Raw genomic sequence first — 57,671 nt, forward strand, 5'->3', positions numbered from 1 at the left:
ACGTAATTTTTGACTTCCCTGGGGTGTGCCCGCTTCGACCACTGATTGGTGCGTCAACGGTGTCGGATTGACTCTGGACTCAATGATTGCCCGCGGTGCGTATACGTATGCTCCCTTGACTAAATGTGGTGGCGAATTCACCGCGGCTTCCACCGCTGACCCGTTCGGTACTGTTATTGGACTGATGCGCAGCCCTCATTGGGTATGCCAAAGCTAGGCTCTGAGGTCATTGCTTTTTGTGCAAGATGACTTGATAACGATGCTCATCGGATTTGATGGAATTTGTCTTCGGTTGAAATTGACGTGAGGTGGTGGTCAGGCAGCTTGCCAATGCTATGGTTCCTCGGCATAACACAAAGGAACGATACGGAAAATCATAGAACCCCGCGGTGTAAAAGCTATGTGAGTGCTCTTGCGTCTAGTTCCAATGAATTTATCCTTGCTCATATTGCTAGCCACCTAGTAATATGGTGGCTAATGAATAATACAGTTGGCATCAAACAAGAACTTCTGCTGTCTCGCATCGGTGACGATGAGTCGGCCCGATTGGTGATGACGGTACTCACTACAGCGCGACGCATCGATGCGGCCTGTGCCGAATTGCTCGCCCAGCATGACCTGTCAGAGGGTCGCCTCGCGGCGCTCCTGGCGATATCTGCCGAACCGGATATCACGCCACGAACGTTGGGAGATCGGCTCGAAGTTACCTCAGCGACAGTTACCGGGCTGCTGGATCGCCTCGACCGAGACCGGCTGGTCGAGCGTAGTCCCCACGAGACCGACCGTCGCACGCATATGCTGAGGGTAACGGCTGTCGGGGAGTGGCTTCTCTCTCGCCTTGTGCCGGTCTATGCTGATTGGCTCGACCGGCTTGGGGCGGGGATCGACGCGGACGAACGTAGCGGTGTGGCTCTTGCTCTGGCTGAGATGCAGCGGAATCTCACTGTGCAGCGAAGCCTCACCACTGTGGTAGACGGATGAGTGAGCGCGTGGCACGTAGTCGCACCGAGATCGACGCGGTGCGTCTTGCTTCGCTCAACGCGGGTACCTCGTCTTCGCGCACGCTCTCTGAAGCTCTCGCTATCGATCACACGGTGTTGCTTCGAGCCGTGCTTCCTGACGCAGGGGGCAGGTTGCGCGTTGAGGTTGCCGAGGCGCAGGAGCGCGGTATCCTCAAACGAATGACGCTTATTGGTGCTGCCCTGGCCGATCGTCTCGCCGAGGAAGAGGTTGGGCGCTTGGCTGATCACCCCTCCGATACTGTGCGCGGTTGGATCTGTTTTCTCATCGCAGCCCGTACCGCGGCTGGCCCTGCTGTGTTACTTGATCGGCTCCGGCGGTTCGCCGATGATGAACATTTCACTGTGCGCGAATGGGTATGGATGGCAGCGCGTTCGACACTCGTCAGCGATCTTGACACCAGCATCGACCTGCTCACCGGTTGGACGAACGACCCGTCTGAACGGGTGCGCCGCTTCACTAGTGAAGCGCTTCGACCGCGCGGCGTCTGGGCGGCACACATTACCGTGCTCAAAAAACAACCGGAACGTGGCGAACCGATCTTGCACCCCCTTCGAGCCGATCCGTCGCGCTATGTGCAGGACTCAGTGGCGAATTGGATCAACGATGCTGCGAAGACTCGTCCGGATTGGGCTATCAAGCTGTGTGACCGATGGGTCGATGAAAACGACGATGCTGCCACCGCTCGAATCGTGAAGCGCGCTCTGCGCTCCGTGAATTATTCTCCCGCACGCCCATAGAGAATTAGTCAGCTGCTTGATCGCCAGCTTGAGTTCGTGCTTACTCAGGTTGAGGCGGGGAAACAAGTCCGAGAGACACACGCGTCGACTGTGCCGTGTTCCGCGTATTCACAGAGGATGGGGGGACTTTCATCGAATGCCCAGGCCGCTTCCCACGCCTCCATGACACGACTCGGGTTGTTGTTCGGGATCGAAAAGTTTGCACGGAGTAAAGGCCCACGCCCGAAGAAGCTCAGGCCGAACAGTTGATCGTACGGATTGAATACACAGTGCGCGATGGAAGCACAACCGTGCGCGATGTAGGGTCTATTATTTTGCATCTACACAGGGCCGCTGGCATCTGATATTCACGCACACAGACCCACTCCTGTTTGCTCGGCTCCACAACCCAAAAACCCGGAGTCGCAACACCGTTTGTCAACGATGTTGCGACTCCGGACAAAAGTACGGGAGAAGGGACTTGAACCCTCACACCTTGCGGCACAGGAACCTAAATCCTGCGTGTCTACCAATTCCACCACTCCCGCGGGCGTTAACAATCATAGTGGTAGTTCTGGTGTTCAAGCGACAAGCCCCGGTTCTAGGGGCAGCTCCCAGGCCCAGCGTCGATAGACCGAAAAGGTACGGACGGGTCAGTGTGTGTGAGGCGGCAATGTTCCTCGCAACGCAACGCAACGGATCGGATCGGATTGCATTGCATTTCCTAGCTCCATACAGATCATAAAACTTAATTGAGAACCGGCTCCGATGGGTATGAAACACAAACACGACGAAGACTGTTTATAGATGAGGTGATGGGAGCGTTGTACACGTGATTGCATCGCTCAGGAACCTCTCGATCAGTACCCACCGGCTGATTGGACACGACCACTTTTGCGGCCACGCTATGCGCGTATAGTCGATACCTTGAGCGTGCAATCGCACTCACTGGAAGGTGAAGAAGTCTTGTGGCAAAACCGTCTGAGCGTGGGTGGTGGCCAAAGAAGCACGCTTGCGATGCTTTTTTGCGGCAATGTTTTACTTATTAAATTTAGCTACTTTTAAAATTCAAGTTTCTGAAAGATTTCTGTTTTAAATAGTACTTCAGCCTAACCTTTGGTTACAATTGCGTTGAAATATTTTACGTTTTTTGAAGTTAAACACGAGCAAAGAAGAGGAAACCTGTGAAAAAGATTACTAAGGCTACATTTTCTACCGGAGCAGCTATTTTGTTACTGATTGGTTCTGGTGGCACACTGGCCTATTGGAGTCAGACATCACACTCAGCGCAAAGCGATATAACGGCGGGAAACTTGCAGCTAGCAGCTAAGGGAACTCCCACATGGAAGATTAAGCACGCAGCGGGTGCAGAAAGCACAGTAGCCGATATTGCCAAGCTGCGTATTGTGCCGGGGGACACACTTACATACACTTTCCCCGCCGAGATCACGGCTCAGGGTAAAAATTTGCGTTTCCAAGTTGGACTCGCGGATGGTGCGGTGGCAACGCCTACTAATCCAACGGCTGCGGATACTGCTTTGGCGGGCTTTTTGAAGGCGAACGCAACTTTTACCGTTGATAACGCGACAGCTTTGAAAGATATAAACGGTAATGATGTGCCGAACGTTTTTGAGCACAAGGTAGACGAGTCAAAAACTTATGCAACGACTATTACGGCATCCATAAATTGGCCTTCTGTGGGGGATAACAACACAGGGAAGGCCGGCAAAGTGAACCTGTCGCAATTTTCTCTAACCGTCACACAAATTGACGGTTCTTTGTACTAATCGCAGCCTTCACACCAGCACCAGTCTGGTATCTGGGCAATTTTTATAATCGGGCATCACACTTTAAGAATAATGAGGAAGTGACCTATGGTTTCGGCGACAAGGTTCGGTCGCTCATGGCGGCTTTTACGTTCACTGATGCTTGTGACCGGTATCTGTGGTATCGCAATAGTTTTTGGGCTTAGCATTGCGGGTGAAACGTATGCGCAACTCAGTTCTAAAATTTCAAGCAAAGGCCCAATAACAATTCAAGCCGGTACGTTGACCCTTGCAATCAATGATTCTAGTTCTGTACAGCTTGGTGACTGGCAGATCGGTCCGAGTAAACCTGTTGCCAAGGCTTTTAAGATTACAAATACCGGCCACGTTGATACCACTATCAACGCTCAGATTCAAACAGGGAGTAAATCGCCCGACCTCGTAAATCATGCAAACGCGAGAATCACCAGTGTGGCAGACGCGAATGCGTGTAAGGTCGGTCTTGTTGTATAACCCTTAAAACTTCTGAGCGGGTACACCATGCCAAAGAGTGACAGTGTGATCAAGGCTGGGGCTTCGGGTTGGTATTGCTTAGAAGTCGCTTTGCCTACAAGCTCTCCAGCGAGCGTGAGCGGTCAGTCACTCAACTTCACCGTGACAATTAACGGTACTCAATCTCAGGAAAAGGCAAGTTGACCCGATAATGAGACAGAAAAACAGGCGCTGGTTGGCTGGTGGACGACTTTTTATTATTTCAAGTGTTACCGCGTTTCTTGTTGCACTGGGTGGTGGAAGTTGGGCTTACTGGACAGCCACGGTCTCGGCCTCAGGTGTGTTGACTACCCAGAAAGTTGAGGTAGCACAGGAAAATTTTTCTAATCTAGCGGCTAGCTACACATCTACTGCTCGCACGAACACTGGCGTGTTCACGGTTATGAACAGGGGACAGGTAAAGGGTGTTGCGTCAGCGAATATCTCTGCTCCTGAGGAGTTAGCCAAAGATTTCTCTATTCGGGTATGGCCTGTGAATGCGGCCAATGCATGTACGGCTGCGGTGAATATCCCCTCATCTGCTCTCAGCGGTACGTGGTATGCCCCGCCCAAGCTGGAAGCCAATCTGGATGCTGGAGCGAGCGTCATATATTGTGTGCGTACGACAATCGTTGATTGGAACAAGATCACCGCGCCCGGTCAGAAGATCGAGCCGCAAATCAAACTGACGATCACGAGTGAAGACGGTTGGGTCGCAACCGCGAACCCAGCGAAGAACACTCAGACAACGCAGGGCAGGTACCCACTCATAACAAAACCTCTTGGAGTGGGTTTGTACACAATTAGCAGCAAGGGGAACGAAACGTTTTGCCTTGATGTCAGGAAGGGTTTGACGGAGAACGCGCCCATTATCTCCTGGAAATGTAATGGTGCTACAAACCAAGCGTGGGGGTTCACTCCTGTGTCTGCTTTGGATCTGTCGCTCCTCTTCATGAAACCGAAGCATGCAACTGATCGTAATCTCACCTATACGGAGAAGGGTGATCTTGGGGGGCTCAAGCTTGGAGAGATGTTTATTGAGAAAGCCAACCAAAATAGCGAGAAACAGAAATGGTATGTTCGGGAAGGACCAGGTTTCCATCAAATCGAGAGTGCTAAAACAGGTCTGTGCATTGGCTTGAGTAGCAATGGGGGAAACGATGAGAATTATATGTCAACCGTTTCTTGTGGTGACGCATTAGCGCAGCTTGTCATTAAAAAAGCGAATATCACGTTCTCTCAGAGCTACGATACTCTTCGTTTCACATTTGGAGATTCCACGTTTGATACGGCGGTGAGGCTCCAGCGTTGGGACGGTTCGGCTTGGTTAGACACGGGAAGCTTTGCGGACGGTATGCCATACCTGGAGTATGCGTATACAACCTCGGATGCGTCGTTGGGAAGTTACCTTCCGGCTGATACCAGTTCTTTTCGTGTTATCGCATCCTCTGGAGAGATCCTGTGGGACGGTATCGAGCTGAATCGTGCAGGGGTAGAAGTAACGTTGAAGAGCGACGGGATGGGTTAGAGTTGCGTTTACACATTACTGCGGGGCTCTTAGTCGCCGCGTTGAGTGTGGCTGGGCCTTTTGTTGAACCGGCTTTTGCTTCTCACGAAGACGCTATGGTGTCGGTCGATGGCGTAGGCTATACCAGCGACAGTGTTCTGCCGATCTTTAATACGATGGGTCTGGTTGTGCCGGGGGATCAGAGAACGGAGTCTGTTTGGGTGCGTAATGGTAGCACAACCGACGCGATTCTTCGCCTGGATCTTCTTGCCCCTATCTCGAACAGTGCGGCTCTTGCCGAAAATTTCTCTCTCACCGCGTCACCTCACCGGGGTCGTGTATCCGGCCAGGTGACGATTAAGCGCGGAATTGATAACGGTGAGTGTACCGTTCTCTCTGACGGGATAAAACTTGGTGCCGGAGAGAGTGTCCAGTTGGATATCTCGGCTGCGGTAAGTCCTAGCCTGACCGAGAGAGAGGGTGCGTTAGAAACGGTGTCATTTGGCCTGCGTGCAGTTCTGCGAGATGCGCAAGCTCAAGGACTATCATCGTCTATTGGTCAGGCGTGTACTGACGCGAGGGTCTTCACGAGTCGCGATAAAACGCATGAGGGCGGCCTGTCTGTGACGGGTGTCTTTTTGCCACAGGTCAGCGTTGTGCTCCTCTGTATTGTGACCGGTTTAGTCCTGTGTGTTGGCGCTTCGCGGAAACGGAAGAGCTCGAGCGGATAGAGTGCGATACCCAAGAAAAAAGGTTCATCCGGGAAAAACACGTGAACAATTCGGATACGTTAATCGACATCACCGCAAAAGCTCACGAGGGAACAGTCAGGGAGCACGGCGGCGCCACGACACTAATCACGTTGCAAGGGGTTTTGTTGTTCTCAAGTCACTTGCAAGCGGTCTTTTGGTGGGTGTCCTGCTGGTTCTTATCGGTGTTGGGATCGCTGCCATCGCGGTGCCTGCGCTAACCGGCTCTACAGCGCTCACGATTAAAACCTCCTCTATGGAACCGTCTTTACCGCCGGGTACTATGGTCATTATTCGGAGCACTGACCCTGAAGATATTAAGCCGGGAGAAGTTCTAACCTACCAGCTTAAAAGCGGTGAACCTACCCTGGTGACTCATCGAGTGACGCAGCGGCAAACACTCGCCGATGGAACCCCCGTTTTTATTACGAAGGGTGACGCTAATGCACAACCCGACGCTACCCCCGTGCGTGAGGTGCAAGTCACGGGAACGGTCTGGTACTCAATACCCTATGTAGGGTGGGTTGCTTCTTTTATGATGGGCGAGAACCGAACCTTTGTGGTCACGCTTACCGTGGGGGCTCTGCTCGCCTACGCAGTCTGGATGGTCATCTCAAGTCTTCGAGAGAACCGGGTTAAAAAGCTCCGATAGCGTGTGATTGAGGCGTTCAGGTACGGAGCCTTGGTCTAAGCCGTTGGCTGTGTAAGCCGCTTTACAACGGCGATAACAGAATCAACTATTTCCTCAATGTCCCCACTCATCTGGACCTTATTGATGTCTAGGTTAATTGCCGTGTTGAAGTAGATGCCGTCACTGATGATTTGAATTGTGCGGGCGAGCTGGGGGTCCTGAACAGTGTCGAGAATAACCGCGTACCAGGTCTCGTTGATCTGCTGGAGTACATCGCGTGCTTCCTGCGAGTCTTGGGCGAGGCGTACTGTGGCGATGAGACTCCGGTCGAGGGGGCTGTCACTGTTAACGGAGGTGCGGATAAAATGCTCCACGGCACCGGAGCCGGCGTTGCAGATATCACTAATGTCTTCTTGGGCTAGCACTTTGAGCTGTTCGATGAGCCCTTGAGAAAGCGCGTCTTTCGATGGGAAATGATAGAGGAGACCACCCTTGGAAACTCCAGCGACCTTGGCGACGGCATCAAGGGTTGCTGCTCTATGGTTGCCTTTGAGAAGAAGAGAGGTGTAAGCATCGAGGATCCGGGAGCGTGCGTTTCCGTCGGCTCGGTCACTGAGTGGGGGGGTGTGTGTGGGCATATTCCTCATATTTTATGCTCTCTGGGCGTCAGCTGTGAATCTTAAAGAGTCTACTTTATACTATACCGGACGGACGGTATAGTTGTAAATTATTGTCTGGCAAATCCATGAATTTAGCGTTGATTTACCAGGTAAATAACATTTATTGAGTGATTACGACCAGCGAAAATTAGAAATTAGGTAAAAGTGTCTCGCGCATTCGAAAACCGTATCAGTAGTCAGCCGCCTCAGCGTGCTGGTGCCAGAGAGTGGATCGCCCTGGCGGCGTTGATGCTCTCCGTGATATTAGTTTCGGTTGACAATACGGTTCTGAGCTTTGCTTTGCCGCAGATAGCGGAAGCGCTGGAGCCTACCGCAGCTGAACAGCTGTGGATCATTGATATTTACCCACTGATATTGGCCGGTCTGTTGGTTACCATGGGAAGCCTGGGTGACCGTATCGGACGGAGGCGACTGCTTCTCATTGGGGCAACCGGTTTTGCCCTGGTCTCGATACTTGCGGCCTTCTCTGCGAATGCAGGCCAGCTTATTGCTGCCCGCGCTGCCTTGGGCTTTTTCGGGGCAATGCTTATGCCCTCTACTCTTTCGCTGCTTCGTAGTACCTTTCTTGACCGTGAACAGCGGCGATTGGCGGTTGCTATCTGGGCCACCTGTTTTGCTGCGGGTGCTGCCCTGGGGCCACTTGTCGGGGGGATTCTTCTTGCACACTTTCCCTGGGGATCGGTATTTCTGCTTGCGGTTCCGGTTCTGATTCCGATGCTTATTGCCGTGCCGCTTCTTGTGCGCGAATCGCGTGACCCCAACCCCGGGCCAATCGATCTTGTGAGCATATTGTTCTCCATGGCGGCGATGTTTGGTGTGGTCTATGCGATTAAGCATTTTGCCAGCGAGGGACTTGACGTTATCGGCGTGGCATCTTTTGTTGTCGGCGTGACGTTCGGATACCTTTTTGTGCGTCGTCAGTTCAGACGTCCAATACCGCTGCTCGATATCAGGCTGTTTAGTGATCGAATGTTCAGTGGTGGAATATTGGTGAATCTTCTCAGTGTGATTGCTCTGGTTGGCTTCCTCTTTTTCGTGTCACAACACCTCCAGATAGTACTGGGATTTGATCCCTTTACCGCGGGTCTAATCCTTGTGCCCGGATTGGTGATCATGGTCGTGTCAGGACTTGCGGTTGTTCCCCTCTCGCGTCGGGTATCGCCACACGTCGTGGTCACTCTTGCGTTGCTGCTCTCCGCTGCTGCCTACGCTCTTATCGCGATAGTTCCCCAGAGCCCGAGCCTGGAGGTGGTGCTCATCGCATTCTCCCTGCTGGGCCTGGGAATCGGCGCTGCTGAGACCATCTCAAACGATCTCATTCTTAACGCGGCACCACCCAACAAGGTAGGAGCTGCCTCTGCCCTCTCGGAAACAGCCTATGAGACAGGAGCCGTTCTCGGAACCGCCCTACTCGGTGGAATTCTCGCCGCGAACTACCGCCTGGTTCTCGTTTTGCCTGAGGGAGTGGAGGCAGGTGATAGCGCTGCCGCCCATGAAACGCTGGCCGGTGCTTATAATTTGTCGGAACGAATCGGAGGTGAGCTCGGCCGTCAAATTATGGATGCTGCCGTGGCGGCCTTTGAGAGCGGTGTGACCATTACCGCAACTATTGGAGCCCTGCTGATGGTGGTCGCGGCGCTTGTCGCCTGGCGCAAACTTCGGGTTCGTGCCGACACCAACTCCATCACACAACCGTAACGAAGAGGCACTGCAGATTGGTGTATCCCTCCAGCACGATTCCCTGTCACCGTGCTGAGCGCTGTGAATCGGGTAAGAAGGTTCGGTGAGACGGGTGAGTGCGGTCGGGTGGCTCTAGTTTCTCCTCCACAGGGGAGTAGGCTAGAGCCACCGCTGGTTATGCTGCAATTTGTAGTATAAAAATGGGGTCATTTAATGCCGCCTCGCCGAAAAACTCTGGAGAAAGACTGTGCCACAAGAGATCAAGCTTGCCGTTATACCCGGCGATGGGATTGGCCCCGAGGTTATTGCCGAGGCCAATAAAGTGCTCGACGCCGTTTTGCGCGACTCCGGCATAACCCTCACCCGCACAAACTTCTCCCTGGGAGCGGATCGGTATCTAGCTACTGGGGACACCCTGACTGATCAGGATCTGGGGGCTATCAAACAGCACGACGCGATCCTTCTGGGGGCCGTGGGCGGGACTCCGGGTGACCCTCGGCTCGCCCAGGCCAATATTGAACGGGGGCTATTGCTGCGGCTTCGCTTTGAGCTAGACCACTACGCCAACGTACGCCCGAGTGTTCTTCTGCCCGGTGAAACCAGTCCACTCAGCCACCCGGGCGAGATCGATTTTGTTGTTGTGCGCGAGGGAACAGAGGGTCCCTACGTGGGTAACGGAGGTGCCATCCGACAGGGAACCCCCTTCGAGATCGCAAATGAGGTATCGATTAACACGGCTCATGGTGTGGAGAGGGTGGTGCGCTACGCTTTCGAAACGGCGCGCAATCGCAAGCGTCGCAGGCTCACACTGGTCCACAAAACAAACGTGCTGGTTTTTGCGGGTTCCCTGTGGAAGCGGCACGTGGACACGATTGCCCACGAGTTTCCCGAGGTTGCGGTTGACTATCTACACGTCGATGCGGCAACTATCTTTCTGGTCACCGATCCTGCTAGATTTGACGTCATTGTTACAGACAACCTCTTTGGCGATATCCTCACCGACCTGGCCGGTGCAATCAGCGGCGGCATCGGCTTAGCTGCATCGGGCAATATCAACCCCGATGGTCACTTCCCCAGCATGTTTGAGCCGGTACACGGCTCCGCGCCGGATATTGCGGGTCAGCAGAAGGCCGACCCCTCAGCCGCGATCCTTTCGGTAGCGCTCATGCTCGACCACCTCGGACTTTCCGAGCAGGCAGCCCGGATCCGTAATGCCGTCGAGCACGACGTGGCTCATCGTGCGGGACAGTCCACCCGTACCACCGATATCGGTGATCGTATTGTTCGCGCTATTCGCTTAGATAACCAATAAATTAGAAAGCTATACCTCATGACCGACACCACCGCACCTCTTTCCTTTGAGATCAGCCGTCACACCTCCCCCGTTAACGACGTTGTGAGGAGCGTGATTCTTGACGATCCAGGGTTTGGTAACCACTTTACGGATCACATGGTGTCTATCGACTGGAGTATTGAAGGCGGGTGGGACAACGCCCGCGTGATCCCCTACGGACCTATTGCGTTGGATCCTGCCTCCTCTGTGCTGCACTACGGTCAGGAGGTTTTTGAGGGGCTTAAGGCTTATCGTCACGAAGACGGATCAATCTGGGGCTTTCGCCCCGAGGCAAACGCCACGCGGTTAAACCTGTCTGCGAGGCGTTTGGCTCTGCCTGAACTTCCCGTGGAGGATTTTATGCGCTCACTGCGTGAACTTATTGCCGTTGACGGCGCATGGGTTCCGTCCGAGTACGATACGAGTCTGTATCTGCGCCCCTTCATGATCGCAAACGAGAGTTTCTTGGGGGTGCGTGCTGCTCAGAAGGCCAGCTATATGCTTATCGCAAGTCCGGCGGGGCCTTATTTCTCCAGCGGAGTAAAGCCGGTCTCTATCTGGCTTCCACGAGAGTACTCGCGTGCCGGTCGAGGCGGAACCGGTGAGGCAAAAAGCGGTGGAAACTATGCCGCATCGCTGCTCCCGCAGCGGGAAGCCGTGGAAAACGGGTGTGCGCAAGTACTCTTTCTCAACGCGGAAAACCGAGACCACATTGACGAGCTGGGAGGCATGAACGTGTTTCTTGTGACGCGAGACGGGCGTCTCCTCACCCCCAACCTCAACGGAAACATTCTGCACGGTATCACCCGCTCCAGTATCATTCAGCTTGCGCAAGACCGTGGAATAACGGTCGAGGAGCGGCCTGTCTCGATTCACGAGTGGAAAGACGGTGTTCAAAGCGGCGAGATAACAGAGGTTTTTGCCTGTGGAACCGCCGCCGTTGTGACCCCCATTAACACGCTCAAAGGAGAGGATTTCCTGGTGGGTGACCCCGAAGCCCCAGCGGGCGAGCTTACTCTTTCCCTTCGTGAAGAACTCACCGACATCCAATACGGCCGTCGACCAGACCCTCACGGATGGATGACACGGCTTGATAGCTAAGCCCCTCCCCGCCACATAACGTCAGGAGTTTTTAGATGAAGGTTGTTCGTTTTAGTCACGAAGACACTATCGCCTACGGCATCATTGATGACGACGAAATCGTGGTGATCGACGGTGACCCGTTGTTTACCGGGTTCGATACCACGGGTGAGAGGGTTCCCATGATGAACGCGACGCTTCTTGCGCCCGTGATCCCCCGCTCAAAGGTTATCTGCGTGGGTAAGAACTATCGTGATCACGCCGCTGAGATGGGAGGTGAACCACCGGAGGAACCGTTACTTTTCCTGAAGCCAAACACCTCGGTTATCGGGCCGGGAGATGCCATCGTGATTCCCCCACAGTCCCAGCGGGTGGAACACGAGGGTGAGCTTGCGGTGGTGATCGGTCGGATTGCTAAAAATGTCTCTGCCGCCGATGCTCTTGACTACGTGTTTGGGTACACGGCTGCAAACGACGTGACCGCGCGCGATCTACAACAGTCAGACGGACAGTGGGCGCGAGGCAAAGGGTTTGATACTTTTTGCCCGCTCGGCCCGGTGATAGAGACCGACTTTGACCCGCTATCCTCCGGCTTGATCACCAGGGTGAACGGTGAGGAACGACAAGAAGCTGCGCTCTCCAGCATGATCCACTCAATTGCCAGTGTGATTGAGTATTCCTCGCGGGTGTGGACAATGCTGCCGGGGGATGTCATCCTCTTGGGAACCCCGGCCGGAGTTGGCCCCCTCAACCCGGGAGACACTGTTGAGATAGAGATTAAGGGTATCGGCACCCTTCGGAACTCGGTGCGGTTATAAACGTCCGTTGCGTGCCGTGAGTCTGGTTCAGTAGGTGGCAACAAAGGTTCGTTTGCGCATTTTTATTGCGAGGTAACTTGGCATCTCCTGAAACAAACTGTACTGTAGAGAATTAATATGAACTTTGTTCATTGACAGCTGTTTATCAGGGAAACGAGTGAGCTTCAGCAGTGTTGCTTGCCTAATCCCGTGTCACCCAACGGAGGGTTCATGATACGCAACGCCAAGACGATTCACCTGAGCAACGGAGTGGTGTGGATGGGACCGGGCGCGCCCGATCAACACGAGCTCCTGATCGTTGGTAATCGTATTGAGGCGGTGGGCGCAGATGTCGTGGGCCGCATAGCTGAGCTTGAGCGGGAGCGGGGCGAGACCGCCGAAAAATTTGTTGACCGTGTTGACCTTGAGGGTGGGATGATTATTCCCTCTTTTGGGGAGGGGCATTCCCACCCGATTTTTGGTGGGCTTGAGGCCCGAGGGCCTCAGATCCGTGCCTGCACCTCCGTTGAAGAAATTATTGATGAGGTGCGTCGCTATGCCGAAAATAACCCCGACGAGGAGTGGATTCTTGGCGCCTCATATGACGGTTCCCTTGCGCCCTCCGGTCTGTTTGATGCGCGCTGGTTAGACGAGGCAGTGCCCGACCGGCCAGTCGTGCTGCGTGCCTGGGACTATCACACGGTGTGGTGCAACACACGGGCGCTTGAGCTAGCGGGGATCGAGGCGAACACCCCCGAGCCAGAACTGGGGGAGATACCCAGACGCCAGGACGGCTCACCGCTCGGTACCCTTCGGGAGTGGGGAGCTGTCGACCTAGTGGCAGCGGTGAATCCCGGCTATTCGTTCGACGACAGGGTAGCTGCACTTGCACGAGCTACCGAGCATTTTGCGGCGCTCGGGGTCACCTGGATTCAGGATGCGTGGGTGGAGCCCGAAGACATCGACGTGTATATTGAAGCGGCGCTCCGGGGAGCGCTTGCCACTCGAGTCAACCTTGCGCTTCTGGCGGACCCTCGAGTGTTCCCCAACTCGCTCGAACAGATGATTGCCGCGCGGCAACGGATCAGGGAGTTGAAACACCCTCTCCTCACTGCAAACAGCGTGAAATTCTTCACTGATGGAGTCGTCGAAAATGAGACGGGCGCGCTTCTGGAGCCCTATTGTTCGGGCGCTCACGATCACGGAATGCTGGTGTGGGACTCCACACACCTGGCGGAATCAGTAGCGGCCGTCATGGCCGTGGGTTTCCAGCCTCACCTGCACGCCATCGGAGACGCCGCCGTACGCTGCGCACTCGACGCGATCGAGCACTCCCAGAGCATTAACGGTGACCTGGATCTTCGACCGGTGATCGCCCACGTTCAGCTTGCCAGCGAAGAAGACCTGGCTCGCTTTGCCACCCTCGGAGTAACCGCAAACATGCAGCCATTGTGGGCACAGGAGGACGCCCTGATGACCGCCCTCACGATACCGCGCCTGGGTCAAGAACGTGCCGATAAGCAGTATCAGCTCAAAACGCTCACCCACTTAGGTGCAACGTTGTCGTTTGGCTCGGATTGGCCGTGTTCTTCGGCCGCTCCTTTTGACGGGATTGCTGTGGCCACATCACGCCAGACACAACAGGGACAGCCGGAGTTGGGATGGACACCGCATCAGATTCTCGATGTTGAAACCGCTCTTTTTGCCTACACTGCCGGGACCGCTCACCAAGCCTTTGCCGATCAGCGCGACGTCCCCTGGGGGCAGATTGCCCGGGGATCCTCTGCTGACCTGGTGTGGCTTGATGCGGACCCCAGAACTACTCCTCCCCAACAGATGCCCATGATTGGTATCCGTGCAACTTACCTGGCGGGGACGGTAACGTTTCGCGTCGCCCAGGGAGCCCAATAATTCGCGATGATTCACCAGAATTCGCGATGACACCCGATGATTCGCGATGAAAGCAAAGGAGCCTAAGACAGTGATTCACGAACCCCTACAAAAAACACCTCCTCAGGAAGAGCAACAGGTGCGGCTTCGACGAGTGCTGGGTATGCCCTCGCTCATCTTGTTTGGCCTCGTCTATATGGTGCCGCTCACCCTCTTCACCACGTACGGTTTTGTGACCCAGTTATCGGGTGGTCGCCTACCCCTTGCCTACATTATCACGCTGTGTGCCATGCTTTTTACCGCCCGTTCCTACGGCCTGATGGCGCGGGCCTTCCCCTACGCGGGGTCGGCCTACACCTATACGCAGCGTAGTTTTGGCCCGGGCCTGGGCTTTCTCGCGGGCTGGGCTCTGCTGCTCGATTACCTATTTTTGCCGATGATCAACTATCTGGTTATCGGTATCTATCTCAGTGAGGCGTTTCCCGGGGTGCCGTCGTGGGTGTTTATTGTTGCGACCATTGCGCTGGTTACGGTTCTCAACATTATCGGGATCGTGTCGGTGGTTCGTACCAATCTTGTGATTCTTGCTTTGCAAACACTCTTTATCGTAGTTTTTGTGAGTCTGGCCCTGGTCTCGGTAAGCGGAAAAACCCTTGACTTTTTTGCTCCGTTTACCGGCAATGGTGGGGCGGACGAAGGATTTGCCCCGGTTGCCGCGGGCGCCGCCGTTCTGTGTCTCTCGTTCCTTGGCTTCGACTCCATTTCAACGCTGGCAGAAGAAACAAAGAACCCTCGCAAAACTCTGCCTCGAGCAATTGCGGCAGTTACCCTCATAGCGGGAGTGCTTTTTATCGGGCTCTCCTACGTGAGTCACCTGGTCCTGCCTAACCATGCTTTTGGAGACACCGATAGCGCGGCGCTGGATGTCATGTCACAGGCGGGTGGTCAATTCCTGGTGATTTTCTTCACTGCCGCCTACGTTGCGGGTGCATCGGGTTCGGCTCTGGCATCACAGGCATCTGTGTCGCGTATTCTTTACGCTATGGGACGTGACAATGTGCTGCCCAATCGTATTTTCGGGCGGCTCAGCGTGCGTTTTAACACCCCCGTTACCGCGACGCTGGTTGTGTCCGCGGTATCTCTCATTGCCATCGTGATAGATCTCTCGCTACTTTCTGAAATGATTAGTTTTGGCGCACTTGCCGCTTTTTCTGTGGTAAACCTTTCGGTGATTAAGCACTACTTTTTTGACGAAAAACAACGCTCTTCCTGGGGAACCTTGAGATTCCTGGTGCTTCCGGTAATTGGGTTTTTCCTGACAGCGTGGCTGTGGACTCACCTGTCGCCGAAAACACTCGTGATTGGACTGCTTTGGCTAGCTGTGGGTTTCATTTATCTCGCGGTTATTACGCGCGGTTTCCGGAGGGCCACACCCATGCTTGATCTCACTGAATAGTTCGGTGTGTATCGCATCGTGAAAATAGTCGCTGCAGAAGCGATTACACTGGGAAGTGGGATTAGTTTTTCTTATAAGTGACCCTTCAGGAGTTTTGGATGGTTAACCAGCGGTTTGCTTTACGGCGCGGGGAGTCCGTGCGTGAACGCCGCAGGTTACTCCTCCGGGCACACGAAAAGGCGGTTTCTGGGGCGGAAATGCCCGACGGAATCCGTGATGTTGTTCGTGACTCGTGGCAGCGATCCATTGCAAACGATCTTGACCCTGAAGGTTTTCCCGTCACCGATGTCTGGGACTTTGCTCGGGTTGACGATTATCGAAACAGTCATCCTCTCGCGAGCATTCGTCCGATTATCCAGCGTCTTTTGATTGATGACGCTGCCGAGGCCGATCTTATTGTTGCAGTGGGAGATGCCGCGGGGCGTCTGCTGTGGATAGACGGTGACTACCAGAGACGTGTCCGTGCCGAGGACATGAACTTTGTGGTGGGGGCAGACTGGTCTGAAGCCGTGGTGGGGATGAGTGCGCTGGGCAGTGCCATTACGCTGAACCACGGAATTCAGGTGTTGGGAGAAGAACACTACAATCGGCGTGCTCATCAGTGGAGCTGTACAGCCGCACCTATTCATGATCCGGTCACAAAAACGCTCCTCGGGGTTATCGATATTACGGGTGGTGACGAGATTGTCGCGCCGCACACCCTGCCGCTTGTCGAGGCCACCGTTGCAGCGGTTGAGGCAGAGCTTCGTATTCAAACCCTCCGCAAAGATATGGTTCTTGCCCAGGCTCGTCGTGGTCCGTGGGGAATCAGCGATAGAAAACCCGTGAAAGGAACAGGAATTACGCGCCTGAACGTTTTAGGGCGTGAACGAGGCGAACTCTATATCGGCACAGAGTTTGTGGAACTCAGCCGCCGTCACGCAGAAATTCTCACTCTTTTGGCCTGGCACGAGAACGGCTTATCGGCAGAAAGACTCTCCCAACTCCTTTATGGGCGCAATGACGGTGCCATCACCCTGCGCGCCGAAATGGTGCGGCTGCGATCAGTATTGAAGAGCATTGACCCCACACTTACGCCGCTTTCTCGCCCATACCGCCTTCCACGCTCAATCACGCTTGACGTGCGTGATGTCTTATCTGCCTTAGGACGAGGCGCTCATAGATTGGCGCTCGCTGCCTATCCCGGCGTGTTATTGCCCGAGTCTGAAGCCCCCGGTATTACCTATATCCGGGCGGAGGTTGCCCGTACTCTCCGGGAAGCCCTGCTTACCGATGCCTCAATTGAGGTTCTTCTCAGCTATGTGCAGTCTCCGGTGGGGACGGATGACCGTGATGCATGGGAGGCATGTTTGCGTCTCTTACCCGCACGATCGCCCAAGCGGGCACACGTGCTATCACGTCTTGAGATGATGGATACTCGGGTTTAGACCTGACGAATATACGAGTCTAAGCCTGATGAATGTGCAGGGTTTTGGATTCCGGTTTGATTATTTATTCAGCGGTCGTTCGGTCGCTCTTCAGGAACCGGTGGCACACTAACACAATGCTGCATCGCCACCCCATTCTTGGCTTTTTTACCCTGGCCTACCTGGGATTTGTGGGGTGGATTACACTGGGTCCGCAACCCCTCAACCATACGGGCACTACTTTTATTTATCGACTCCTGAGATCTTTTGAAGGTTATCCACTTATTGATTGGGTCGGTTACAACGAATTAGAATTAATTGCCAACATAGGGATGTTTATCCCGGTCGGTTTGTTTTTCGTCCTGCTTGTGGGGCGACGACTGTGGTATCTTGCGGTCCTCCTGTCCTGTCTTCTCACCGCGGGTATTGAGGCGGCGCAGGTGTTTATCCCCGAGCGTGTGTCCGACCCCAGAGACCTAATTGCGAATTCCGTCGGAGGCGCTATTGGAGTGCTTGTTGGCCTTGTTCTTACCGCGAGCAAGGCTAAGTTGGTCCGCTTGGAAAAAGAGCTGGCGAACGAGAGGCAGTCGAGTTCTCAAGCCGTTCGTGAAATTTTGCCTGAAGGTTCTCAAACCGCGCAGAGCATATCTGTGCAGGGTGTACCAACTGGGGTAGTACCCTCTAAAAATGCCCCTGGACAGGCAGTTCTGTTTCATCGGGCTCAGGATCATCACCCGCCTACACGCACGGTGACCGCGCCAACGTATAGACCGGAGTCGGCGGCTCACTCTCTCTCGATTGCATCGGCATCGGGTGCGATCACAACCCCGAAGGTTCCCCTGGACTCCTCGAATATCCGCGGAGGCTACGTTGACAACGCGTTTATTAGTGCGGGTCCCAGCGACGGTCACGGTGTCGCGTGGAACGCGATCGGTAGTGCGGATCTTGACCGGCGTGACTCTCCCTAGCGACGGATGGCGGTGAGGATCTGGTCAATATCTTCTGCCGTATTCCACAGGTGAAAAGCAGCCCGGAGGCGCCCGGCGCGATTGGAAGCCACAATATTTGCTTCGGTGAGTAGCGTGAGTTGACTGCCATCAGCATCAGGCCAAGTGACAATGGCCTGGTCGTGCTGCGGTAGGTCTAGCTCTTGACACAGTCTATTGCCAAGCGCAATACTGTGCTGACGCACCTGTTCCATATCGACCCGGGTGAAGAAATCGAGCGCGGCCTGTGCTCCGATCCAGGCAGGCCAGGCTGGAGAAAGGTCGAATCTGCGGGCATCGGGAGCCAGCGACATTGCCGTTGTGTAGCAGCCGCCCCAGACGTTGTCCGCTGAGTACCAGCCCGCAGCAATGGGGTGAAGATCGTAGTGTAAGCCTGCCTGAACGGTCATAAAGGCAACGCCTCGGGGTACGCAGAGCCACTTGTAGGTGTGGGTGACCGTAATGTCATAGTTGTTCGCGTACACGGGCATCCAGCCTGCTGCCTGGGTGAGGTCGCAGAGGGTGAGAGCATTGTGGGCCTGGGCAGCGCTGCAAATCGCCTCAGAATCTGCGTGCTCTCCCGTAGCGGATTGCACGAGTGAAAAAGCGACCAGGTGGGTTGAGGGGCGAATGCTCTGGGCGAGCATCGCGAGTGGGACAAAACGTACCGTAACCCCGCGGTAGGCCTGTTGCACAAAGGGGTGCGCGACAGAACTAAAATCGCCATCAACGCAGAGGATCTCAGCGTTGTCAGGAACACTAGTGGCCACCACAGATACAAACGAGGATACTTGAGAGCCGCACGCCACTAGCGAAGGCTCGGTATGAACTAGCTGAGCAAAGAGTGAGCGACTGTTTTCTACTGCTTCCCCATAGCGTGTGGCAGTGCTGAGTCCTCGTGCCCAATCATCAAGATCGTGTGCAAGAGCGGTGCGTGTGCTATCCGTGGGAAGGCCCAGTGTACAGGCCGCGAGATAGGTAGCATCGGGAGAAAAAGCGTCGGATGCCTGACTTATGGTCAGGGGGCCGATAGCTGGTGTGGTCATAAAAATAGATTATGCCTGATCTCAAACATAAGTAAATTTCATCTTATTTATGGAACGCATTCATTTATTATTGGGATAACCTATAAGTCGTGCCCCCTCGCATACGTAAACTTAGCATTGATGACATAGATTCCCGGGCGATGCGTATTGTGCACGCACTGAGCCTCACCGGCTCTATTACGGGAGCCGCGGCTCATCTTCACCTGAGTCAACCCGCGGTGAGTCAGCACCTCAGAAAGATGGAGCAACGGCTTGGCCTTGCAATTCTCGAGAGGGAGGGGCGAGGAGTACGATTTACTGAGGTTGGTGAGGTCCTGGCCCGACACGCCCGTGTACTGAACTCAGAGCTTGAGGCCGTAGTTTCCGACCTTTCGGAGTTGGCGGGACTCACTCGGGGACGTCTGCGTCTGGGGTCATTTCCCACGGCATCCGCAGCGATTGTACCGGAGCTTTTCGTAGGGCTACGTGAAGACTTCCCAGGTATGGTGTTGAGCTATCGTGAACTGGAACCACGAGAAGCTATTGAAGAGGTGCGTCAGGGGGAACTGGACGCTGCAATAACTTTTAGTTACCCGGGAGAAGGTGTGGGGCTTGTCGGGGAGAGTCTTCCCGGCCTTACGGTGGAGCACCTGTGGCGTGAAGAAATATATGTTGCTCTGCCTGCGGCGCATCCCCTTGCCTGTCGAGAGGCTGTCTCTCTTGCGGAGCTTTCCTCCGAGACCTGGATTGCCGGGTGTCCTCGGTGTCGGGGACACCTGATATCTGCTGCGGCGCAGAACGGTTTTGTGCCCCACATAGGTCACGAGACCGACAATATAGTGGCGGTGATGAACTTGGTGTCGGCCTCGCTTGCGGTATCGCTTATTCCTCGTCTCGCTCTCGAGGGAATTCAAGTGATTCCTGACCAGGTTCTTATCTTGCCACTAGTGGAGGATAGCCACCGGGTCATTAGCTTTGTATCGCCACAGAGTGTGGTTGATGTGCCCGCCGTGGCTGCGGCACGGAAATCGCTACGGGAAATGGACTCAATATACTGGAGCTTACTCGACGCCCCACACGCTTGACCTGAGGATGCAACCCCCCTATGACAACCACAATGCTTGATCCCGTGCGCATCGCGGCTACACAAAGAAGAACGATTCGCACGCTTGTTCTGGGACAAATTCTAGCGGGCCTTGGTTTTGGGGCCTCGCTTTCGGTGGGGGCGTTACTTGCGGCTGAATTTTCCGGCGATCCCGCGTGGTCGGGCATGGCTTCCACCATGGGTACCCTGGGCTCAGCGATCGCGGCCTATCCTCTAGCCCGCATTGCTAACCGGGGAGGTCGGAGGGTGTCGCTCGGGGTGGGGAGCCTCATCGCGGCTGCAGGGGTTCTTGTTGTGTTGTTTGCCTCAGTGGCCAGCAGCTTTGGATTGCTCTTAGTGGGACTGGGGCTGGTCGGTGTATCAACAGCGGTGCAGTATCAATCACGTTTTGCCGCAGCTGATCTTGCCCCTCTCCAAACTCGTGGGAGGGATCTTTCGCTGGTTGTCTGGTCGACAACCATCGGCTCAGTAATTGGTCCCAACCTCTTGATCCCCGGAGAATCACTGGGTGATCTCCTTGGATTACCAGCCCTCACCGGTGCTTTTGTTATTACCCTGATAACGCAGAGTCTGGTATCAATTCTTTATTTTGTTGCGCTTCGCCCCGATCCTTTCCTGATCAGCCAGCGTATTATTCGGGCAGAGGCAGAGGCAGAGGCAGAGGCAGAGGCAGAGGCAGAGGCAGAGGCAGAGGCAGAGGCAGAGGCAGAGGCAGAGGCAGGCCTTCACACACAGAAGCAACCTGAAACCGTTGAATCCGACCTTGTCAAGACGTTCAGCCTCACCGAAGAACCTGAGAGTCAAAGGCGGCTCTTCAACCAGCGAACCGCGATCCTTATCATGGCTCTCGCCCACGCCGTTATGGTTGCGGTTATGGCGATGACCCCCGTGCACTTGACCGAGCATGGAGCCTCGCTCCAGATTGTGGGACTCACCCTCAGCCTGCATATAGCGGGTATGTTTGTCTTAGCTCCGGTATGGGGTCTCCTAAGCGATCGTTTTGGTGCCCCCAGAGTTGTTCTTGTGGGAGCTTTTGTTCTCGCAATCTCACTGATTTTCACCGCTTTTTCTGGGAATAACTACGTGATCGTACAGGTGGGTCTCGTTCTTTTGGGACTCGGCTGGAGCGCGGGTACGGTAGCGGGAGCCGCTCTTCTCACCAAGAACATGATCCCGGGGGAGGGGACATCTCGCCAGGGTATCTCGGACACAATCATGAACGGGTCGGGAGCGCTCGCCGGTGCGGTATCGGGTCTCATCCTGGGGTACATCGGATTCGCGGGACTCTCGCTCGTCTTGCTTGTTTTGGTGGCTCTTATGGGTACAGCAGGTATATTAGTCGCGAGAAAGAGCCTGAGCATCACACGGACGTAATACCCTTAACCTCTATAAAAGTTTTTGAGTTTCTTGATGCAACGGTTTAGCAACCCCCACTTCAAAACGCTTGAGGATAACTGGTTAGGATTATTGATAATGTCACAGCTTATTGAACACCCATTTTCCACAGCGACCGGTAGCGATATCAGGGTACGGTTTTGTCCTTCACCAACGGGGACCCCCCACGTGGGACTCGTGCGAACGGCCCTCTTTAACTGGGCTTACGCTCTTCACACGGGGGGAACCTTTGTGTTTCGTATTGAGGATACCGATGAGGCCCGGGACAGCGAAGAGAGCTATGAGCAGGTGATTGAGGCGCTTCGCTGGCTTCGGTTGGATTGGGACGAGGGTGTGGAGACGGGCGGGCCGCATGGCCCGTATCGTCAGTCGCAGCGAACCGAAATTTACAGGGACGTCATCGACCGTCTCGTGGAATCGGGTCACGTGTACGAGAGCTACTCTAATGCGGAAGAGATCGACGCGCGCAATGAGGCAGCGGGACGCCCTAAACAGCTGGGATATGACAACTATGATCGCAATCTGAGCGAAGGCCAGAAGGCTGCTTTCCGTGCTGAAGGGAGGCAACCAGCGTTGCGTCTTCGGGTGCCCGACACTAACCTTTCCTTCACCGATCTGGTGCGGGGCGACATCACTTTCCCCGAGGGCTCCTTCACAGATTTTGTGGTGGTACGCCCCAACGGTAAACCCCTCTATACCCTGGTGAACCCTGTGGATGATGCCCTCATGGGTATCACTCACGTTCTGAGAGGAGAGGATCTCCTTTCCTCAACGCCTCGCCAGATCGCTCTGTATCATGCCCTCATTGACATTGGTCTTACCACTTTTATTCCGCTCTTTGGGCATCTTCCTTATGTGATGGGTGAGGGTAATAAAAAGCTCTCTAAGCGTGACCCGCAGGCAAATCTTTTTCACCACAGAGAGCGGGGCTTTATCCCCGAAGGGCTTATCAACTATCTCTCGCTTTTGGGGTGGTCACTTGCTCCCGATCGAGACGTGTTTAGTGTTGATGAGTTGGTGGCCGCGTTTGAGGTTAAAGACGTTAACCCCAACCCAGCCCGTTTTGATCAGAAAAAGGCTGATTCTATTAACGGCGATCACATTCGGATGCTCAAACAGCAAGATTTTACCGAGCGTCTGATTCCTTATCTGGTTGCAGGCGGTGTGTTGAGTGAGCCTCTGAGTCAGCGTGAGCGCGGTATTCTCGATGCTGCTTCCCCGCTTGTGCAGGAGCGCATCGCGGTGTTGGGTGAAGTTGTCGACATGCTTTCTTTCCTTTTTGTGCCCAGCGAGCAGATTGAGTATCAAGCTGATGCGCTTAAGGGGCTACCACAGAATGCGGTTGAGATTGTAGTGGCATCCATTGAGGCTCTGGACGCCCTGCCCGATAGCTCCTGGAAAGCAGAGAATATCCAGGCTGCCCTGTCTGTAACGCTGATTGAGGGCATGGAGCTTAAACCTCGTAATGCTTATGGACCGCTGCGTACCGCCCTATCAGGGCGACGCGTTTCTCCTCCACTTTTTGAATCGATGGAGATTCTGGGTCGTTCTGAGACCCGTGATCGTTTCATCCGCTTTACTGCAAGGGAGGTATAGTCGCATGACAGCAAAGGCTGTAACAGATTCGTGTGATTTTGATGTTCTTATCATTGGGGGAGGGGCTGCGGGATTAGCCGCTGGTCTTAATCTCGTGCGGGCTAACCGCCGCGTAATTATTGTGGATAGCAACCGTCCGCGTCACGCTGCCACACTGCGCTCACACGGTTTTCTTACCCGGGATGGTGCCCCACCACTGGTTTTTCGTCAGCTAGGGCGTGAGGAGTTTGAAGGATACGAGAATGCCACGTTTGCTCAGGCTCTTGTTCACTCAATAGTGCCGCTTCCATCATTAGAGGGACGTCACAGCGGTTTCCAGATTGAGGCTCACGGTATTCGCAACACCTCGGATGTTTCGATCACTGCCAGGCTTGTATTGGTGGCGGCCGGTCTTGTTGAAGAGTTGCCGCCTCTGCCCACGATCCGGGCTTATTACGGAACCGCGTTGCATAGCTGTGTAGAATGCGACGGTTTTGAAAAGAGCGATAAGCCGCTTGTGATGATCGGTGAGACCACCGATGTCTTTGACCGCACCCTCCTGATCACGCAGTTCTCACGCAACCTTACGGTTTTTACGAACGGAGCAGACACCATCACCCCTAGTGAGCAGAGTATTTTAGAGGGTCTGGGAGTTACGGTTGAGCGTGGTGCTCTAGATGATGTTGTGGGAGAAAACGCGGACATGATCGGTGTGCGTTTAGCGGATGGTCGGGTTGTTCCCGCGGTTGGTGGTTTTGTGCGCCCTCGCTGGAATGCATCCGTTGACTATCTCTCGGAGCATAATCTAGCGCGCAATGAATGGGGTTTGCTGCTTGTGGATTCTCAAGGGGAGACGAGCGTTCCAGGCATATACGCTGCGGGAGATGTAACGCCTCCCGGGCCCGAACAACTGATGATAGCCTGCGGGGACGGGGTGCGTGTCTCCAATAAGATGAACATGGCTCTAATTCGCGCCGACTTGTGATTTAAGTATCAGCTATACTAAAGTTGTTACTTGGTTCGGAACTCGTTTTGAACCGGTGGGGTATGGTGTAATTGGCAACACGGATGATTCTGGTTCATTTGTTCTTGGTTCGAGTCCAGGTACCCCAGCCATTAGGCTCATTCCAAAAAGCTCATCTGCGAATAGAATTCGGCAAGATTCGGTTGGAAATTTTGTCTTCTTTGGTGTCCGTGAGGGGTTGGGATAACCTGAGCAACACGGTAGCTCTCTAGGGTGATACTGATGGGGTGGTCGAAGCCTTCCTGGTTTGGGATCTCTCGTGAGGTGCATTACCTAGCTCAGACGCACCGGTTAACCGCCAGGTGTTGCTTTCCCGTCTCCCGTGGGGGTGTGCGTCCTTTACGGGTGGTTCTTTGAATACTAGCTTCCATATTATTCCCGGTTGCTGATCGACGATTTGGTCGTTGAGTATTATGTCAAGCACTCCGGGAGGGCGCATCCACGATCATGGAGACCGAACTTATGTTGCTCTATTGGCGCTATGAGTGCGCGGTGTACGTAGCTGATGCAGTGTCCTCTCCTGCTCAAATTCTGCCTTTATTGTGTGGAGGTATTCTTGGCGTTCGTAGGGGTCTGGGCTTATTCCGCGCGAGTGTGTTTGAAGAGGTATTGCGCGATGGGGATTTGAGCTTCGGAATCGATTCCTATTGCTATACCCTCCAGTAGGGGTAGGGCAGCACGGTCGCTGCCCTACCCCTACTGGAACCGCAACGTTTTTGTTTGATTCGAAAAATTCACATAAAGCTATTAAAGCTAATTGTATTTTATATTTAAGTAATTGTACTAAAATGCATTGTAAGATCAAACTTGATTAGAAAAAATTGCTTTCTGCTTGAGCAATATATATTATCTCTCGTAACATCATTTAAAGCATTTATAAAAAATGAACATACATTTTTGCAACAGAGACATGTTGCAAAAATTTGCTGAACTCATCTAACCCCTCGATTTTAAGGAGCTGGCTATGAATCCAATGCCTGGTTTCCCACGCAGCGCTCGGAATCTTATTTCGTTCGGTTTTGTATCAGCAATCAGCCTCTATCAGCTTCCTTTTTCCCTCCCGGCAGTAGAACAGACAGCGGAAATAACGGCCTCTCAATCTACTCTTTCACTCATAAGCCTAGGACCGCAGGGACAAATGCCCAGCGGTAACACCTGTGAGTACGTTTCTTCCGGGGTGATTCTCAATGCAGCTTATGACGCTGGGCCTCAGGGGTTACGTGGACCTGGCTCTCAACAATTTTGTTTCCCCTCTCTGACTAACCAAGGCTCTTCGGGAGGGCCCGCCTCTGCCATTGGTACCCAAGGCAGTCAAGGTGCAACAGGTTCTCAGGGAGCTGTGGGGCCTCAAGGAGTTGCAGGCCTTTTAGGTAGAGAAGGCCTCCAAGGTTTGGCTGGGGCACAAGGCTTTCAAGGGGCGCAGGGGCTCGAAGGTGCTAGGGGTGTTGCTGGCGTTCAGGGAGCACTCGGCGGTACTGGTGCTAATGGACCTCAGGGTGCGGCTGGTCAGGATGGTGCTGTTGGTCCACAGGGTTTCCAAGGTGATCAAGGTGCCGCTGGTATAGATGGTGCGGCTGGTGTTGATGGTGCTCAGGGCGTGGCGGGTGTTGATGGTGCTCAGGGTGCTGCGGGTATAGATGGTGCTCAGGGTTCAGCGGGTGCGCAAGGTTCCCAGGGTTCGACTGGGGTTCAGGGTGTGGCGGGTGTTGATGGTGCTGTTGGTCCACAGGGTTTCCAGGGTGATCAGGGTGCTGCTGGTATAGATGGTGCTCAGGGTGCTGCTGGTCAGGCTGGTGTTCAGGGTTCGGCTGGTGCTCAGGGTGCGGCGGGTGTTGATGGTGCTCAGGGTTCGACTGGTGCTCAGGGTGCTGCTGGTCAGGATGGTGCTGTTGGTCCACAGGGTTTCCAGGGTGATCAGGGTGCTGCTGGTATAGATGGTGCTCAGGGTGCCGCTGGTCAGGATGGTGCTCAGGGTGCGGCTGGTGTTGATGGTGCTCAGGGTTCGGCTGGTCAGGATGGTGCTCAGGGTGCGGCGGGTGTTGATGGTGCTCAGGGTTCGACTGGTGCGCAGGGTTCGGCTGGTCAGGATGGTGCTGTTGGTCCACAGGGCTTCCAGGGTTTCCAGGGTGATCAGGGTGCTGCTGGTATAGATGGTGCTCAGGGTGCCGCTGGTCAGGCTGGTGTTCAGGGTGCGGCTGGTGTTGATGGTGCTCAGGGTGCTGCTGGTCAGGATGGTGCTCAGGGTTCGACTGGTGCTCAGGGTGCTGCTGGTCAGGATGGTGCTGTTGGTCCACAGGGCTTCCAGGGTTTCCAGGGTGATCAGGGTGCTGCTGGTATAGATGGTGCTCAGGGTGCCGCTGGTCAGGCTGGTGTTCAGGGTTCGGCTGGTGCTCAGGGTGCGGCGGGTGTTGATGGTGCTCAGGGTTCGACTGGTGCTCAGGGTGCTGCTGGTCAGGATGGTGCTGTTGGTCCACAGGGTTTCCAGGGTGATCAGGGTGCTGCTGGTATAGATGGTGTTCAGGGTGCCGCTGGTATAGATGGTGCTCAGGGTGCCGCTGGTCAGGCTGGTGTTCAGGGTGCGGCGGGTGTTGATGGTGCTCAGGGTGCTGCTGGTCAGGATGGTGCTCAGGGTGTTCAGGGTTCAACTGGTGCGCAGGGTTCAACTGGTGCGCAAGGTTCGACCGGTGCTCAGGGTTCAACTGGTGCGCAGGGTTCGACCGGTGCTCAGGGCGCTCAGGGTGTTCAAGGTCTGACTGGTGCTCAGGGTTCGACTGGTGCTCAGGGTTCGACTGGTGCTCAGGGTTCGACTGGTGCTCAGGGTTCGACCGGTGCTCAGGGCGCTCAGGGTGTTCAAGGTCTGACTGGTGCGCAGGGTTCGACTGGTGCTCAGGGTTCGACTGGTGCTCAGGGTTCAACCGGTGCGCAGGGTTCGACTGGTGCGCAGGGTTCGACTGGTGCTCAGGGTTCGACTGGTGCTCAGGGTTCAACCGGTGCGCAGGGTGTTCAAGGTCTGACTGGTGCTCAGGGTTTCCAGGGTGATCAAGGCTTCCAGGGTTCGACCGGTGCTCAGGGATCAACCGGTGCGCAAGGTTCAACTGGTGCGCAAGGTTCAACTGGTGCGCAAGGTTCGACCGGTGCGCAAGGTTCGACCGGTGCGCAAGGTTCCCAGGGTAATCAAGGTTTCCAGGGTGCTCAGGGTGCGCAAGGTTCCCAGGGTTCAACTGGTGCTCAGGGTGCGCAAGGTTCCCAGGGTTCAACTGGCGCGCAGGGTTTCCAAGGTAATCAAGGTGTCCAGGGTTCGGCTGGGGCTCAGGGTCAGAGTGGCGCTCAGGGTGCTGCGGGTGCGCAGGGTGCTGCGGGTGCTACTGGTACTCAGGGTCTTCAGGGTCAGAGTGGTGCGCAGGGTGCTACGGGTGCTACTGGTGCTCAGGGTGCTGCGGGTGCTACTGGTCCGCAGGGCTTCCAAGGCACCCAGGGTGCGGCGGGTGCTACTGGTCCTCAGGGTCTATTGGGTGCTACTGGTTCCCAGGGGACACAGGGCGCTGCCGGTGTCACTGGCTCTCAGGGAGCTCAGGGTGCTGCTGGTTCAGCAGGGCCTCAAGGTGTTCAGGGTGCTCAAGGTGCTCAGGGAGCTCAAGGCTCTCAGGGAACTCAAGGCGCTCAAGGTTCAGCCACTGGATTTGCAAAGTTTTACCTTAATACAACAGGTTCAGCAGCAGTGAATACTAATGTTGCGTTTAACGCGACAGAAAGCAATACGGTTACTGGTAATGTTGCAAATTCCGGGGGAACAATTACTCTAACCGGGCCGGGGACTTTTTATCTGGAAGGATCCGTTGGTGGACTAAACCCTAGTAACTTGTCAGTCGGTCAGGCTCGTGTGTACAGCGGTTTCTATAATATTGGAACCAGCTCGTACTTTGGACAGGGAGGTCAGAGTTCGGCAGGTAACGCTACCAACTTTGACGGTATACCGAACAACTCCGCGAACGCATCTATTACCGTTGCTTCAGGGAGCAGCGTCACCGTGGCATTACGCATTAATTATGTGAATGCTACGGCGGCTATCTCGGCCCAGTCCGATTTCAATACAGCGTCACTCGGGCAGGCCTGGGTGAGCGTAATAAAGTTCTAGGTTTTGAAATCCGTAAACAACTAGCTGTTTATACGATCTTCAAATTATTTGAGACAAGAAGAGAATGAGATATATCAAGAAGGAGCAATAACTATGAAGATACGAAAAGTTTGGGGTGTGGTTCTTCCTCTTGTGTTCATTCTGGGTCTGAGTGCCTGTAGCACTCCTGCAGAACCCGAAGCTGAGCCTAGCGCTTCTGCCTCGGCTGAACGTGACGCTGTGAACGAATTAATTAATATCGGTATTGCAGAAGCCAATGCTAATAAAATATCTGAGGCTGAAAGTACGTTTAAAAATGTTCTTGCTTTAGATCCTGGAAACTATTTTGTTCTCTACGACCTTGGTGTTCTTGAGCAAAGCAAAGGGAACAATAACCAAGCGCTTTCTTATTATGACCAAGCTCTTGAAACGAACCCAGACTACACACCAGCGCTGTACAACAAGGCCATCATAGTTGAGGAGAGCAATCCTCAAGAGGCAATCTCGATGTATGAAAAGATCGTGGGTCTGGATGACCAAGCTTCAACCGCTTACTATCATCTTTCTCAGCTTTACGCAGCCGAGGGAAACCAAAATAAAGCTCAAGAAGCTCGGGACAAAGCGCTTGAGCTTCAACCCTCGCTTGCCTCGGAAGGGTGAGAAAAGTATCTGTGTAGGGGTGGTAATAGAGGTTTAATTGACTCGAAAAATTGTTCCATCACAACGAGAACGCTGTTATTCAGGATGAAGTTTCCACCGAATTTCGTACGCATCTGATCCGAGCCCTAAAGTTGAACGTGTCCGCCCCTCCGCTCCTCGAACGGTCTGTATGCTGCACTCTCGGTGAGAGCGCATTTAGCGATACGGATGCAGAGGGCAGGGTATCGAGTCTATGCTTTCAACCGTGAACTGCTTTATATCCTTAGCCCTTTACAACCAGCCCCTTATTTCTGACCGGGAGTAGCGGTTTGCTGCTCACTTCGTATTCTTTGAGGCGGCCGAGACAATAAACCCGACGAGAGCGAGATTCTTGACCATGAAAAACGGTCTAACAGGACGGTTCGTCAGGGAAAATCCCTGGGTCGCCCGGGAACAGTACCTTACTCACAGCACGAGGGCTAACGATACCTGGCAATAATCAAGTAGTGTAGTCACTCATATGCTTAGGAGGGCACATGGGAACGATTGAGCGCAGCGCTGGGCCGTCTTTTGCTCTTACATCGCGTAAGGGCTTTGGCGCATGGTCAAAACAGCCGTGGAGACTGACGTGGAGGCGATCACCTCATGTACTTCGGGTGAGAGCTTCTGAAATTGAGGGCCGTGTGGTGAGGGTGAACGAGGAGTTCCGCTACGTTTACTTCCCTGTTTCAGGAAAACATGCTTCTACCCGATACGCAGCAACCGCGTTTGCTCTTGATCTTCTTTTTAATGATGGAACATGGCTTTCGGATTACGCGGTTGACCAATACGATACTCCCCTCACACCGGAGAAGCAGGGCGCAGCAAAAATGTTTTGGATTGACCAATGGAATTTGCGTCGGATAGAGCTTAACGCGGTTGCGGGAAAAACGGTGCATGAAGTTGTGGCTCGGTTTTTGGGTGCTGATGGGGCCACTGCTGAAGGATTTCTCGATGAACCGACGATTGTCGCTGCCCAAACAAAAGATGCAGATCCGCTTGAAGCTGTACGAACCACACGGGGTTCCCACTCTACCGATCGTTTTTCTCGGGGTAATACTGCTCCGCTAGTTGCCTCACCGCACGGGGCAGTATTTGGGCTTCCCATGACGGATGCGTCCTCGGGGTCGTGGCCGTATTCGTATCTTTCTCATAACAGGCGGAGCGATAATCGGCCCGCTATTCAAGCGTTTGCCACCTCGCATTTACCTAGTCCGTGGATTGGGGATCGAGGTGTTTTTGAGGTTATGCCCAGCCCGCTGGCCCAACCGAAAACGGGTCGTGTTGAGCGTGCGCTCGGCTTTGATCGTTTGACGGGAGAGATTGACCGGGCTGATCGATATACGGTTCAGCTTGATGGTGGAGTTACTGCAGAGATGACCGCCGCTCGAAACGCTATTAGTATGCGGTTTCACTTCTCCGGACCCGAGGGGTCCATTATCTTTGACCATCTTGGAACCGTCTCACAAGTCAAGATTCAACGTACGGTTTCGCGATTGTGGGTCTCCTGCCTCCTCAACGACAGGGAGGATGCCCCGCAACACTACATTGCCCTTGAAGCGAGGGGGAGCGTTCGCAATGATAATTTATCAGTGTCTCACGATGGTCTCCTCCGCGGATCGGTCGAGATTGCTGTTGCGGAAAACCCTCTTGTTGAGGTCGTTATCGGTGTGTCTACCCTGGGACATGAAGAAGCACAGGCGCACCGTGACAGTGTGTCGAGTTTCGACGCTTTACACAAGAATAGTGTGGGTGAGTGGCAGGAAATGTTGGGAAAGGTTACTTTTACCGGTGCCCGGACTGATCAGCATACGGCCCTTTACTCCGATCTCTACCGGCTTTTCCTCTATCCCAACTATCACTCTGAAAAGGGGGTTGACGGTGGTATCACGTATCGGAGCCCCTTCAACGGTGAGGTGAAAAACGGTTTCTTTTCCGCAAACAACGGCTTTTGGGATACCTACCGTACCTGTTGGCCTGCGCTGGCCCTGCTCTCTCCGGTAAAGGCCGCCGAGCTTGCAAATGGATTTGTTGAACATTTTCGTGATGGAGGTTTTGTCAGCAGATGGAGCGCTCCCGGGGCTATCGACCTGATGACGGGGACATCGAGTGATACGGTTTTTGCCGGTTTGGCCGCTATGCAGACTCCCGGGTTTGAGATGTGGGACGCATACCGCTCCGCCCTTAAGAACGCAACGGTTCCCTCGTTTAACCCTGGACTGGGGCGTAAAGGCTTAGCTCGCGGTATTTTTTACGGTTATACCAGCATGGATACCCCCGAAGGGATGTCCTGGACACACGATAACGCGATTAACGATTCGGCTATTGCCCGGATGGCTAGGCAACTGGCTTCCGGCGAAGAGAATGAATTCATACGCGCACGTCTCCATGATGAGGAACGTTACTTTGCTGCGAGAGCTTTAGCGTACCAGGAAATTTTCCACCCCGAAACAAAGTTTTTTATGGGCAGGGACTTTGAAGGAAATTGGCGTCACCCCGATAAGACTTTTGATCCCCGCGTATGGGGATATGACTACACCGAAACAAACGCATGGGGCGCGGCGTTTACGGTTCCTCACGATGGTGCGGGACTTGCCGCCCTCTACGGCGGAGAGGATGCACTTGCTCAAAAACTTGATGAGTTTTTTACGCAGAAGGAGACGGGGGCCGAAGAGTTTTGCGGCTCTTACGGTTTTGTAATCCACGAAATGACGGAAGCTCGTGACGTTCGTATGGGAATGCTTGGGCTATCCAACCAACCTGCCCACCATATCCCCTTCATGTACTGCTTTACAGGTCGACACGATGATGCACACAGAATCGTGACGGAAGCTCGTGATCGCCTTTTTATCGGTAGCGATTTTGGGCAGGGATTTCCGGGGGATGAGGATAACGGGGAGATGTCGGGGTGGCATTTCTTTACCGCTATTGGACTGTACCCTCTCGTTCCGGGAAGTGGCAATTTTATTTTGGTTCCCCCGATGCTTCCTCGAACGCGCATACAACTTGCCTCGGGCGGAGTTCTTGAGGTGAGGGTCGCGGAGGAGGCGGCTGCTGGTGATCCTCTCGACGGAGAGGGTGGCCTCGGGAGGTACGTTCGTGCCGTTACAGTTGACGGTGTTCCGTGGAACAGTATCTCTATTGATTACGAACACGTCAAAGAGGGTGCTGTTATTGAGTTTGAGCTTTCTTCGAAACCACTCGGGTGGGCCTCTCATGCCCGCCCTCCCTCCTTCTCTGAGGAATTTGGTGTGACGACTCCTCTCCGCGATCTCACTCGGTCTGGCCTCTCTGCGACAGATAACAGTGGAGAAAACACCACATTTCTTGCGCCGGGAGAGTCGATTGAATTTCCTCTTCACCATACTGCGCTTCCTACCCTGTATACGCTTACGCTTGAAGAAGCGGCACAGGCATCTTGGTTGCTGGAAGTACGAGACGAGAGTGGAGACTGGATCACTTGTGATGAGCGTCGTCTAGAAATTTTCGAGTGGAAGCGGCAGACGCGTCCGTTTTCTTGTGTGGTTACCCAGGCTTGTTCATCGATTCGTCTTGTTGCGACCTCGGAGATTTTTATAAGACAGTTTGAGATTTTTGAGTTGTAACAGTCCTCTGCTGGTATTTGCTGCAACGTCGTTTTTGGGTAAAAAACGTCTTACCTGGATAGGTACAGGGTGTTCTTAAAGTCGATAAAAGCGGTTTTTCAGGGGTTAGTTGGTGTTGCTGTGAGGTAATCATCTTGACAACTGTCTGCTGCTCTGTTAGAACAACTATATCGGTTTAGTTCCCTTCAACAAAGGAGTTCTCATGAAAACCAAAACGGGCATAGCGCTAAAAGCGTCCAGACGGCTTGTTACTATAGGGGCGGCCGGAGTCGCACTCGTTTTTGCGGTTTCCGCCTGTTCGTCTGGCGGAGACGGTGGCTCCAATGACGGATCAACCCTCACCCTGCAGACCTGGTCACTCACCCCTAAATTCACTGACTACCTCAACGGTGTGATTGAGTCTTTCGAAAAAGAAAATCCTGGAATCAAAGTCAAGCTTCTTGACCAGCCGAGTGACGGTTACTCTGAAAAGGTTCTTACGCAGGCAGCGTCCAATGATCTTCCCGACGTTCTTAACCTTCCGCCCGATTTTGCTCTTCCTCTCGCCCAGAAGGGGCTCCTTGAGGACGTTTCAGCTCATGGAGACCTCTCTCAAACGTATGTGGAAGGTAGCGTTGACGCCTATCGTTTTGCGGGGCTTGATGGGGTTTACGGTTATCCCTGGTACCTCAATACGGATTTGAGCTGGTGGAACAGTGCAGATTTGGATGCGTGCGGTCTTGATTCAACCAACCCTCCCGCCACCCAGCAGGAACTTTTTACGCAGGCGAAGATCATGAAGGAGGCCTGCTCGGATAAGAGCCTGATGAGTCGTAAACCTGGTCTCAGCGACATCGTTCTTGAGGGTATTCCGGTATTTAACAAGGAGGGAACCGAGTTTATTTTCAATACTTCGGAGGCTGCGGCTCTCCTTGACCAGTATCGAGAGGCCTACGCTGACGGGCTGGTGCCCTCAACCGTGCTTAACAACGACTACTTAGGCAATAGCAAGCTGTTTACCCAGAACCAAGTGTCGTGGACCACCGGCGGTGCAACCGCCCACACCGACTTTGTTACGGATAATCCTTCGCTTGAAGGTAAAGTTGTAGTGAGTAAGGCCCTTAACTCTCCTCCGCTGTGGGTCCAGGGAATGAGCGTTTCTAAGAACTCGAAGAATCTTCCCGCGGCCATCGCCCTGGCCGAGTGGGTGACCAACGCGGAGAACCAGAACGCTTTTGGTCATCTTGTGAACGTTTTTCCCTCCACTCTTGAATCAAAGGAAGACCCGTATTTTTCGGAGAGTGACGGAACCGTCGAGGGGGATGCGCGCGCACTAGCCTTCGATTCGCTTGCCTCGGCAAAAGTCCTCACACCCTACGAGGTTACCCCCGCAATGACCGACTACTTCGATCAGCAGGTTGCCTTGGCAATCCGCGGCGATGTTACCTCTCAGCAGGCTCTCGATCGGGCCGTTGAAAACATGAACAAGCAACTCGAGCGTCAATAAGTACCGCTGTCAGTATGAATAAGATAACTCGCGCTTGGACGCCATGGCTCCTGATAGCCCCGGCATTCATCTGGCTGATGGTGTTTAATGTTTGGCCATCACTAAACACCATTCGCCTGGCTTTTACAAATGAGAAACCGCTCACCGGCCCGGGGGACGAGGTGAAGTTTGTCGGTTTCCAGAACTTTATCGACATGATGAGCGACGAACTCGTATGGAACGCGATTCTTAACAGCGTGGTCTATATGCTCATCTGCCTTCCCTTGCTCACCATCCTTCCCCTCCTCATCGCTCTCCTTGTCGAAAAGCAAATACGTTTTATCGGGTTTTTCCGAACGGCCTTTTACACACCCGTGATTGCCTCTGCCGTTGTGGTTGGTCTCATCTGGATGTGGATGCTTGACGACCGGGGGATCATTAACAATCTGGCAACCACCCTCCAGATTGTGCAGGAACCGCTGCCCTTCCTCACCGACCGCTGGCTGGTGATCATCAGTGCAACAAGCCTCACAATTTGGAAGGGGCTCGGTTACTACATGATTATCTATTTGGCTGCGCTAGGTAACGTGAGTAAAGATCTGCATGAAGCCGCAGCAATGGACGGTGCGGGGGCAGTACGGCGCTTTTGGAGCGTGACTATTCCCGGAGTGCGAAACGTGATGACCCTCATCGCGATTCTGGTGTGTATCTCCTCCCTTCGGGTTTTTTCGGAGGTCTTTATCCTGACTGGAGGCAAGGGGGGTCCCGGCGGTCAGGGCTCCACAATTGTGATGTTGATTCAGCAGTACGCCCGAGGGTTTTATGGAGACCTCGGCTACGCAACCACGCTGAGCATTGTGCTTTTTTTCCTCACCCTCGTCCCCATGATTGTTCTTGCGCGGATTAACTCTAAGGCAAACGCATGAGTAACAGGCAAAGTTTCAACGGTGCGCAAGATTTCAGCGTCTCACAGAGTTTCAGCGATCAGCAGAACACGCGTGTCCAGGACAGTCAACAAGACCTGCACGGCACGCGACGCACGGGGCGCAAACATCGCTCCTTCGGCACAATAACGCCGGTGCAGAAAATCTTTCGGTATGTGCTCTTGGCATTTGTGCTCTTCATCACAATTGGGCCTTTTCTATGGCAGCTGTCCACCTCGCTCAAGGGCCCGGCCGAAGATATTTACACGGGGACGCTCAGCTTTATTCCCAGTGATCCGACGATCAATAACTATACCCGGGTGCTGGATGCGATACCCGTTCTGAAATACATTGTTAACTCACTTATTGTTGCCGCGTTTGCGGTGGGCGGTAACGTTTTTTTCTCAACCATCGCGGGTTTTGCGATTGCGCGGCTCAGATGGAGGGGGCGCAAGTTTTTGCTCGGGCTGATCTTGGCAACATTGATCCTGCCTGCCGAAGCCACAATCGTCTCGCAATTTGTCACGATTCGTGATCTTGGTCTTGCGGACACCCTGCTGGGTGTTGCCCTTCCCGGGATGGTAGCGGCGCTCAATATTTTGCTGATGTACAACGCTTTTCGAATGGTGCCAGAAGAAATTGATCAGGCCGCCGTCATGGATGGAGCCAACGCGTGGCAGCGGCTTATCCACGTTGGTCTTCCAAGTGTGCGCGGAACGATCGCGGTCGTGGCGATTTTCTCCTTCATTGGAGCCTGGGACGACTTCCTTTGGCCGCTGATCGTCCTCACTACACCGGACAACTTTACGTTGACGATTGGTCTGCAATACCTGTCTGGAACCTTTTCTAACGATCAACGGCTCATCGCTGCGGGGACGATGATTGCCTTTATCCCCATAGCTATCTTCTTCGCCGCATTGCAAAGATATTTTTTCCGCGGAGTTGAAGAGGGCGGCGTCAAGGGCTGACGCCCACACTAAAAAGAAAGCGAGGAAATTGTGATTGTAAAGCACAAAAAACGAAGGAGTGGTGCGCGTGATTTTATATCCGTTACCGTCGCGGCCGCAATGATTGGTGCCGGATTGCTTACTGCGGGGCCGGCGGGGGCAGCGGCTCCCGACGACCATAGAGTGGTTGTCTACTATCAAACGCACTATCAGAACAACACGTTTGTTCCCGTTCGGCCGCTCGTAGACGAGAACACGGGCGCAACCCATGTGATTCTTGCCACCCTGCACAATCGGGACGACCCCAGCGAACTCTTTTTGAACGATCATCCCGTGACCGACCCCTACTTTGACCCGGTATGGGAGGACCTTCAATACATTCAGTCCCAGGGGGTCAAGGTGATGGCAATGATCGGCGGTTGGGGAGGCGAACCAACCTTGACGCGACTACAGAACGACTTTGATACCTACTATCCCGCTATTCGTGACTTTCTGAGGGATCACAATATGGAGGGTCTTGACCTGGACATTGAGCATAACTTCCCGGTTGATTTTATTGCTAAGTTTATCGATCAGCTTCGTGCTGACTTTGGTGCGGACTTTATCATCACTATGGCTCCCGTTCCCGGAGGTCTTGATGGCACAGGAGATTTGCTCGCCGGGATCGATTACGACACTCTTTATGCAACGCACGGTAATGAGATCGACTGGTTCAACACCCAGTTTTATTGCGGTAACGGGGATTTGACAAATACTGCCGGATACGACGCGATTATTGCGCACGGTTACCCCGCCTCAAAGGTCGTTGCGGGAACCATCACTAATGCAGAAAACTGCTCACGCGGATACATCCCCTTTGAACAGGTCCTTCAGGTAACTGCAGAATTGACGGAAAAGTACCCCGACTTTGGTGGTGTTATGGGCTGGGAGTACTTCAATAGCGATCCGGGTGGTGTTGATGCTCCCTGGCTCTGGTCTGCGTTTATGAGTGAGGCAATGCAGCTTGAAGAAGAGTTAGAAGAGTTAGAAGAGTTCCCCGAGGTTATCTCGGATAAAGAGGGAGAACCCACCATCACTGAGGAAAATTCGGCTTCTCCTCGGGCAAATCGTGGCGAATTGGCGGCAACTGGCGCGTATAGTCTCGACGCGATCCCGGGGATGCTGGTTCTTCTGGGTACAGGTCTCGCGCTGTTGCTGCGTCGCCGCTTCCAGAGAGCACAACAGCACTGAGCATACTAAAGGAATAGGTGTTCGTCAGGGTAATCCTTTGCTCACGAGGATTACCCTGACGTTCTTTCTCTCTTCTGGCTGACTGGAACCTATCAGGATGTGAAACATTCCAGGTATCAAAATCGAAATATCCCTTTCATAGAAGAGTATTCAAAATTGGCAAAAAATCGATATTTGCGGCGTTAAGGAGGCGGACGCCCGAGGGGACACGACCTCCGTTTCACGTTGGGTTAGCCCCGAAACGGGTCATTGACACCGCTGTTACACTCGCCGAGCGCTCGCACCTGCTCGGCTGGTCCATTCGAGATCTCGCCCGCGAACTTGAGGTGGTTCCGTCGGTTGTTTATCACTACATCGGTGGTAAAGACGAACTGGCGCGCCGTGTTGTCGAGAGGGTTTGCGTTCACCTTCAGTAGCCCGACCCCGCGCTAGAATAGCAAGATTGGTTTTGTGCTGTGTTGCGCTCCGCACGCCCCTGGCTCTCCGGTATCCGGGTGTAGCAAAGTGGCTTCTCATGCACGGCCCTGCCTTTCCCAGTCTTCTTCCGTTTCTTGATAGCGCAGTCGCCCTGCTCCAACAGGCGGGTTTTGGGGATCTGACCGCGTATGCCTACAGTGCACTGTTTAACCATGCTTTTCTGATGCTTGCCCCGGGCGACGATCGCAAGCAACACGAAGGGAACGGCGCCGGGATCACACCGCCATGATGAGTGACTTTGCCCGTAACGCCCTGGACAGCCCCGGCGTTGTGGTGCTGGTCTTGTCACTGATTGAACCGTTGGCCGGAGAACAGGAACGGATGCACTCGGTTCAGAGTAAGTACTACGAGTTCATTCTCGAAAACACCATCGCCGGATTTGGAACATCATCTGGCGCACTCTGCAATAGGAGATTCCTTTGGTATTGATACTGGCAACTGAAGGCTTCTAAACTGTTTTTCTGATACCCGCTGTGCGGCTCTGTGCACTAGACAGAGCCCAGTAACCGAGGGTGCTCCCGTCTCGGATCTCACCCTGAGTAAATCAACTGGGGGTACGGCCTCGAGCGTGTAAAATTCTGCCTCCCAGGATTTCCCGGTTCCTGGGAGGCAGGGCCAAGCGTAGAAAATGTGGCGGTAAAGCACTGGCACTCCGGCCCCGAGATGCCCGATAATTCGACGAAAGAGCCGACCGAGTGCAGGTTGCTTATCTCTTATCCGGTTTCTTCGCGGATCTCTTGGCGGGCAGCGCCTTCAGGATTTTCGGACGGCTTGATCAAGCCGGCTGAAAAGTCGAGACGGACTTTTAATGCGAAGTGAAGTGATCGATCGAAGACTTGAGCATCCAGTCCATCCGTACCCCGTAGTTTCTTTGTGCGGTAGAGCTTCCTGACGTATGAACACCAATAATGCACTCTCCGCACCCCGTTCCGTCATCCTTCACCCAGATGGGGGAACCGCTCTGGCCGCCAAAAGTATCAAGCTGATACCAGAATCTTTGCAAGTTATGGTTGTTGAGGGGGCCAAAATCTTGGAACATGTAGCTGTTGCCCAATTCCTGCCTTTTATCACCGGGGTAACCGGTGATCCAGGCTTTGCTGACCGTAGCGTTACCCGAGTTGCGATATCCCATGTGCCCGTTGACTTTTCCTGCGTTGCAATCGAGCTGGATAATGCCCCAATCGTAATCTGGGCTTTCATACTTTTTCCACTCCTCAGGCACAATGATTCTCTCTGCGGCACAGGTGAAACCTTGTGCCGGGCCGTTTTTCTCAAATGTTGTTGTGACATTGGTTGACCAGTCGGGTGTGGGATATTGTGCGTAAAGACAGTGCGCCGCGGTGAGCACGGTGTTTTCTCCGACGAGGGAGCCGGTGCACGAGTATCGTTTGCTGTTTTTCGTGTGCAGAATGAGGGGGATCTGGTTGTACGGGGTTTGTGAAACGTCTGTCACCCGTGTTCTATTGTCTTTCCCGATGACAACGTAGGGCGAGGGGTGTGTGTCTATGGGAGCTTCGGGCGCTGATTCGGTGGGAGGGTTATGCGTTTTCGTGTCGCTCTGTGAATTCTCACGGGAGAGATCTGCGATATTTCCCGTGCCTCTGCTTGCCGGGGTGGTGACTAGTCCGGACTGACTTATGACGGTCGTGTTTCCTAGGTTGTCAACAAGTGTGACGGTGCCGGGGTTTGCCTCCGCAGCGGTTGTGGAACCAAGAGTCAGGGTCACTGCAAGGCTCACCAGAGTGAGATTTACGCGGGTGCGTTGGCGGTCATATAACGTTTTGATCATTGTGTGCTCCTCGTTTCCCTCGAGCGTTGAGGGCGATAGGCTAACCGGCGATGGTGATATGCGCTTAGTTCTGACCGGGAACCCAACGCTGAGGCTCTCTGACGGATAGTTTATGTAACTATACGATTGTAAATTTAAAAATATTGATTTTCAATATCATCAATAATATTGACACATGTATAGATGTTCTTTCTTTCTAGGAAAGTGGTTGCAGTTGTGGTGAGGTAATCTCCCGTGTGACGCATCGTGGATGCGGAGTAGCTTCTGTTGATGCTGCCCAAAGCACGCGTAGGAAAATAGGGGCGTTCTACGTATGTTGTGTTCGTCGAGGGAGTGAGGTGCGCTTCGGGCCCCCGGGGGCCGAGGTAAACGCGGTTTGCTACACGGGATAAAAGCGATTGATCGTGTGATGGGTCTTCTCCGCGAACTTCAGAACCGTTTTCCCGAGAGGGGAGGGCGCCGGGATCACGCCGCCATGATGAGTGACTTTGCCCGTAACGCCCTGGACAGCCCTGGCGTTGCGGTGCTGGTATCGTCACTGATTGAACCTTTGGTCGGAGAACAGGAACGGATGCACTCGGTTCAGAGCAAGTATTACGAGTTCGTTCTTGAAAACACCATCGCCGGGCTGGAGCATCATCTGGCGCACTCTGCAATAGGAGAGCCCTTTGGTGTTGATACTCGCGACTGAAGGTCTCTAAACTGTTTTTCTGTTATCAGCCGTGCTGCTCTGTGCACTCAATAGAGCCCAGCAACCGAGGGTGCTCCCGTCTCGGATTTCACCCTGAGTAATCAACCTGGGTACGGACTTAAGGGTGTGGAATTCTGCCTCCCAGGATTCTCCCGGTTCCTGGGAGGCAGGGCCAATCGTAGAAATTGTGGCGGTAAAGCAGTGGCACTCCGCAGCAGAGATGCCCGGTGATTCGACGAAAGAGCCTATCGAACGCAGGTTGCTTATGTCGTATCCGGTTTCTTCGCGGATCTCTCGGCGGGCAGCATCTTCGGGATTTTCGGACGGGCCGATAAAGCCGGCTGGAAATTCGAGACGGGCTTTTCCTGCGACGGTGTCGCGCTGACCCCGGATGAAGAGGAGATCTGCTCCGTTAAGGACAGCAATAACCATTACGCTATCGGGTCGTGCTACCCTAAACCACCCGGCAGAACCAACGGTGTTGGCGTCGCTGCGGTGATGAACGGAAAACCACGGATTCGTGTGGAGGATATTGATGTCGTTGGTCAACGCTAACGCCCTTTCACGCTTTTACTGCGCGGTGAAATGATCGATCGAAGACTTGATCGGCGTGGTCATCCGTACCCCGGAGTTTCTCTGTGCGCCAGCGTTTGATGTGGTGTGAACGCCAATAACGCACTCTCCACACCCCATTTTATCGTCCTTGAACCAGATGGGGGCACCGCTCTGGCCGCTAAACGTGTCAATCAGGTACCAGAACCTTCGATCGGTATGGGGGTAGAGAGCGCCAAAGCTTTGAAACATGTAGTGGTTGCCCAACTGTTGCCTTTTATCACCGGGATAGCCCGTAATCCAGGCTTCTGTGACCGGATTATTCTTTAGATCGCGATATCCCATGTGGCCGTTGACCTTTCCTGCGTTGCAATCAAGCTGGATGATGCCCCAATCGGAAGTTGAGTTTTTGTCTTGTGTCCACCACTCGGACACAATCAGTCTCTCTGCCGAACACTTAAAGCTCTGCGTTGGCCCATTTTTCTCAAATGTTGCTGTGACATTGGTCACCCATTCGGATGTGGGACCCCTCCCACGAAGACAGTGCGCCGCGGTGAGCACGGTGTTTTCTCCGACGAGGGAGCCGGTGCACGAGTATCGGCTCCCGTTTTTCTCGAACTGGATAAGGGGGATCTGGTTGTATGGGGCCTGTGAGATGTCTGTTACTTGCGTTCTCTCGTCTTTCCCAATGATAGCGTAGGGCGAGGGGGGCGTGTCTACGGGGGCTTCCTGTGTTGACTCGGTCGGCTCAGACGGGTTATGCATTTTCGTGTCGCTCCGTGAGTTTTCACGGGAGAGATCCGCGATGTTTCCCGTGCCCCTGCCTGCCGGGGTGGTGACTACTCCGGAATGATTTACGATGATCGTGTTTCCGAGGTTGTCAACAAGCGTGACGATGCCAGGGTTTGCCTCCGCGGCGGTTGTAGACCCCAGGGCAAGGACCACCGCAAGGCTCGTCAGAGTGAGATTTACGCGGGTGCGTTGACGGCGATCATATGGCGTTTTAATCATTATGTACTCCTCGAATTTCCTCGAGCGCTGAGGGCAATAGGCTAACCGCGATGATAATATGCGCTTACTCCTGATTGGGAACTCAACGCTGAGGCTCTCTGTTGAATGGTTTATGTAACCGTACGATTGTAAATTTAAAAATATTGATTTTCAATATCATCTATAATAATGATAGACGTCTAGATGATTTGTCTTTCTAGGAAAGTGGTTATAGTCGTGGTGCGGTAAGCTCCCGTGTGAAGCTCGTGATTGTGGAGTGCCTCTGTTGATACTCTCCGCCGCATATGGGGAGAGGGCGTTCTAGGTAGATTGTGTTCATCGAGGGAACGAGGTGCAACTCGCACCCCCGAGGCCGAGGTAAAAGCGATTTTACGCTGCAGGGTATCGGTGTCTATCTCATTGCAGCGCTTGACAGTTTGAGTCGTGATGATGTTAATGCCTATGCGGTACGTTCCCGCAGGCTTGCTGAGAGTGCCCGAGGTCGGGGGTGTTTTGATCGCTCAATAGTTTCCGTTCGAGACCAGAACGGTTTGGTGCTGCTCGACCGCGATGAGCGCCGGAGTTGAGAGCGCAGTTGAATCGCTCGGTGGGGGCAATGAGTCCTGCTGGAAAAGTGAGACGGGATCCTAAGCGGTCGTTCAGTCTTAAATCTTGTGGGTCGGCTGGCACCGAGACTTTCGGTCTGGTCTATCCCCGCTTGTTGTCGCGGGGATAGACCGTGCCCTCAGCCACCCCTGATTGCAATACACGTCAACCACGTAAAATTTACGTTGATGGCCTCGTGGAAAATGCAGGTGGTTTTTGGGTTTCTCTGAGGGGGAGGGTTTGTCTATTGGGGGCTGATCCCAGCAAGGTCATCCATAAATTCTTGAGCAACCGTGGTTACTCGGGTTCCGAAATTTCTTCTGAACTGGTCTATTCCTCCGTCAACGCCCGAGGAGTGTACTCCGACAATGCAATAGGTGCAGGCGAGTTCTTCATTATTGTTGTAATACCAAATTGGAGACCCGCTCTGACCATTGGTGGCATCGATTTTGTCGTACCAAAGGCTGTCGTCGTTGGGAACAGAGTGGACGAGCCCGGAATCCTCATAGAGGGGGAAGGTATAATAGTTCGGTTTTTTATCTCCGGGGAAACCTGTGAGGGTATGATTGGTGGGAAAATCCTCATCAGGACGGTCGTGGGTTCCAAAGAATCCAACGAATTGACCGAAAGAGCATTGGGACTTGATAAGGGCCCAATCGCGAGATGTTGATTCACCTTCGCTCCAGCCCGGCGCAACCCTATAATCGCTAATGCCGCATTTAGGGAGTGTGAATTTTTGCGGATCGGAGCGAAGTGTCAACGTAATGTCATTGAGAGCAGCAGCCCCGTCTGCCTTTGTCTGAAGACAATGGGCGGCGGTAAGAATCACGGCTACGTCAACAAGGGCACCGGTGCAGTGAGTGGTTCCTGATGCTTTTTCTCTTTGAATAAGCACGATTTTGTCGTAGGGTTCGTCAAACGTTGTGACGAGTTTTCTCTTGTCTTCTCCGATTATGCCGCCACCGGCGTAGGAGGTAGCTGGGCTGATACGGCCGTCTGTTTTGATGAACTCGCCCCTAACGTCGTTGGGGTTTCCGCTTCCCCTTGAACTGGGTGTGCTGTTTCCGACAGGGAGTTTTTCTGTAGATGCTGCTGCGGTTGCGTCGTTGCTTGCCCTGGTGTTTGTTGTCGTTGGACTATCGGGGCTTGTAGCGGAGGCGGTTGGGCCAAGTGCTGTGGTGAGCGTGAGTGTGAGTAGGGTGAGTGTTGCTGCGCCGCCATGCCGCCAGGCGCGGGTGTGGTGAGCATAGTGGGATGGCCGTGGCGCGGCGCGGCGTAATATTGTCATGGGTATTTGCGATATTCCTAAGTTGGTAGATGGAATTGACAATTTAATTATTGACAATTAATGTTATTGTTTTGATTCAATTAGAGAATTTAAATTCTACTTTGTTAATATACACATTTTTGGATCTATGATGTGCTTGAATAATGAAAAATTATCGTCGGGTGTTTTGATCCTTGGGTAATCAGATACGTCTCAGTGTCAACGTCGGTTAGATATCACGGCACGCGCGACGGGAGGTGTCATCTGTTGAGGCCCCCTAATTCACGCATAGAAAAATAGGGGGTCGATTTGTGGGCATTCTACGTAGCCTGTGTGCGTTGAGGGAATGAGTGGTTAGGGTGGTTCTATAAGAAATTGACACAGGTTATGCCTGTGTTTCGAATACGAAGGAGTAGGCTAACGTGGTTGCAGGCACAACACCATACATTTATGATGCAATCCGCACTCCCCGTGGCCGAGGTAAAAACGGTTCGCTACACGGGATAAAAGCGATTGACCTTGTGGTGGGTCTCCTCCGTGAACTTCAGAGCCGTTTCCCCGAGCTCAATCCCGGTGCCATAGACGATATTGTTCTTGGCGTGGTTACACCCGTGGGTGATCAGGGAGCAAACTTGGCGAAGACGGCGGCAACCGTTGCGGGGCTCCCGGACACGGTTGCGGGTGTGCAGGTTAATCGATTTTGCGCGTCCGGGCTCGAGGCGGTGAACATCGCTGCGCAGAAAGTTGCCGCGGGATGGGAGTCTCTTGTGATTGCGGGTGGTGTCGAGTCGATGTCTCGGGTTCCCTTCGGCGCCGATGGCGGTCCCTGGGCAAACGATCCGGTCACAAGCTATGACAGCTATTTTGTACCGCAGGGTATCGGGGCTGATCTCATCGCAACGCTTGAGGGTTTTAGCCGTGATGATGTTGATGCCTATGCGGTACGTTCCCAAAGGCTTGCCGAAAACGCCTGGGCTCGGGGATACTTTGATCGCTCAATAGTCCCCGTTCGAGACCAGAACGGTCTGGTGCTGCTTGATCACGATGAGCATCGGCGTCCAGAGAGCACTGTTGAGTCGCTCGGTGGGTTAAAATCGTCTTTTGCCGCCCTAGGACAAAGATACGGATTTGACGCCGTCGCGCTGCAAAAATATCACTGGGTTGAGCGTATCAATCACGTGCACACCGCCGCCAATTCCTCGGGCATCGTGGACGGTGCGGCCCTGCTTCTCGTGGGGTCCGAGGCTGCCGGTGCTGAGGCGGGACTTACCCCGCGTGCACGGGTGGTTACGGCAGCGGTGAGTGGGGCAGACCCTACCATCATGCTCACCGGCCCCGCCCCGGCGACCCTGAAGGCGCTTGCACAGGCGGGGCTCACCACGGAGGACATCGACCTTTTTGAACTGAACGAGGCGTTTGCCTCCGTGGTGCTTAAGTGGATGAAAGACCTCAATATCCCCCAAGAGAAGGTGAATGTTAACGGCGGTGCCATCGCTATGGGACACCCCCTGGGAGCGACCGGGGCAATGATACTGGGCACGGCGCTCGACGAACTCGAGAGGCGCGGTGGAAAACGGGCGCTCATCACCCTGTGCATCGGTGGAGGCATGGGTATCGCAACGATTATTGAGAGGGTGTAGACCGTATGGGTTCTCCTGAGAAAATCGGCATGATTCACTGGAACAGAGACTCGGAGGGGATTATCACCCTCGTCATGGATGATCCCGATAATCCGGTTAACACGATGAACGATGCCTTCATCGATTCGCTTGATAACACCGTTACCCGGTTAGAGGCGGAGATCGAGAACGTTACCGGCGTGATTCTGGCCTCCGCAAAGCAGAGTTGGTTTGCCGGTGGAAACCTGCGCGAACTCATTACCGCCTCACCAGAGACCGCGAGGGAGGAATATGCGCGGGTCACCCGCATGAAAAAGCAATTCCGGCGTCTCGAACTTCTGAGGTGCCCCGTTGTCGCCGCAATCAATGGAACCGCCCTCGGCGGAGGCTACGAGGTGGCGCTTGCCTGTCATCATCGGATAGCGATAGACAGCCCAAAAACTAGAATCGGTTTGCCCGAGATTACCCTGGGTATGTTTCCCGGCGCGGGCGGAGCCACCCGTACGGTGCGTATGTTGGGTCTTGAGCGCGCGCTCAAGACCGTGCTTTTGCCCGGAACCCGTTTTGGGGTTGTTGGGGCCAGGGGCGCGGGTCTAGTTGATGACGTGGTGGAGACCCCCGAGGATCTAGAGGCCGCAGCTCGAGAGTGGATTCTTACCCATCCCGACGCAGCGCAGCCCTGGGATCGGGCGGGGTTCCGGATCCCCGGAGGCACCCCGAGCACTGCAGGGATATTGCCCGCGTTGGCTCCCTTTATACAGGCCTCTCCAGCTCTGCTGCGCCAGAAGCTTGGTGGGGCGCATTACCCGGCTCCTCGGGCCCTTCTGGCCAGCGCGGTCGAGGGCGCTCAGGTGGATGTCGACACCGCCCTCGATATTGAGACGCGTTACTTCGTGAGCGTGATTGATACACAGGTCGCCAGTAACATGATCGGTGCGTTCTTCTTTGATCTCACCGAGGTCGTGTCGGGGGCCTCTCGGCCTCGGGAAGCTGAGCGCCACACCGTTAATCGTCTTGGCGTTATAGGTGCGGGCATGATGGGTTCTGCCATCGCCTACACCGCGACCCGTGTGGGCATTGATACGGTGCTTTTTGATACCGATGTGCTGGCTCAAGAACGGGTGCTCGGCTATGTGCGTTCCCGGGAACGGGAGCGGGTTTTGCGACAAGACCCGGAGGCGTCCGATGATCTTATCGATTCTGAGGTGTCACGGCTACTCAAACGTCTGAACTTCTCCTCCACAGTGACGGAGCTCGCGGGTACTGAGTTTGTGATTGAGGCCGCTTACGAAGACCTTGAGGTGAAGAAAGCTCTGTTTATGGAGAGCGAAAACACGGTGCAGCCCGGAACCGTTTTGGCGAGCAACACCTCATCGCTGCCCATCGCCGAGATTGCGGATGCCGTGGATGATCCCTCTCTGGTTATTGGTCTTCACTTCTTTTCTCCGGTGGACAAGATGGAGCTTGTGGAGATCGTGCGTGGCCCACTCACCTCCGACAAAACCCTCGCCCGGGCTTTTGACCTTGCGCGGCAATTGCGCAAAACACCGATTGTGGTCAATGACTCGCGAGGCTTTTTTACCAGTCGGGTGATCTTTCGATATATCGAGGAGGCCTTAGCCGTCCTGGGGGAGGACATCAACCCTGTAACGCTAGAGCGGGCGGCTGGGCGTGCAGGGTATGCGGTGTCGCCCCTCAAACTCATTGACGAACTTAGCCTGACCCTGGTTGATCGGATCTGGCGTGAGAACGCCCGCGCTCAAGAGACCCTGCGCGTTGCCGGCAGCGTGTGGTCCCCCGCGACGGAGGCCCGTCACACGGTAGACCGAATGCTTCGAAAGGGACGGCTCGGGCGTGCGGCGGGAGCCGGGTTCTACGATTATTCTGAGGGGAAACGTGGTGATCTCTGGCCTGGGCTATCGGATTATCCCGGTCAACAACCAGGCTCCTTTCCTCACCACCCTGGGAGAGTGCTTCAGCCGGATAACACCATCCTGGAGAACCTTGGGGAGCGAATGCTCTGCGCCGAGGCTCTTGAGGCCGTTCGCTGTTGCGAGGAGGGAGTTATCGCCTCGCTTGCAGATGCCAATATCGGTTCGCTCCTCGGTATCGGATTTCCCCCGTGGACGGGGGGAGTGTTGCGCTACATCGAACAGTACGAGGGCGGGGTCGCGGGCTTTGTCGCGCGATGTGGAGAATTCGCGCGGCTTCACGGGCCGCGCTTCGAGCCGCCCGTCTCGCTCGTTCGCTGTGCCCGGGAGGGGCGCTCGCTTGCGGAGACCTACTTTAAACGCGCTGAAAGGGAATCACAATGACCACTACCCTAGAAACACAGATATCCACTCCCTTTACTACAGAGTTTGGCATTAGACACCCCGTTGTTCAGGGGGGAATGATGTGGGTGGGGCGAGCGGAACTGGCCGCCGCCGTATCGGAGGCGGGCGGCCTCGGCATTATCACTGCCCTCACCCAGCCGACCCCCGCAGATCTCGTTAAGGAGATCGAGCGTGCCCGGGCACTCACCGATAAACCCCTCGGTGTTAACCTGACCATTCTTCCTTCGATCACGCCGCCACCCTACGACGAGTATCGTCGCGCGATTATCGACGCGGGAATCACCATTGTGGAGACAGCCGGAGCGAACCCCGAACCTCACATGGAGATGTTCAAAGAGCACGGAGTAAAAATTATTCACAAGTGCACCAGCGTTCGCCACGCGCTCAAAGCTCAGCGGGTTGGTGTCGATGCCGTGAGCATCGACGGTTTTGAATGTGCCGGACACCCCGGTGAGGATGATGTTCCCGGGTTGGTGCTTATCCCCGCGGCAACCGAGAAACTCAGTATCCCCGTGATTGCCTCGGGAGGGTTTGCTAACGGGCAGGGCCTAGCCGCAGCTCTGGCCCTGGGCGCCGACGGTATCAACATGGGAACCAGGTTTATGTGTACGGAGGAGTCGCCGGTGGCACACGAGGTAAAGCAGTGCATTGTTGAGGCAACGGAGCGGGACACCGAACTCATCTTTCGCCCTCTGAAAAACACCGCCCGGGTGGCCAGCAACAGTGTGAGCCGCGAGGTGGTTTCGATTTTGGCGGCCGGGGGAGAGTTTCCTGATGTGCGCGACCTGGTGGCGGGTTCGCGAGGACGCAAGGTTTTTGAGGAGGGAGATCTTGAGGCCGGTATCTGGTCCGTAGGTATGGTGCAGGGACTCATTCACGATATTCCGTCGGCGGGTGAGGTGGTGCGCCGTACCGTTGCAGAGGCCGTCACCGAGATTGATCGGATAGCCGGACTGATAAATCGGGGTTGAGCGGGAGCTTTCTTCGATCCAATCGTGAAGGTATCTATCGTTACGTAGGATTGCGCCGGGTGTGAGTCTTGATGCGCGCGTTGTACTGTGCACGTAGTTTTTATGGATAAAGTAGAGGTCTATGTCCTCAGCTGTGCCTCACGTAGTCGTTGTTATTAATCCGGTGTCGGCCACCGGTAAACGCGGGGCAATTGGTTCGCGGGTGGCGGACGCTTTTAAAGCCCGGGGTTTTGCCGTAACCGCACTCCTCGAACAGGACGCTGCCTCTCTGGCTACTGCTCTTGCGCGCGTGTTATCAACACGGCCCGATGCCGTGATAGCGGTGGGGGGCGACGGCCTGGTGCACCTGGTGGTGGAGCAACTTGTGGGAACAGAGATCCCGCTGGGCTTAATTCCCACCGGCACGGGAAATGACTTTGCTCGTGGGCTGGGCGTCTCGCTTCACGTTGACGAGGCATTGCGCGCAACCCTGCGCCGGCTGTCCACCGAGGCGCTTGCGCGGGGGAGAACGGTCGATACCGGACTTATTCTTGGGCAGGGTGTGAGTCAGCCCTTTGTGGGCGCATTATCTGCCGGGTTTGATGCAGCCGTCAACAAGCTCACAAATCGTATGGTGTGGCCGCGCGGTAGAGCGCGTTATATTTTGGCGGTACTCATTGAGCTGGTGCGCCTGCGTTCCAGGAAGTATCGCATGCTGGTTGATGGTGATGAACTTGAGACGAGTGGGATTCTTGTGTCGATTGCAAATAATTCGTCGTTTGGTGGCGGAATAAAAATTGTTCCAGATGCCCGCCTCGATGACGGTTTTCTTGACCTTTTTATCGTGTCTAAAATATCGCGGATTCAGTTTCTGCTCTTTTTTCCGCGTGTGTTTCGCGGAACCCACACGAGCATTCCCGAGGTGACAATTCGCCGAGTCACAGAGGTAACCGTGGAGTGTGAGGGCGTTACCGGTTTTGCCGACGGCGAAGAGGTGGGGGCCTTGCCTCTGACCGTTCGGGTGGTGCCCAAATCGCTACGTGTTCTCGCGTGAGAATTGTGTGCGGACAGAGTTGACGAACGACGTAACAACTGAGAGAAAGCAGGGACTTTTTCTGGAACTTTCTGCTCGATTGGTGTTCGGCGCGAATCTGTGCGATTATTTAACGGTTGTTCTAACGGCCCCATCGTATAGCGGCCTAGTACGCCGCCCTCTCACGGCGGTAACGCGGGTTCGAATCCCGCTGGGGTCACAACAAAGCCCCGGGGAGTCGTAAAGACTTTCCGGGGTCACCATAGCAGGGCTTGCTCTGAGCCAAGGCATCCGTGTTGTATGCGTGCTTTGAATCGCAATTACTTTCTCTCGCCTATTAAAGAAAGATTGTCGGAATTATTTCCTGTCGTGAATTGTCCGACGTAGGTGTGGGACTGATGCGGATGACCTGCAGATGCAAATTCCCGAATGCTCATACTTGTTCTGGATAGGCTTGCGCATAGTGCAGGTTTTTAGGAGTGCGGTTTCTCGAATTATTTTGCCCGGTCAGGGTGGGTGAACCCGGGGTGAAATTAGGAGAGACTCTTGGGTTTGAACCCTTCAATAAAGCTAGAATTACAAGCTGTATCATACACATTTTTATGCTTTGATCCGGCGGCCTCTATCGCTTTAGGGTCTACTTTTATTGGGTTATTCAGCTAAGAGACACACTCTATCGTGTGTGGGACTCTCCCTCAATGCTGTCTGTTCATAACCGTTTACTGAGGAGATTGACATATTTGATGACAAGAAACACCGCTGTGGCTTCTGCGCCTAGCGATCGGCACCGTGGAGGTCTCATAACGAGAGGGAGACGTCGTCCGAGGGGTTGGGCGTTGGGAAGTCTGCTTCTTGGAGTTGTGTTCATCTGTACCGTGCTTCTAGCAGGAGCTCCTGATGTGCAGGCTCAGATGCGGGCGGGAGCAACCGTCAGCGCCTGGGGTCTTGATGATCATGGTCAGGTTGAGGTTCCGGCGGAGCTTGTTGGGAGGGATGTTGTGGCGGTTGCTGCTGGGTATGCTCATTCGTTGGCTTTGGTGTCGGATGGGAGTGTTGTGGCCTGGGGTCTTGACGATCATGGTCAGGTTGAGGTTCCGGCGGAGCTGGTTGGGAGGGATGTTGTGGCGGTTGCTGCTGGGTATGCTCATTCGTTGGCTTTGGTGTCGGATGGGAGTGTTGTGGCCTGGGGGCGCGATAATCATGGTCAGGTTGAGGTTCCGGCGGAGCTTGTTGGGAGGGATGTTGTGGCGGTTGCTGCTGGGTATGCTCATTCGTTGGCTTTGGTGTCGGATGGGAGTGTTGTGGCCTGGGGGCGCGATAATCATGGTCAGGCTCAGGTCCCAGATGCGCTTACTGGTAGGGAGGTGACCGCTATTGCTGCCGGAAGTTCTCATTCGTTGGCTTTGGTGTCGGATGGGAGTGTTGTGGCCTGGGGTCTTGATGATCATGGCCAGGTTGAGGTTCCGGCGGAGCTTGTTGGGAGGGATGTGGTGGCGGTTGCTGCCGGATACTTACATTCGCTGGCCTTGATGTCGGACGGAAGCCTAGTAACCTGGGGATACAATTTTTTTGGTCTTTTAGACATTCCCGCTGAGGCGTCGAACAGAGTGTTTACATCAATAGCGGCTGGCTTTGGGCATGCTGTGGCGCTCACACAAGAGGGAGACATTCTTGTGTGGGGGTGGAACGGACGGGGTCAGCTTAACGTCCCGGTGGAGGTAGCCAATAAAACAGCTACGTCGATAGCCGCTGGTTACGCACATTCGCTGGTGACTTTTCAGCCTGATAGAGACTCGACACTGAGGGTGTCGTTGGGGTATGAGTTGGCGGATGGCGTGAGCACACACACCGCCAGCGTGACCGTATTACACAGGGTGACGCAACTTCCGGTCGTCAATGTCCCGGTGGATTTTAACGTTTTTCGGGAGGGTGATGTGATGAGTACCCGAGCGTTTACCGGACAGGATGGTATTTCTCACATCGAGATCACCTCTACAGTTGCAGGAGAACACGAGGTAGCGGCAAACATTCACGGTGAGACGATTGATGTTCCTGCTGGCGGTAATAGAACGGCTCGTTTTGGAACTATGCCGGTGCTTGAAGAAGCAGCATTCTTGTTCCCCGCGGGGGAGTTTCGCTCGGTTGTGATCCCGGTGACGGGTATTCCCTCACCGGTGTTAAGGGGCAGATCTCTTGGGGATGTGCTTCCGCAGGAACTGCCGACCGGATTGATTTTGGACTCGGTGACGGGTGTGTTAAGCGGCACGCTCACGGAGATTGGAAAACACGTTTTTGAGATTAATGCGGAGAACGAGTTGGGCACTAATCTGAGAGTGTACACCGTAATGGTTACTCCTCCCGCGTCCGAGGTTGTGAAAGCCTTGCCCTCGGCATCTTCTTGGGAAGGCTCCCCTCAAGAGCTCAGTGTGACGGGAACAGGTGGTGTTGACTGGTTTATCGTTGCTGGTTTAGCGTTGCTCGTTGGCGGAGCAGGTTTATACCTTCGGGGAACAGCGCAGCCGCCTTACTCGGGTCGCGATAATCTGTAAATGACAGCGCTGTAACGGTAGTCTGTGTAAAAGAGTTAATTACTTTTATGATTGGACAGAGAATGGTTCATCTTAACCCCCCGCAGCCGCAATCACAGGCTGCAAACGGCCTCGGTATTGCGTCAATGGTGCTCGGTATTATTGCCTTGGTTTTTGCCTTTTTGCCCATCCTTAACGGGCTTGCCCTGGTGCTTGCAGTTCTCGGTCTTATCTTTGGTGTCATCGGCCTTGTATTGAAAGGACGCAGGAGGGGTGCAGCTATCTCGGGGGTGATTATGTCTTTCATTGCGATTATTATCAGTGTGATAACCATTCTCTTCTACGCTGCCATTGCCGATTCTCTGTTCCGTTCGTATCGATCGATGACAGATGATACGGGTGGAGCGTCTCGGGCGCCTGTTAGCGTTGTTGCTGAGCAACCCAGCGATGCAGAGTCGCTAGTGTAGCGGGGATCCGTGCTCAGGCGCTTTGAGTGCGAGCTCTGAGGGTGCTGAGCATAATGAGAATGAGGCCACTTACTGCCCACAGGGTAAGGGTAAGCCACTGTGATGCGCTATTGGCCTCGGGGAAATACGAGAGGTTTCGTAGCAGTGTCGCTGAGGCGCCGGGAACAAAACCCTGACCTATGGCACCCCACGGCTCGACGAGAAATTGCATAGGTGCTGCGCTTGACGCCAGGGGATTTCCGATAAGTACCGTGATGATGGCTGCGAGCGCAAGGCCGGGTCGTCCGAGGAGGCCACCCAGGCCAACGACGAGAGCGCCAGTGGCAAAGAGTGTCAGGGCGATTGCGCCTGTATTTACCCAGAAGTCTCCCTGAATAACTTCAAACCACCCCTGCAGGGTAGCGGTGAGAACAACGCCGCTGAGTGCCGCGTAGAGTGTTACGCCGATGAGGCGGCGTGCTGTTCCGCGGGTGAGGAAAAAGACGATGACCCCACCGATGACGCCGCCGAGGGCGAGCGGGAGTGAAGCTATGCTGAGTCCGGTTCCGCGGGGGTCGTGGTCGCTGAGAGGCACAATATCACGTACCACAACTCGGGGTAGCTCGGGCGGGGTTTGTCCTGCAGCGAGCGCTGCTCCAACGCTTTCCTCTACCCTGCTATAGGCCTGTTTGAGGAGCTGTGTTTGAAGCTGCGAGGCTACCTGGGTGAGCATCTGAGAGACTACCGGGCTGGCGGCCGACGCGGTGAGAACGGTTGGTGTCTCGGTGAGGACGAGGGCGCCGTAGACTTTGCGTTCCTTGATGGCTGTGATCGCGGCTTTTTCGTTGTCGACGGTAACAAACGTAATGGCATTATCGCTCTGTGAGTCGATGGTGGAGGTGAGGCTGTCTACGGCCTGTTGGGGGCCTGCGACGGCGACGGGAATGTTTTGCGCTGTGCTGGTGGCCGTGGGCCATAAAAACGCGAGGAGGATGAGGAAAATAATGAGGGTACCCGCGAGAGCCGCCCCGATCGGTTTTGCCCACGCCCGGTGGTTGTCTGGCCCGGTGGGTGGGGTGTTGAACATGGGGCCGCTGAGAGGAGGTGTATTGCCCGTGGATACCGTTTCCATGAGATGTCCTGTCTAAAACGAATGTTCATTCCTTATAATGTAATGGAAGTCATTTAGTGTCAAGGGTTAGCGTCATAATTTTTTCGCGGAGAGAAAAGCCTAAAAGGCGTGAGGGTAACGATAAATAAAGAGTGCACGAGAATAACCCAGGGAAGAGCAAATGCCAAAGATCACGGAGGCTCGTCGAGCGAGTAGGCGGGCAGAGATAGCCCGGGCCGCCCTCCGCTGTTTTGCGCGAAAGGGTTTTCAGGCCACTTCAATGGCTGAAATTATCACCGAATCAGGCCTCTCGGCGGGAGCAATCTACGTCTACTATTCCAGTAAGGAAGAGCTCGCCCTAGAGGCCACTAGGTATGTTCTTGACCGCCGTCTCGAAGAGTTGATTAGTGTGCGGGGAGAGTGGCCGCTGCCGCACCCGGGGATTCTGGTTGAGCGTTTTATGACGGGGCTGCATCGCGAGATTGACGACCTGGGGATTTTGATACAGGTGTGGGGAGAAGCCGTATCAAACCCCAAAATGAGCGAGATAGTTCGCGGGGTATTCGTGACGGTGCGTTCATACTTTAGAGATTTCCTTGAGGAGTGGTTTTCTGAGGAGGGAGGGGTGGACACCGAAGAGGCAGCCCGCCGTGCGGAGACGTACGCCCCAATCTTTGTTGCGCTGTGTCAGGGCTACATGGTGCAGTCTGTTTTGGTGCCGGGTTTTGATGGTCGAGAGTACCTCAAATCGATACTGCACATCGCACCCGTCTTGTAGGGGAGAAACAACGCTCACCCGGTTACGCGTTCTGCCGATTTCCATCGCACCCGTCTCGTAGGGGGGAGACACTACCTACGCCAGTTGTCCGGCAGCACGAACACGGACGATGAAGGCATCCTCCATGTAGGCGACCGGGAACTCCTCGATCGAGATTACCTCCACACCCGACGGAGAAGCACCTGCCGTGATCGTACGTTCGATCACCTCGATACGAGCCCTGGAGACGGCTTCTGCACGGCTGATTTCCTTGAGTGAGAACACATTTTCGACCTGTGCCGCGATGTCACCCAAAGCCGCCCCCACGGCGTTGGCTGCCTCGGCGTGCTCCGGGCGCATGATGCTGGACGTTCCCTCAAGTGAGAGGGGAGAAATGATCGACCCTCCTCCCACCAATACGATCGGAACCGGATTGGCGCTCGGTTTCATGCGGTCGATCGCCTCTTCCAATGTGCTCCGAATTGCCCGCTCTGCGCCTTGAAAAAGCTCAGGCAGGATCTGTGGAGAACGTCGGCCTGCAATGTTTAATCTGCCCGCGGCCACTGCGATGTCGGTGGTTGTTAGCGTATTTCCGCCGAACACCAAGGATTCCTGGGAAATACGATAGCCCACGCTGTCGGGGCCCAGCGTGAGGTTTTCTTGTGAGTCAGCGGGGTTCGTTCGAATAATCGTGCCGCCTCCGAGCCCGATCGAGAGGACATCCGGCATCCTAAAGTTTGTACGTATTCCACCGATCTCGACGGCGTGTGCGGACTGTCGAGGAAAGCCGTTTGTGAGTACGCCGATATCGGTTGTCGTGCCACCGATATCGACGATAAGTGCGTTCTCAACGCCGCTGAGGTGTGCCGCTCCTCGGATCGAATTGGTAGGACCGCACCCGATCGTCAGAACGGGGAATTGCAGTGCATAGTCGAGACTCATGAGAGTTCCGTCGTTCTGTCCGAAATAGATTTTTGCAGCTATGCCGTACGAGTCGAGGGCACGTTGGAATCCGTCTGCCATATCTCCGAGGGTCTGAATCAGCGCAGCGTTCAGAATCGTAGCGTTCTCGCGTTCGAGCAGCCCGATGGTTCCGATCTGGGACGAAAGCGAGACCGGCACATCAAGTTCTTCCCTGACGATTTTTCCGACGATGGTTTCGTGTTCGATGTTGACCGAGGAGAAGACCCCCACAACCGCGACGGCATCCACCAAACCTCGCATTTCTGTGCACGCTCGAAGTACAGCATCCCGATCTAGACGGCTGATCTCTCGTCCGTTGAATTCGTGTCCGCCCGTGATCACGGCAGCGTATCCCTCGACGGTGGCACGGAGGTCGGCTGGCCACCCCTCGAAGGGCGGAACCGCAGTGGTAGCCGGCCCGCCTATTCTCAAGATCCCTACCCGCCTGAGTCCCTTTCTTTGCACGATGGCGTTTGTGCAGTGAGTGGTTCCTAGCATTGCGGTGCTGACTTCGGCGCCCGAGATTCCGCTCCTGCGCATCAAGCGTTCTATGACGTGTGTGATGCCCTCGCCCGAATTGGTTTTTGTGGGCACCTTCACCGTCGTGATTACGCGTAGCTGATCGTCGAGTAGCGCTGCGTCCGTGTTGGTGCCGCCAACATCGATTCCGATGCGATAACTCATAGTTTGACCCTTTCTTGCACAGCAACGAGTTTTTCGACCGGGGTGTAGTCTACGTCGTAGTTGAAATAACCTGGCCCGGCCGTAGCTAGCCCCATCTCTGTGCGCCAGTATTCGTGCGAGGGGAACCCAACGACTACCACTCTGGCACCGTAGCGTAGCATTTCGGTAGTAATGGGTTGACCGGTTACCTGATCCAGGACTGTGATGAGATCGGGCGTGACGGCTGCAAGTTGGCCGTTGCGCGTGCCGAGCAACATCTCATTTTGAAACTGCAGTTCAAATGTTGAGTCCCGATCTTTATCCAAACCGTCAAGAGTGGCCTGACCGCGAGTGAATCCCCCTTGGATCGCACGCTCAACCGCGGTTATTTTGCCGGAGAAAAGGTGGAATCCAGAAAGTTCATTGAGGAGCGTAGCCACCCGGTCTTCGTCTCGAATATCATTTCCCAAGAGGATTTCCCCGATTCTTCGTGCGGTGCTCAAAGTTCCGGGGATGGCACACTCTTTGACCACTTTGCCCGGATAGGCGTAATCAATCATTGTTGCGTTGCCGCCCATTTCGAATGAGATCACTCTCGCTAGGCGTTCCGCCCACATGCCGTCCTTGGGCTGAATTACCGCAGAGTTACCGTGTGAATCGACCAGTATTCCTCGACCTGGAGCATAGCCCGCAAGGTGAAAAGTCACCATCGGTGCCTCAGGAAAAGCGCGCCCCATCGAATCGCCGTCGACTATTGGAAGCCCGCGTTCGGCAGCCGCAGAAATTGGAACCAGTGAGTTTCCTCCGCCGATTTCGGTTGGCATAATTGCAGTCACGGATTGCCCGGTGCTGGCTTCAAGAAGATCGATGGCCGCAGCGAGCTCTCCCTCCGCCTGAATCTTTTCGATCGCCACCGAGGGGGCTCCAATCATTCCTACCGGGGCAATAAAACCACCATCCGGAAGGGCCTCAACGGAGATGACCTCGACCTCTCCGAACTCACGAATGGCTCTTTTGGCTTGTAGTGCTCCGACGTGAGGGTCGCCGCCGCCGCCGGTTCCCAGCACCGCAGCGCCGATCGCAATGAAATCTATATCGGACTCGGTGATTGTGTGAAGTGGGTTACCGGCTCGTACCGCTGTCATTGTTTTTATCTCCTTTATAAACTGTGTGCACGGGTGCGTTCTTGACCCCGAAGGGCTCGAATGGCTGTCGTTCTCAGGTTCGTTTCTCAGCTGGGTTTCGGAGCAGGCTGATTATTGAGTGTATGAGGAAAGCAGTGACTATTGCGTCTAAGGCGGGGATCGTGGTGAGTGAAAGAATTCCCCATCCCAACCCGTCACCGGGGCGGGTCGTGCAAAATCCAACCAGGGCCCCGACACCCCACGCGATGAATGGCCACCCGTCAATCTTTGGTGTGTAAGCATCAGAGTTACGTAGCCGTTCGCTGCGTCTGATGAAGAAATCGGCGAGGTAAACTCCACCGTAGGGTGCGATAAATGCCCCCATTATTGAGATGAACGGGATGAAGGCATCGTATATCCCGAGCAGTGCGGCAGAGATAGCGATGACGGCA

At 54.4% G+C, this 57,671-nt stretch carries 54 protein-coding genes and 3 tRNA genes (1 of these 57 only partly in view); 46 read left to right on the forward strand and 11 right to left on the reverse strand.

All coding sequences use genetic code 11. The features are described from left to right. Window positions 1-477 precede the first annotated feature (477 nt). Both FrondiHNR_RS02720 and FrondiHNR_RS02725 read left to right on the forward strand, forming a co-directional pair. On the forward strand, window positions 478-981 hold the full coding sequence (locus FrondiHNR_RS02720) for a MarR family transcriptional regulator (protein WP_279353712.1): 504 nt from the start codon (window positions 478-480) through the stop codon (window positions 979-981). Window positions 982-989: 8 nt separating this feature from the next. Continuing rightward, complete coding sequence (locus FrondiHNR_RS02725; RefSeq protein ID WP_279353713.1) at window positions 990-1,760, forward strand: HEAT repeat domain-containing protein; 771 nt, start codon at window positions 990-992, stop codon at window positions 1,758-1,760. Window positions 1,761-2,205: 445 nt separating this feature from the next. On the opposite strand, the gene FrondiHNR_RS02730 is transcribed toward FrondiHNR_RS02725, so the two are convergent. Then, window positions 2,206-2,287 (reverse strand) — tRNA-Leu (locus FrondiHNR_RS02730). A gap of 636 nt (window positions 2,288-2,923) precedes the next feature. Here FrondiHNR_RS02730 and FrondiHNR_RS02735 point away from each other — a divergent pair. The 5 genes from FrondiHNR_RS02735 to FrondiHNR_RS02755 all read left to right on the forward strand — a co-directional run bounded on the left by FrondiHNR_RS02735 (window position 2,924) and on the right by FrondiHNR_RS02755 (window position 6,944). After that, window positions 2,924-3,526, forward strand: a complete 603-nt coding sequence (locus tag FrondiHNR_RS02735; protein ID WP_279353714.1) for an alternate-type signal peptide domain-containing protein — start codon at window positions 2,924-2,926, stop codon at window positions 3,524-3,526. An 87-nt stretch (window positions 3,527-3,613) separates the two neighbouring features. After that, entirely contained in the window at window positions 3,614-4,018 is a 405-nt protein-coding gene (locus FrondiHNR_RS02740; RefSeq protein WP_279353715.1) for a TasA family protein, read from the forward strand. 190 nt (window positions 4,019-4,208) lie between these two features. Continuing rightward, a complete protein-coding gene (locus FrondiHNR_RS02745; protein ID WP_279353716.1) occupies window positions 4,209-5,564 on the forward strand; it encodes a ricin-type beta-trefoil lectin domain protein in 1,356 nt (451 codons plus the stop codon). Window positions 5,565-5,566: 2 nt separating this feature from the next. Next, window positions 5,567-6,274, forward strand: a complete 708-nt coding sequence (locus FrondiHNR_RS02750; RefSeq protein WP_279353717.1) for a hypothetical protein — start codon at window positions 5,567-5,569, stop codon at window positions 6,272-6,274. Between the two features lies 1 nt (window position 6,275). Then, the gene (locus FrondiHNR_RS02755; protein WP_279353718.1) at window positions 6,276-6,944 is read left to right on the forward strand and encodes a signal peptidase I; all 669 of its coding nucleotides are present in this window, start codon (window positions 6,276-6,278) and stop codon (window positions 6,942-6,944) included. A 35-nt stretch (window positions 6,945-6,979) separates the two neighbouring features. Here FrondiHNR_RS02755 and FrondiHNR_RS02760 read toward each other — a convergent pair whose 3' ends face one another. Further along, on the reverse strand, window positions 6,980-7,561 hold the full coding sequence (locus FrondiHNR_RS02760) for a TetR/AcrR family transcriptional regulator (protein WP_279353719.1): 582 nt from the start codon (window positions 7,559-7,561) through the stop codon (window positions 6,980-6,982). Between the two features lie 186 nt (window positions 7,562-7,747). Between FrondiHNR_RS02760 and FrondiHNR_RS02765 the strand changes: the two genes are divergently transcribed. From FrondiHNR_RS02765 to FrondiHNR_RS02800, 8 genes are all read left to right on the forward strand, one after another. Further along, complete coding sequence (locus FrondiHNR_RS02765; RefSeq protein WP_279353720.1) at window positions 7,748-9,301, forward strand: MFS transporter; 1,554 nt, start codon at window positions 7,748-7,750, stop codon at window positions 9,299-9,301. Window positions 9,302-9,530: 229 nt separating this feature from the next. Continuing rightward, entirely contained in the window at window positions 9,531-10,595 is a 1,065-nt protein-coding gene (locus FrondiHNR_RS02770) for a 3-isopropylmalate dehydrogenase (protein ID WP_279353721.1), read from the forward strand. An 18-nt stretch (window positions 10,596-10,613) separates the two neighbouring features. After that, window positions 10,614-11,717, forward strand: a complete 1,104-nt coding sequence (locus tag FrondiHNR_RS02775; RefSeq protein WP_279353722.1) for a branched-chain amino acid aminotransferase — start codon at window positions 10,614-10,616, stop codon at window positions 11,715-11,717. Between the two features lie 35 nt (window positions 11,718-11,752). Next, window positions 11,753-12,514, forward strand: a complete 762-nt coding sequence (locus FrondiHNR_RS02780) for a fumarylacetoacetate hydrolase family protein (RefSeq protein WP_279353723.1) — start codon at window positions 11,753-11,755, stop codon at window positions 12,512-12,514. Between the two features lie 210 nt (window positions 12,515-12,724). Next, the gene (locus FrondiHNR_RS02785; protein ID WP_279353724.1) at window positions 12,725-14,404 is read left to right on the forward strand and encodes an amidohydrolase; all 1,680 of its coding nucleotides are present in this window, start codon (window positions 12,725-12,727) and stop codon (window positions 14,402-14,404) included. 142 nt (window positions 14,405-14,546) lie between these two features. Next, the gene (locus tag FrondiHNR_RS02790) at window positions 14,547-15,839 is read left to right on the forward strand and encodes an APC family permease (protein WP_279354455.1); all 1,293 of its coding nucleotides are present in this window, start codon (window positions 14,547-14,549) and stop codon (window positions 15,837-15,839) included. A gap of 98 nt (window positions 15,840-15,937) precedes the next feature. Beyond that, complete coding sequence (locus FrondiHNR_RS02795; protein ID WP_279353725.1) at window positions 15,938-17,266, forward strand: transcriptional regulator; 1,329 nt, start codon at window positions 15,938-15,940, stop codon at window positions 17,264-17,266. Window positions 17,267-17,382: 116 nt separating this feature from the next. Next, window positions 17,383-18,213, forward strand: a complete 831-nt coding sequence (locus FrondiHNR_RS02800) for a VanZ family protein (protein WP_279353726.1) — start codon at window positions 17,383-17,385, stop codon at window positions 18,211-18,213. Here the strand turns inward: FrondiHNR_RS02800 and FrondiHNR_RS02805 are convergent. After that, window positions 18,210-19,277 carry an aminotransferase class V-fold PLP-dependent enzyme gene (locus FrondiHNR_RS02805; RefSeq protein WP_279353727.1) on the reverse strand — a complete coding sequence of 356 codons (1,068 nt, stop codon included), beginning with the start codon at window positions 19,275-19,277 and terminating at the stop codon, window positions 18,210-18,212. The two genes, FrondiHNR_RS02800 and FrondiHNR_RS02805, sit on opposite strands and share 4 nt — an antisense overlap. A 140-nt stretch (window positions 19,278-19,417) precedes the next feature. Between FrondiHNR_RS02805 and FrondiHNR_RS02810 the strand changes: the two genes are divergently transcribed. The 22 genes from FrondiHNR_RS02810 (at window position 19,418) to FrondiHNR_RS02915 (ending at window position 38,223) form a co-directional block, all read left to right on the forward strand. After that, complete coding sequence (locus FrondiHNR_RS02810) at window positions 19,418-20,341, forward strand: LysR family transcriptional regulator (protein ID WP_279353728.1); 924 nt, start codon at window positions 19,418-19,420, stop codon at window positions 20,339-20,341. Window positions 20,342-20,361: 20 nt separating this feature from the next. After that, complete coding sequence (locus FrondiHNR_RS02815) at window positions 20,362-21,735, forward strand: MFS transporter (protein WP_279353729.1); 1,374 nt, start codon at window positions 20,362-20,364, stop codon at window positions 21,733-21,735. Between the two features lie 99 nt (window positions 21,736-21,834). After that, entirely contained in the window at window positions 21,835-23,352 is a 1,518-nt protein-coding gene (gltX, locus tag FrondiHNR_RS02820; protein ID WP_279353730.1) for a glutamate--tRNA ligase, read from the forward strand. Between the two features lie 4 nt (window positions 23,353-23,356). Then, window positions 23,357-24,316: an NAD(P)/FAD-dependent oxidoreductase gene (locus tag FrondiHNR_RS02825; RefSeq protein ID WP_279353731.1), complete on the forward strand. Its 960-nt coding sequence runs from the start codon at window positions 23,357-23,359 to the stop codon at window positions 24,314-24,316. Window positions 24,317-24,372: 56 nt separating this feature from the next. Further along, a tRNA-Gln gene (locus FrondiHNR_RS02830) sits at window positions 24,373-24,447 on the forward strand. A gap of 1,545 nt (window positions 24,448-25,992) precedes the next feature. Then, complete coding sequence (locus tag FrondiHNR_RS02835; protein ID WP_279353732.1) at window positions 25,993-26,118, forward strand: hypothetical protein; 126 nt, start codon at window positions 25,993-25,995, stop codon at window positions 26,116-26,118. Beyond that, the gene (locus FrondiHNR_RS02840) at window positions 26,119-26,289 is read left to right on the forward strand and encodes a hypothetical protein (RefSeq protein ID WP_279353733.1); all 171 of its coding nucleotides are present in this window, start codon (window positions 26,119-26,121) and stop codon (window positions 26,287-26,289) included. Further along, window positions 26,290-26,505, forward strand: a complete 216-nt coding sequence (locus FrondiHNR_RS02845) for a hypothetical protein (RefSeq protein ID WP_279353734.1) — start codon at window positions 26,290-26,292, stop codon at window positions 26,503-26,505. Further along, complete coding sequence (locus tag FrondiHNR_RS02850) at window positions 26,506-26,694, forward strand: hypothetical protein (protein WP_279353735.1); 189 nt, start codon at window positions 26,506-26,508, stop codon at window positions 26,692-26,694. Then, complete coding sequence (locus tag FrondiHNR_RS02855; RefSeq protein WP_279353736.1) at window positions 26,695-26,865, forward strand: hypothetical protein; 171 nt, start codon at window positions 26,695-26,697, stop codon at window positions 26,863-26,865. It abuts the gene before it with no gap. A 27-nt stretch (window positions 26,866-26,892) separates the two neighbouring features. Continuing rightward, window positions 26,893-27,108 carry a hypothetical protein gene (locus tag FrondiHNR_RS02860; protein ID WP_279353737.1) on the forward strand — a complete coding sequence of 72 codons (216 nt, stop codon included), beginning with the start codon at window positions 26,893-26,895 and terminating at the stop codon, window positions 27,106-27,108. 111 nt (window positions 27,109-27,219) lie between these two features. After that, the gene (locus tag FrondiHNR_RS02865) at window positions 27,220-27,369 is read left to right on the forward strand and encodes a hypothetical protein (protein ID WP_279353738.1); all 150 of its coding nucleotides are present in this window, start codon (window positions 27,220-27,222) and stop codon (window positions 27,367-27,369) included. Between the two features lie 3 nt (window positions 27,370-27,372). Beyond that, on the forward strand, window positions 27,373-28,077 hold the full coding sequence (locus FrondiHNR_RS02870; RefSeq protein WP_279353739.1) for a hypothetical protein: 705 nt from the start codon (window positions 27,373-27,375) through the stop codon (window positions 28,075-28,077). Continuing rightward, window positions 28,074-28,490 carry a hypothetical protein gene (locus FrondiHNR_RS02875; RefSeq protein WP_279353740.1) on the forward strand — a complete coding sequence of 139 codons (417 nt, stop codon included), beginning with the start codon at window positions 28,074-28,076 and terminating at the stop codon, window positions 28,488-28,490. The genes FrondiHNR_RS02870 and FrondiHNR_RS02875 overlap by 4 nt, the downstream gene beginning before the upstream one ends. A gap of 93 nt (window positions 28,491-28,583) precedes the next feature. Next, a complete protein-coding gene (locus FrondiHNR_RS02880; RefSeq protein WP_279353741.1) occupies window positions 28,584-29,129 on the forward strand; it encodes a tetratricopeptide repeat protein in 546 nt (181 codons plus the stop codon). A gap of 515 nt (window positions 29,130-29,644) precedes the next feature. Further along, on the forward strand, window positions 29,645-32,752 hold the full coding sequence (locus FrondiHNR_RS02885) for a GH92 family glycosyl hydrolase (RefSeq protein ID WP_279353742.1): 3,108 nt from the start codon (window positions 29,645-29,647) through the stop codon (window positions 32,750-32,752). A gap of 202 nt (window positions 32,753-32,954) precedes the next feature. Then, window positions 32,955-34,238, forward strand: a complete 1,284-nt coding sequence (locus FrondiHNR_RS02890; protein ID WP_279353743.1) for an extracellular solute-binding protein — start codon at window positions 32,955-32,957, stop codon at window positions 34,236-34,238. A gap of 14 nt (window positions 34,239-34,252) precedes the next feature. Further along, window positions 34,253-35,143: a sugar ABC transporter permease gene (locus FrondiHNR_RS02895; protein ID WP_279353744.1), complete on the forward strand. Its 891-nt coding sequence runs from the start codon at window positions 34,253-34,255 to the stop codon at window positions 35,141-35,143. After that, entirely contained in the window at window positions 35,140-36,108 is a 969-nt protein-coding gene (locus tag FrondiHNR_RS02900) for a carbohydrate ABC transporter permease (protein WP_279353745.1), read from the forward strand. Before FrondiHNR_RS02895 ends, FrondiHNR_RS02900 begins: the two co-directional genes overlap by 4 nt. Window positions 36,109-36,138: 30 nt before the next feature. Next, window positions 36,139-37,317, forward strand: a complete 1,179-nt coding sequence (locus FrondiHNR_RS02905; protein ID WP_279353746.1) for a glycosyl hydrolase family 18 protein — start codon at window positions 36,139-36,141, stop codon at window positions 37,315-37,317. A gap of 514 nt (window positions 37,318-37,831) precedes the next feature. Further along, on the forward strand, window positions 37,832-38,023 hold the full coding sequence (locus tag FrondiHNR_RS02910; protein WP_279353747.1) for a hypothetical protein: 192 nt from the start codon (window positions 37,832-37,834) through the stop codon (window positions 38,021-38,023). Beyond that, complete coding sequence (locus FrondiHNR_RS02915; RefSeq protein WP_279353748.1) at window positions 38,023-38,223, forward strand: hypothetical protein; 201 nt, start codon at window positions 38,023-38,025, stop codon at window positions 38,221-38,223. Before FrondiHNR_RS02910 ends, FrondiHNR_RS02915 begins: the two co-directional genes overlap by 1 nt. Window positions 38,224-38,599: 376 nt before the next feature. Here the strand turns inward: FrondiHNR_RS02915 and FrondiHNR_RS02920 are convergent, their stop codons facing one another. After that, window positions 38,600-39,583 (reverse strand): trypsin-like serine protease, encoded by a 984-nt coding sequence (locus tag FrondiHNR_RS02920; RefSeq protein ID WP_279353749.1) that lies wholly within the window; start codon window positions 39,581-39,583, stop codon window positions 38,600-38,602. A gap of 376 nt (window positions 39,584-39,959) precedes the next feature. Here FrondiHNR_RS02920 and FrondiHNR_RS02925 point away from each other — a divergent pair, with 376 nt between their 5' ends. Then, window positions 39,960-40,274 carry a hypothetical protein gene (locus tag FrondiHNR_RS02925; protein WP_279353750.1) on the forward strand — a complete coding sequence of 105 codons (315 nt, stop codon included), beginning with the start codon at window positions 39,960-39,962 and terminating at the stop codon, window positions 40,272-40,274. Window positions 40,275-40,280: 6 nt separating this feature from the next. Here the strand turns inward: FrondiHNR_RS02925 and FrondiHNR_RS02930 are convergent, their stop codons facing one another. The 3 genes from FrondiHNR_RS02930 to FrondiHNR_RS02940 all read right to left on the reverse strand — a co-directional run bounded on the left by FrondiHNR_RS02930 (window position 40,281) and on the right by FrondiHNR_RS02940 (window position 43,710). Beyond that, entirely contained in the window at window positions 40,281-40,823 is a 543-nt protein-coding gene (locus FrondiHNR_RS02930; protein WP_279353751.1) for an NUDIX hydrolase, read from the reverse strand. 21 nt (window positions 40,824-40,844) lie between these two features. Then, a complete protein-coding gene (locus FrondiHNR_RS02935; protein ID WP_279353752.1) occupies window positions 40,845-41,837 on the reverse strand; it encodes a trypsin-like serine protease in 993 nt (330 codons plus the stop codon). Window positions 41,838-42,666: 829 nt separating this feature from the next. Next, window positions 42,667-43,710 carry a trypsin-like serine protease gene (locus FrondiHNR_RS02940; RefSeq protein ID WP_279353753.1) on the reverse strand — a complete coding sequence of 348 codons (1,044 nt, stop codon included), beginning with the start codon at window positions 43,708-43,710 and terminating at the stop codon, window positions 42,667-42,669. A gap of 401 nt (window positions 43,711-44,111) precedes the next feature. Between FrondiHNR_RS02940 and FrondiHNR_RS02945 the strand changes: the two genes are divergently transcribed. The 7 genes from FrondiHNR_RS02945 to FrondiHNR_RS02975 all read left to right on the forward strand — a co-directional run bounded on the left by FrondiHNR_RS02945 (window position 44,112) and on the right by FrondiHNR_RS02975 (window position 52,622). Then, on the forward strand, window positions 44,112-45,329 hold the full coding sequence (locus FrondiHNR_RS02945) for an acetyl-CoA C-acetyltransferase (protein ID WP_279353754.1): 1,218 nt from the start codon (window positions 44,112-44,114) through the stop codon (window positions 45,327-45,329). A 29-nt stretch (window positions 45,330-45,358) separates the two neighbouring features. Then, on the forward strand, window positions 45,359-47,623 hold the full coding sequence (locus tag FrondiHNR_RS02950; protein ID WP_279353755.1) for a 3-hydroxyacyl-CoA dehydrogenase NAD-binding domain-containing protein: 2,265 nt from the start codon (window positions 45,359-45,361) through the stop codon (window positions 47,621-47,623). Further along, complete coding sequence (locus FrondiHNR_RS02955; protein ID WP_279353756.1) at window positions 47,620-48,615, forward strand: nitronate monooxygenase; 996 nt, start codon at window positions 47,620-47,622, stop codon at window positions 48,613-48,615. The genes FrondiHNR_RS02950 and FrondiHNR_RS02955 overlap by 4 nt, the downstream gene beginning before the upstream one ends. Before the next feature lie 121 nt (window positions 48,616-48,736). Next, window positions 48,737-49,648, forward strand: coding sequence for a diacylglycerol kinase family protein (locus FrondiHNR_RS02960; protein WP_279353757.1), 912 nt, complete (start codon window positions 48,737-48,739; stop codon window positions 49,646-49,648). Window positions 49,649-49,774: 126 nt separating this feature from the next. Next, window positions 49,775-49,847 (forward strand) — tRNA-Glu (locus FrondiHNR_RS02965). 541 nt (window positions 49,848-50,388) lie between these two features. Next, window positions 50,389-52,176 (forward strand): putative Ig domain-containing protein, encoded by a 1,788-nt coding sequence (locus FrondiHNR_RS02970; RefSeq protein ID WP_279353758.1) that lies wholly within the window; start codon window positions 50,389-50,391, stop codon window positions 52,174-52,176. A gap of 47 nt (window positions 52,177-52,223) precedes the next feature. After that, the gene (locus tag FrondiHNR_RS02975) at window positions 52,224-52,622 is read left to right on the forward strand and encodes a hypothetical protein (RefSeq protein ID WP_279353759.1); all 399 of its coding nucleotides are present in this window, start codon (window positions 52,224-52,226) and stop codon (window positions 52,620-52,622) included. 13 nt (window positions 52,623-52,635) lie between these two features. On the opposite strand, the gene FrondiHNR_RS02980 is transcribed toward FrondiHNR_RS02975, so the two are convergent. After that, on the reverse strand, window positions 52,636-53,733 hold the full coding sequence (locus FrondiHNR_RS02980; RefSeq protein WP_279353760.1) for an ABC transporter permease: 1,098 nt from the start codon (window positions 53,731-53,733) through the stop codon (window positions 52,636-52,638). 160 nt (window positions 53,734-53,893) lie between these two features. Here FrondiHNR_RS02980 and FrondiHNR_RS02985 point away from each other — a divergent pair, with 160 nt between their 5' ends. Continuing rightward, entirely contained in the window at window positions 53,894-54,490 is a 597-nt protein-coding gene (locus tag FrondiHNR_RS02985; protein WP_279353761.1) for a TetR/AcrR family transcriptional regulator, read from the forward strand. Window positions 54,491-54,565: 75 nt separating this feature from the next. On the opposite strand, the gene FrondiHNR_RS02990 is transcribed toward FrondiHNR_RS02985, so the two are convergent. From FrondiHNR_RS02990 to FrondiHNR_RS03000, 3 genes are all read right to left on the reverse strand, one after another. Further along, complete coding sequence (locus FrondiHNR_RS02990; protein WP_279353762.1) at window positions 54,566-56,116, reverse strand: hydantoinase/oxoprolinase family protein; 1,551 nt, start codon at window positions 56,114-56,116, stop codon at window positions 54,566-54,568. Next, window positions 56,113-57,240 (reverse strand): DUF917 domain-containing protein, encoded by a 1,128-nt coding sequence (locus FrondiHNR_RS02995; RefSeq protein ID WP_279353763.1) that lies wholly within the window; start codon window positions 57,238-57,240, stop codon window positions 56,113-56,115. The genes FrondiHNR_RS02990 and FrondiHNR_RS02995 overlap by 4 nt, the downstream gene beginning before the upstream one ends. Before the next feature lie 73 nt (window positions 57,241-57,313). Further along, window positions 57,314-57,671: the 3' portion of a cytosine permease gene (locus FrondiHNR_RS03000; protein WP_279353764.1), read on the reverse strand. Its footprint extends 986 nt past the window's final position; only the last 358 of its 1,344 coding nucleotides appear in the window; the start codon falls outside the window, past its right edge; its stop codon occupies window positions 57,314-57,316.

The sequence above is a fragment of the Lysinibacter sp. HNR genome, from assembly GCF_029760935.1.
Lineage (GTDB): Bacteria > Actinomycetota > Actinomycetes > Actinomycetales > Microbacteriaceae > HNR.

Coding starts and splice junctions, on each gene's coding strand:
- FrondiHNR_RS02720 (WP_279353712.1), top strand. CDS start 478: ATGAATAATACAGTTGGCATCAAACAAGAACTTCTGCTGTCTCGCATC.
- FrondiHNR_RS02740 (WP_279353715.1), top strand. CDS start 3,614: ATGGTTTCGGCGACAAGGTTCGGTCGCTCATGGCGGCTTTTACGTTCA.
- FrondiHNR_RS02745 (WP_279353716.1), top strand. CDS start 4,209: ATGAGACAGAAAAACAGGCGCTGGTTGGCTGGTGGACGACTTTTTATT.
- FrondiHNR_RS02760 (WP_279353719.1), bottom strand. CDS start 7,561: ATGCCCACACACACCCCCCCACTCAGTGACCGAGCCGACGGAAACGCA.
- FrondiHNR_RS02775 (WP_279353722.1), top strand. CDS start 10,614: ATGACCGACACCACCGCACCTCTTTCCTTTGAGATCAGCCGTCACACC.
- FrondiHNR_RS02780 (WP_279353723.1), top strand. CDS start 11,753: ATGAAGGTTGTTCGTTTTAGTCACGAAGACACTATCGCCTACGGCATC.
- FrondiHNR_RS02785 (WP_279353724.1), top strand. CDS start 12,725: ATGATACGCAACGCCAAGACGATTCACCTGAGCAACGGAGTGGTGTGG.
- FrondiHNR_RS02790 (WP_279354455.1), top strand. CDS start 14,547: ATGCCCTCGCTCATCTTGTTTGGCCTCGTCTATATGGTGCCGCTCACC.
- FrondiHNR_RS02795 (WP_279353725.1), top strand. CDS start 15,938: ATGGTTAACCAGCGGTTTGCTTTACGGCGCGGGGAGTCCGTGCGTGAA.
- FrondiHNR_RS02800 (WP_279353726.1), top strand. CDS start 17,383: ATGCTGCATCGCCACCCCATTCTTGGCTTTTTTACCCTGGCCTACCTG.
- FrondiHNR_RS02805 (WP_279353727.1), bottom strand. CDS start 19,277: ATGACCACACCAGCTATCGGCCCCCTGACCATAAGTCAGGCATCCGAC.
- FrondiHNR_RS02810 (WP_279353728.1), top strand. CDS start 19,418: ATGCGTATTGTGCACGCACTGAGCCTCACCGGCTCTATTACGGGAGCC.
- FrondiHNR_RS02815 (WP_279353729.1), top strand. CDS start 20,362: ATGACAACCACAATGCTTGATCCCGTGCGCATCGCGGCTACACAAAGA.
- gltX (WP_279353730.1), top strand. CDS start 21,835: ATGTCACAGCTTATTGAACACCCATTTTCCACAGCGACCGGTAGCGAT.
- FrondiHNR_RS02825 (WP_279353731.1), top strand. CDS start 23,357: ATGACAGCAAAGGCTGTAACAGATTCGTGTGATTTTGATGTTCTTATC.
- FrondiHNR_RS02835 (WP_279353732.1), top strand. CDS start 25,993: ATGGTGCTCAGGGTTCAGCGGGTGCGCAAGGTTCCCAGGGTTCGACTG.
- FrondiHNR_RS02840 (WP_279353733.1), top strand. CDS start 26,119: ATGGTGCTCAGGGTGCTGCTGGTCAGGCTGGTGTTCAGGGTTCGGCTG.
- FrondiHNR_RS02845 (WP_279353734.1), top strand. CDS start 26,290: ATGGTGCTCAGGGTGCCGCTGGTCAGGATGGTGCTCAGGGTGCGGCTG.
- FrondiHNR_RS02850 (WP_279353735.1), top strand. CDS start 26,506: ATGGTGCTCAGGGTGCCGCTGGTCAGGCTGGTGTTCAGGGTGCGGCTG.
- FrondiHNR_RS02855 (WP_279353736.1), top strand. CDS start 26,695: ATGGTGCTCAGGGTGCCGCTGGTCAGGCTGGTGTTCAGGGTTCGGCTG.
- FrondiHNR_RS02860 (WP_279353737.1), top strand. CDS start 26,893: ATGGTGCTCAGGGTGCCGCTGGTCAGGCTGGTGTTCAGGGTGCGGCGG.
- FrondiHNR_RS02880 (WP_279353741.1), top strand. CDS start 28,584: ATGAAGATACGAAAAGTTTGGGGTGTGGTTCTTCCTCTTGTGTTCATT.
- FrondiHNR_RS02885 (WP_279353742.1), top strand. CDS start 29,645: ATGGGAACGATTGAGCGCAGCGCTGGGCCGTCTTTTGCTCTTACATCG.
- FrondiHNR_RS02890 (WP_279353743.1), top strand. CDS start 32,955: ATGAAAACCAAAACGGGCATAGCGCTAAAAGCGTCCAGACGGCTTGTT.
- FrondiHNR_RS02895 (WP_279353744.1), top strand. CDS start 34,253: ATGAATAAGATAACTCGCGCTTGGACGCCATGGCTCCTGATAGCCCCG.
- FrondiHNR_RS02900 (WP_279353745.1), top strand. CDS start 35,140: ATGAGTAACAGGCAAAGTTTCAACGGTGCGCAAGATTTCAGCGTCTCA.
- FrondiHNR_RS02910 (WP_279353747.1), top strand. CDS start 37,832: ATGCACGGCCCTGCCTTTCCCAGTCTTCTTCCGTTTCTTGATAGCGCA.
- FrondiHNR_RS02915 (WP_279353748.1), top strand. CDS start 38,023: ATGAGTGACTTTGCCCGTAACGCCCTGGACAGCCCCGGCGTTGTGGTG.
- FrondiHNR_RS02920 (WP_279353749.1), bottom strand. CDS start 39,583: ATGATCAAAACGTTATATGACCGCCAACGCACCCGCGTAAATCTCACT.
- FrondiHNR_RS02935 (WP_279353752.1), bottom strand. CDS start 41,837: ATGATTAAAACGCCATATGATCGCCGTCAACGCACCCGCGTAAATCTC.
- FrondiHNR_RS02940 (WP_279353753.1), bottom strand. CDS start 43,710: ATGACAATATTACGCCGCGCCGCGCCACGGCCATCCCACTATGCTCAC.
- FrondiHNR_RS02950 (WP_279353755.1), top strand. CDS start 45,359: ATGATTCACTGGAACAGAGACTCGGAGGGGATTATCACCCTCGTCATG.
- FrondiHNR_RS02955 (WP_279353756.1), top strand. CDS start 47,620: ATGACCACTACCCTAGAAACACAGATATCCACTCCCTTTACTACAGAG.
- FrondiHNR_RS02960 (WP_279353757.1), top strand. CDS start 48,737: ATGTCCTCAGCTGTGCCTCACGTAGTCGTTGTTATTAATCCGGTGTCG.
- FrondiHNR_RS02975 (WP_279353759.1), top strand. CDS start 52,224: ATGATTGGACAGAGAATGGTTCATCTTAACCCCCCGCAGCCGCAATCA.
- FrondiHNR_RS02980 (WP_279353760.1), bottom strand. CDS start 53,733: ATGGAAACGGTATCCACGGGCAATACACCTCCTCTCAGCGGCCCCATG.
- FrondiHNR_RS02985 (WP_279353761.1), top strand. CDS start 53,894: ATGCCAAAGATCACGGAGGCTCGTCGAGCGAGTAGGCGGGCAGAGATA.
- FrondiHNR_RS02990 (WP_279353762.1), bottom strand. CDS start 56,116: ATGAGTTATCGCATCGGAATCGATGTTGGCGGCACCAACACGGACGCA.
- FrondiHNR_RS02995 (WP_279353763.1), bottom strand. CDS start 57,240: ATGACAGCGGTACGAGCCGGTAACCCACTTCACACAATCACCGAGTCC.